Origin of the sequence: Streptomyces sp. col6, assembly GCF_008042035.1 — a bacterium.
Lineage (GTDB): Bacteria > Actinomycetota > Actinomycetes > Streptomycetales > Streptomycetaceae > Streptomyces.
Window position 1 is genome coordinate 165032 of the sequence record NZ_RDBL01000014.1, and the last position, 57671, is coordinate 222702.

Here is a 57671-nt window from a genome sequence, read left to right on the forward strand (position 1 = left end):
ACGCCCCCGCACCACACCACCCTCGACGGACACCTGCGACAGCAACGTCACCTGCGGCACACCCAGCCGCTCCGCCAGCAGCGCCGGAACCACACCCATCGTGCCGTCCGTCGACGCCATACCCGAGATCACCAGGTCGTACCCGGTCTCCTCGACCGCCTTCGCCAGCACCAGCGACGTCCCCAGCGCGTCCGTACCGTGCAGATCGTCGTCCTCGACGTGAACCGCCTTGTCCGCACCCATCGACAACGCCTTGCGCAACGCGTCCTTGGCATCCTCCGGACCCACCGTCAACACGGCGACCTCCGCATCATCCGCCGCGTCCGCGATCTGCAACGCCTGCTCGACCGCATACTCGTCCAGCTCCGACAGCAGACCGTCGACATCCTCACGGTCCAACGTCAGGTCATCGGCGAAATGCCGGTCACCGGTCGCGTCGGGCACGTACTTCACAGTGACAACGATCCTCAAGCTCACGCCGGCTCTCCTACTGCATCGTCATTTCCGGGCTGCCTTGTTGCACGCAGCATAGGCGCCTGATGGGGCGTTTTCCGGTCGGGGCGACCGACGCTCCGACCGTCATATTACTCGCCAGTACACCGAGTGGTTGTCCGATGAGCAAGCGCTTGGCACTGTGATCTGCCCAACGCGCGACACCCGGGAACCACCCGCTGCGGCCTCAGTCTCGCAGAGCCGTGAACCGGCCCTGGTGATAGACCAGCGGCCGGCCGCCGCCCGCCGGGTCGCCCTCGACCACCTGCGCGATCACGATGCGGTGGTCCCCCGCCGGGACGCGGGCCACCACGCGGCAGACCAGCCAGGCCAGCACGCCGTCGAGCAGCGGAACGCCTTCCGGGCCGCTGCGCCAAAAGGTGGACGGGCCGAACCGGTCGGCGCCGCTGCGGGCGAAGGTGGCGGCCAACTCCTGCTGGTGCTCGCCGAGTATGTGCACGCCGACGTGCTCGGCCCTGGCGAGCACGGGCCAGCTGGAGGACGAGGTGCCGACGCCGAAGGAGACGAGGGGCGGCTCGGCGGCCACGGAGTTGAGCGACGTGGCGGTGAAGCCGACGGGCCGCTCACCGGCGGCGGTGATCACGGCGACTCCGGCGGCGTGCTGCCGGAACACCGAACGCAGGAGGTCCGGGGATGCCGTGCGCGAAGTGCCGAGCTCGGGTGCTGCCGTCATGGGGAGGTCCTTCTGCGCGTCGGGAGTACGGGGTCGTGGATGCTCAGGCATCCGGACAGCACGCGCCGGCGGTGCGGGCGAGGTCGATGTACGCCCGGCCATGGAGCAGGGGGTCTGACGGCATAGCGTCAGACTGACGATGCGCGGCCCGCCCAGTCAAGGGCGTCCCACCAGGTGGGAGAAGCATCACGGTCCGTCATATCGCCTGCCCGAGAGCGGCGACGACGTCGACGGTACGGGGCTGCCCGACGGCCCGGCGGATGATCCGACCCTCGGCGTCGAGGACCAGCACCGTCGGGGTCCGGCTGATGTCCAGGGCCCGTACGAGCGCGAGGTGCGCCTCCGCGTCGATCTCCACATGGGCGACCCCTTCGACCATCCCGGCCACCTCCGTCAGGGTGCGGCGGGTGGCCCGGCAAGGCTGGCAGAAGGCGCTGGAGAACTGGACGAGCGTGGCCCGCTCCCCCAGTTCCGCGCCGAGCCGCGCCGCGTCCAGCCTCTCCGTACGCGCCTGCCCGTCCACGTCCGTCCTCCTGTCAGAGCTCTACGCAAGGGGTCAGCACCCGCTGCGCCCCGGGCATTCCCCGCCGCCCTACGTGACAAGAATCTCGCGGCCCGGGGCCGCCGGGACTGGCCACCGCGTCACCGTATGGGGCACGATCGCCCCAATGCCGAAAACCTACGGCTGCGTAACTTCCGCCGGGAGAACCCTCCGCGGGCGCTGAAGAAAGGGTCTTCCCCAGATGGCAGAACTCGTCTATCGGCCGGTCATCGGCGCCGCTCGCACATTTTTCAAGGCGCTCGACCTGAAGATCGACACTCAGGGTTCGGAGCACATCCCGAAGACCGGTGGCGCTGTTCTGGTCAGCAACCACATCAGTTATCTGGACTTCATCTTCAGCGGGCTCGCGGCACTCCCCCAGAAGCGGCTGGTCCGCTTCATGGCCAAGGAATCCGTTTTCCGGCACAAGGTCTCCGGGCCGCTGATGCGCGGCATGAAGCACATTCCCGTCGACCGCAAGCAGGGCGAGGACGCCTACGCGCACGCGCTGGCCTCGCTGCGGTCCGGGGAGATCGTCGGGGTGTTCCCCGAGGCGACGATCTCGGAGTCCTTCACGCTCAAGAGCTTCAAGTCGGGTGCGGCGCGCCTGGCCCAGGAAGCGGGGGTGCCGCTGATCCCGATGGCGCTGTGGGGCACGCAGCGGCTGTGGACCAAGGGCAGGCCCCGTAACTTCAAGCGCGATCACACCCCGGTGACGATCCGCGTCGGCGAGCCGGTGGAGGCCCCCACCGACCAGTACGCGGGCGCCATCACGCGCCGGCTGCGCGAGCGCGTGCAGGAGCTGCTCGAAGCGGCCCAGCGGGCCTATCCGGTCCGGCCGAAGGACGCCGGTGACACGTGGTGGGTGCCCGCGCACCTGGGCGGTACGGCTCCGACGCCGGCCGAGGTGCGTGAGCGGGGCTGAAACGTCACTCCGGGGTGCGGACCGTCGGTCCGCACCCCGGAGTCGTACCTGCCTGCCCGCACCTACGCGGCAGCCATCTCCTCCTTGAGCGCGAGGAGGAACGCGTCGACGTCCTCCTCCGTGGTGTCGAAGGCGCACATCCAGCGCACGTCACCGGCCTGCTCGTCCCAGAAGTAGAAGCGGAAGCGCTTCTGCAGCCGCTCGCTCACCGCGTGCGGGAGCCGCGCGAAGACGGCGTTGGCCTGCACCGGGTAGAGGATCTCCACTCCGCCCACCCCGCGCACGCCGTCGGCGAGCCGCTGGGCCATGGCGTTGGCGTGCCGCGCGTTGCGCAGCCAGAGGTCGCCCGCGAGCAGCGCCTCCAGCTGGACGGAGACGAAGCGCATCTTGGAGGCGAGCTGCATGGACAGCTTGCGCAGGTGCTTCATGGCGCGGACCGCGTCGGGGTTCAGGACCACCACGGCCTCGCCGAAGATGGCCCCGTTCTTCGTGCCGCCGAAGGACAGCACATCGACGCCGACGGCATTGGTGAACGTACGCATGGGGACGTCCAGGGAAGCGGACGCGTTGGCTATCCGGGCACCGTCGAGGTGGACCGTCATGCCGTGCCCGTGGGCGTGCTCGCAGATCGCGCGGATCTCGTCGGGCGTGTAGACGGTGCCCAGCTCGGTGTTCTGCGTGATCGAGACGACCTGCGGCATGGCGCGGTGCTCGTCGTCCCAGCCGTACGCCTGCCGGTCGATGAGCTCCGGCGTGAGCTTGCCGTCCTCGGTGGGGACGGTCAGCAGCTTCAGACCCCCGACCCGCTCGGGTGCGCCGCCCTCGTCCACGTTGATGTGCGCGGACTCGGCGCAGATCACCGCGCCCCAGCGGTCGGTCATGGCCTGGAGGGACACCACGTTGGCGCCCGTGCCGTTGAAGACCGGGAAGGCCTCCGCGGTCGGACCGAAGTGGCTGTGCATCACGCGCTGGAGGTGGCCCGTGTAGTCGTCCTCGCCGTAGGCGATCTGGTGGCCGCCGTTGGCGAGGGCGAGAGCCGCGAGGATCTCGGGGTGGGTCCCCGCGTAGTTGTCACTGGCGAAACCGCGTACCTGCGGGTCGTGATGGCGACGCGCGTCGGTCCTTACGGTTGCGGGGTCAGCCACAGGCGCTTTCCGTTCACTTCGGGGGCGGGCCGGTCCCATACGCCGGCGATGGCATCGGCCAGGTCCCCGACGTCGGTGAAGCCCGCGAACTTCGCATTCGGGCGCTCGGCGCGCATCGCGTCGTGCACCAGTGCCTTCACGACCAGGATCGCAGCCGCGCTGCGCGGGCCGTCCTCGCCCCCCGCCTTCCGGAAGGAGTCGGCGAGCGCGAGGGTCCATGCCTCGGCGGCGGCCTTGGCGGCGGCGTAGGCGGCGTTGCCGGCGGTGGGCTTGGTCGCGCCGGCCGCGCTGGTCAGCAGGTAGCGTCCGCGGTCGCTGCGCAGCAGGCAGTCGTGGAAGGCGAGCGAGGTGTTCTGCACCGTGCGGATCAGCAGCTTCTCCAGCAGCGTCCAGTCGGCGGGGTCGGTCTCGGCGAAGTTCGCGCTGCCGCGCCAGCCCCCGACGAGGTGGACGACGCCGTCGACGCGGCCGAACTCCTTCTCGGTCTTGGCCGCCCATTCCCGGGTCGCGCCGAGGTCGAGGAGATCGACGGTGTCGCCGGTGACGGTGGCCCCGCCGTGGGCGTAACGCGCCGCGTCGACGGCCTCGGCGAGCCGGGTGGGGTGGGAGTCCGACGCCACGACGACCGCGCCCGCCTCGGCGAGCCGGAGCAGCGTGGCCCGGCCGGCCGGTCCGGCGGCTCCCGCAACGGCGACGACGGCGCCTTCGAGCGCACCGTCCACGTCACCCGTGCTTGTTCCGTTCATGGCCTCCGCCTCCTTGGGACCTGTGCTCACGCGGCAGCCTTCCCCGCGTCCGAGGCGGTGATGCCCTTGGTCGAGGCGATCACGTTCTTCAGCTTCTTGGAGAGGGCCTCATAGAACATGCTCAGGGGAAACTCGTCCGGAAGCACGTCGTCGACGAGTTTCCGCGGTGGCTGGGAGAGGTCCAGCGCGTCCGGACCCTTGGCCCAGCGGGAGCCGGGGTGGGGGGCGAGGTACGTGGAGACGAGGTCGTACGCGGCGAACCAGTGGACGAGCTTGGGGCGGTCGATGCCGTCGCGGTAGAGCTTCTCGATCTCGGCGCAGAGCTGGTTGGTGACCTGAGGGGCCCGCTCCCAGTCGATCCGCAGCTTGTTGTCGGTCCAGCGCACCACGTCGTGCTTGTGGAGGTAGGCGAAGAGGAGCTGGCCGCCGAGGCCGTCGTAGTTGCGGACGCGCTCGCCGGTGACCGGGAAGCGGAACATCCGGTCGAAGAGCACGGCGTACTGGACGTCGCGGCCGTGGGCGTTGCCCTCGGCCTCCAGCTTCACGGCCTCCTTGAAGGCGGTGAGGTCGCAGCGCAGCTCCTCCAGGCCGTACATCCAGAACGGCTGGCGCTGCTTGATCATGAAGGGGTCGAACGGCAGGTCGCCGTGGCTGTGGGTGCGGTCGTGGACCATGTCCCAGAGCACGAAGGCCTGCTCGCAGCGCTGCTGGTCGTCGATCATCGCGCGGATGTCGTCGGGCAGCTCGACGCCGAGGAGTTCGACGGAGGCCTCGGTGACGCGGCGGAAGCGGGCGGCCTCGCGGTCGCAGAAGATGCCGCCCCAGCTGAAGCGCTCGGGGGCCTCGCGGACGGCGATGGTCTCCGGGAAGAGCACCGCGGAGTTGGTGTCGTAGCCGGAGGTGAAGTCCTCGAAGGTGATGCCGCAGAACAGCGGGTTGTCGTAGCGGGTGGACTCCAGTTCTGCGAGCCACTCGGGCCAGACCATGCGCAGCACGACCGCTTCGAGGTTGCGGTCGGGGTTGCCGTTCTGGGTGTACATGGCGAAGACGACGAGGTGCTGGAGGCCGTCGGCGCGCCCCTTGGCCGGCTGGAAGGCCAGCAGGGAGTCCAGGAAGTCGGGGACGTCGAAGCCGCCGCCCACCCAGCCACGCAGGTCCTTGACGAGGGCGCGGTGGTACGCGTCGTCGTGCGGGAGCAGCGGGGAGAGCTGCTCGACGGCGCCGATCACCCGTTCCACGGCGGCCTCGGCGAGCGCCGGGGAGGGCGCGCCCTCCGCGTCGAAGTCGATGGAACCGTCCTTCGACTGCCAGGGGCGGATCTCCTCCACGGCATTCTTGAGCTCGGGCCAGGCCGGGTGCTCGACCACCCGCGGGGCGGCAGCTATGTCGCCGGATACGGCGTCGTGCACAAGAATTTCCGTCATCACACTTCCTCCACGGGAGAACCTCGCGTCTCACAACCGTATCCGCGCAGGAGTCACCGGGACAAGTGGGGGCATGAAAATTATCCTGCCGACCCCCCATGGTCACCGTTGTTTTTCCTGTCGCATGCCGTTGTGGCAGCTTCTTCGATCGGTGCGCGCCGCGCTCGGCGGGTGCCCCCGCCCCTCCCCCGCCCGGCGCGCGGGGGCCACTAGGCTGCCGAGCGCGGTCATACTGCCGCGCCGTGCGGGCAGGAGCTGCGTGCGGGAACGGAGTCGACGGAAGCGAGCGTGCCTTGTCTCTTCTCACGATCGGTCATCGCGGAGCGGCGGGCTTCGAGCCGGAGAACACTCTGCGCTCGTTCGTCCGCGCCGAGCGGGAGGGCGTGGACCTCATCGAGCTGGACCTGCATCTGAGCAAGGACGGCGCGCTGGCCGTCATGCACGACGCGGAGGTGGACCGTACGACCGACGGCGAGGGCCCGATCGCGGAGAAGACCCTCGCCGAGCTGCGTGCGCTCGACGCGGGGCTGGGCGAGCCGGTGCCCGTCTTCGAGGAGGTCCTGGACGCCGTGAAGTCCCCGCTCCAGGCGGAGATCAAGGATGTGGCCGCCGCCCGCACCCTGGCCCGGGTGATGCACGACCGCGATCTCGTCGAGCGCGTCGAGGTGATCTCGTTCCACGACGAGGCCATCGCCGAGATCGCCCAGCTCGTCCCGGGCGTACGGACGGCGCTCGTCGCGAGCCGGTGGGGCGGGGACCTGCTGGACCGCGCGAAGGCGGTGGGCGCCACCCGGCTGGTGCTGAACATCCGGCGCATCACGCTGGAGCTCGTCGAGAAGGCGCACGCCGAGGGGCTGACGGTGTTCGGCTGGACGGTCAACACCCAGGACCAGCTGAGGCTGGCCCAAGGCCTCGGGCTCGACGGCGTGACCACCGACCACCCCGACATCCAGCGCGGCGGCGGCGCGTAGCGGTCAGCCTTCGAGGTCCTTGACCAGCAGCTCGAAGGCGAGGTCGTCGCGCTGCGGGATGCCGAAGCGCTCGTCGCCGTACGGGAACGGCGACATCCTGCCCGTACGTCGGTAGCCCCGGCGCTCGTACCAGGCGATCAGGTCCTCCCGGACGGAGATCACGGTCATGTGCATCTCCCGCACGCCCCAGCTCTCCCGGACGGTGCGCTCGGCCTCGGCGATGATCACCTTGCCGAGCCCGGCGCCCTGGAGCGCGGGACGGACCGCGAACATGCCGAAGTAGGCGGCCTCTCCCCGGTGCTCCAGCTGGCAGCAGGCGACAGGGGCGCCGTCGCGCTCCACCACGAGCAGCCGGCTGACGGGGCTCTCCACCACCTCGCGCACCCCCTGCGGATCGGTGCGCTGCCCCTGAAGGATGTCCGCCTCGGTGGTCCATCCGGCGCGGCTGCTGTCGCCGCGGTACGCCGACTCGATCAGCTCGACGAGCGCGGGCACGTCCGCCTCGGTGGCGTCGCGGAACGTCAGCTCTCCCGTGTCCCGGGGCGGGGCGGTGTCCATGGCGGGGCTTCTCCGGCTTCTCTGCGTGGTCTCTGCGCGGGCGGTGCCGCAGCAGCGTAACTCCGGCGGCCCTGCCCTCGCTGCGGGCGATCTCCCGGGGCGTGCGGGGGCACCCGCACCAGGCGCATCGCGAAAACACCCCCGCCGCGCGCTCCCCCTGTACCCCAGTGCGCCGCGTACGGGCGTGCGGCCCCGGGCATCGACTACTCGACGGCGATGTCGTTCGCCCGGGGGGAGGGCCGCTGTGCACGGACCGGCGATGTCCGGATGGCTGCTGATGGCGTTGTGCGCGGTGACGGGCTCGTACTGCCTGCTGCGCACCCGTACGGGAAGCGAGGAGGAGCGCAGGACCGCGCGGGCGGAGGCGCTGATGGGGTTCGGGATGGCCGCGATGGCCGTGCCGGCGGCCGCCGTCGCACCGCCTGCCTGGGGCTGGGGGGTGTACGCGGCGCTTTTCGGGGTGGCGGCGCTGCGGGCCCTGTGGTTCTCCCGTCGCGGGTTCTCCCGGCGCGGCGGTCACCATCTGCACCACCTCGTCGGCTCCTCGGCGATGGTCTACATGGCCGTCGTGATGGCGCGGGCCGGCGGAGGAGGGCACGGCGCGCACACGATGGGCGGCCACAGCATGGCCGCCGCGGGCGGCATACCCCTGCTGACCGGGCTGCTCCTCGTCTACTACGCGGTGTACGTGCTGCGCTCGGGCGCCCGGCTGGTGCCGGTGGCCGCCGTGGCCCCCGGAGGCSSGCCTCCGGGGGCCACGGGGTGGGCGGCGCGTCCCGAGCTGGCGCTGGCCTGCCGGCTGACCATGGGCATAGCGATGTTCGCGATGCTGCTCACTCTGTGAGACAGGGAAGGCCGCCCTTCGTGGTGTACGTCACTTGGTGCGCGGAGCCGTATCCGTGTGTGGCGCGGCCCTCATAGGCTGGCGCCATGTGGGTCTCCCTAGCGCTGCTGCTGCTCGGTGCACTGGCCGCCGTCGTGGCCCCGCGCCTGATGGCGCGGGCCGAGTGGCCGGAGCGAGAGCCCGTGGTGGCCCTGTGGGTGTGGCAGTGCGTGGTGGTCGCCGTGCTGCTCTGCTTCGGCCTCTCCATGACGTTCAGCGCCGCCGTGGCGTGGCAGGCGGTGCGCGGCCATGTCTTCGCGCCCGCGCCGCACGCCGTCGTCGAGGCGTACGCGCTCGCGGGCCACGGAACGTGGTCGGCGGTGATGGCGGTGCTGCTGGCCCTCGGCGGGGTGTGGACGGCCGCCATGCTGGCCCGGGTGATCCACCGCGCGCAGCTGCGGCGCAGGCAGCGGCGGGCCGAACTCCTGGTGCGCGCCCCGCTGATGCCCGGCGAGGAGCCTGGGAGCGGGCGGCTGGTGGTGCTGGAGGGTGAGCGCCCCGACGCCTGGTGGCTGCCCGGGGCCGCGCCCCGACTGGTCATCACCACGGCCGCACTGGGCCGGCTGAAGGGACGCCAGCTCGACGCGGTCCTGGCCCATGAGCAGGGCCATGCACAGGCGCGGCACGACTGGCTGCTCAACTGCTCGGAGGCGCTGGCTTCCGGGTTCCCGCAGGTGCCGGTATTTGCGGCCTTCCGCAACGAGATGCACCGGCTGGTCGAGTTGGCCGCCGACGACGTGGCCTCACGGCGCTTCGGCCGGCTGACGATCGCGCTCGCCCTGGTCGAACTCAACGAGGACCGGGGCGTGTTCGGCCCCTGCCCGACCGCGGACGCGGAGCTGCCGCAGCGGGTGAACCGGCTGCTGGCCCCGGCGGGCAGGCTCACCGCCGGGCGTCGGCTGCGGCTGACCGCCGCGGCGGCCCTGGTGCCCGTGGTACCGCTGCTGGTGGCGTTCATCCCGGGGCTCAGCGCCCTGAAGTAGCGCGTCCGCCCTTGCGTGAGCCGGCGCTTCCGCTTTCCGGCGCGCTGCGATGGCCGGAGGGGGCGCTCGTCGGCGAGGATCATGCCATGCACATCCCGTTGCTCTCCCCCGTCGGCCATGTCCGCACCGCCTCGCCCCTCGCTCGGGCGGGGGCCGTCTGCGCGGTGCTCGGCGGGGCGGTGACGGCCCTGGTCGTCGCCCGGTGGCGACCGCTGACGGACCTGGACCAGCGGGTCGCGGACGCACTGCACCGGCGGGCGGTGAGCGAGCCCGGCTTCGTCCATGTCAACCGGCTGCTGACGGACTGGCTCTGGGACCCGTGGACGTTCCGCGCCCTGATCGCCGTCGCGGTGGTGGCCCTGTGGTGGCGTGGCGCACGGCCCCTCGCGGTGTGGGTCGCGGCGACGACCCTGCTCTCCGCGCTGATCCAGCAGGGGATTAAGGCCGCCGTCGGCCGGGACCGGCCCCGGTGGGCCGACCCGGTGGACACCGCCTCGTACGCGGCCTACCCCTCGGGGCACGCGATGACCGCGACGGTGAGCTGCGGACTGCTGCTGTGGCTGCTGCACCGGTCCGGCGCCCGGTCCCGGGTGTGGCGGGCGGCGGTGGGTGCGGCGGCCGTCTCGGTGCTGGGTGTCGGTCTCACCCGGCTGTATCTGGGCGTGCACTGGCCGTCCGACGTCCTGGGCGGGTGGCTGCTGGGGGCGGCGCTGGCGGCCTTCGCGGTCTGCGGCTTCGACCGGTTCCTCGGGCACGGACCGGGGCCTGACCAGGCACGGCGGCCCGGCCAGAGGGTCTGAACAGGCGCCCTTGCCCCCCGACGGCCGGTCGGCGAGGATCGGGGCCATGCCTATCAAGGGTGCCCTCTTCGACTTCTCCGGGACGTTGTTCCGGATCGAATCCGTCCGTTCCTGGCTCGCCGCGACCCTGGCCGAGCGGGGGGTGAGCGTGGACGAGGCCGCCTTCGAGCGCTACGCGGCGGAGCTGGAGGCGTACGGCGCGCTGCCGGGCGGCCCGAACCCGCAGCAGATGCCCGACGGGCTGGCGGACGGGTGGGCGCACCGCGACGAGAGCGCGGAGCTGCACCGCGCGGTGTACACCGGCCTGGCCCGCCAGGTGGCGCTGCCCGATCCGGGACTGTACGACGCTCTGTACGACCGCCATCTGACCCCGGACGCCTGGCGGCCCTACCCGGACGCGGCGGAGGTGCTGGCCGGGCTGAGCGAGGCCGGCGTCGCGATCGGCATCGTCAGCAACATCGGCTGGGACCTGCGGCCCGTCTTCCGGGCGCACGGTCTGGACCGCTATGTGGACGCGTATGTGCTGTCCTTCGAGCACGGTGTCCAGAAGCCGGACGCACGTCTCTTCCACACCGCGTGCACACTTCTGGGACAGGACCCGGCGGATGTGGTGATGGTCGGCGACGACCGGCACGCCGACGGCGGGGCCGCCGCGCTGGGCTGCGAGGTGCGTTTCGTACGCCATCTGCCCGTGTCGGAGCGGCCCGACGCACTACGGGAGCTCGGACTGACCGGGAAGGTTGCCTGAGACACATGTGAGAGATGTCCCTGACGCGCAATGGGTCGGATTGTCACATCGTGGCCTTAGCCTGGTAGGCATGTCCCCGACTCAGTGCCCGTCCGGTTCCGTACGCCCCGCAGCAGTGGTGAATGAAGACATTCGCGACCTGTGGCGGCGTTCGGGCGGCCACCTGTCCCCGGAGGACGAGGAGCAGTACCAGCAGCTGCTGGTCGAGTGGGCCGCGGCCACGCGGGACAGCGACAGGCCCGCCGCCTGAGCCGTCCCGGCTCCGGCGATCCCCTGCGTCGCCGGAACCGGGCACGGGCGGGGGTACAGCATGTCCCGTCGCGGCTGATCGGTCAATGAATTACCGCCGCTCGCGAGGCCGTGGTACGGGATGCAGGGCCGGCGTCAGCCCTGCCCGAGGCGGTCCTCCTGGCGGGCGGCCGCCTCCAGGACACGGTCGAGCAGCCCGGGGAACAAAGCCTCCAGATCCGCCCGGCGCAGCCCGTTCATCTTGGCGGTGCCCCGGTACGTCTGCTGGACGATGCCGCTCTCCCGCAGCACCCGGAAGTGATGCGTGCTGGTGGACTTGGTGACCGGAAGATCGAAGCAGGAACAGGTGAGTTCGCCCTCGGCGGCGGCCAGTTCGCGTACGACGCACAGCCGCACCGGATCGGAGAGGGCGTGCAGGACCGCCTCGATCCTGATGTCCTCGCGGGCGGGATGGGCCAGAGTGCGCACGCCCGCAGCCGGGTCGGTGGTGCTGGCGGGGGTCACGTCGCTCTCCGCATCGTCGCTCCGTATGGGGCTTCCATACTACGAGACTCATCGTAATTCGCCCCCTCCGCGGCCTCGCCGCACCGCCACGCGGGCTGCGGCAAGGCTGCGGCGGCCGGCGCTACAAGGTCCTCGCCAGGTGCGGGAAGCGGAATTCGGTGCGGCTGCGGAAGTCCTCACCGGGGCGCAGGACCGTGGCCGGCTGGTCGGGGCGGTTGGGCGAGTCGGGAAGGTGCTGGGTCTCCAGGCAGACCGCGCTGTGCCGTTCGTGGTGGCCGCCGCCGGGGTCGGCCAGGGTGCCGTCCAGCTGGTTGGCGGTGTAGACCTGGATGCCGGGTTCGGTGGTCCACACCTCCATGACCCGCCCGGCGTCCGGGGCCGTCAGGCGGGCGGCGCGGCGCAGTCCCCCGGGGGCGTCCGTCGCGTCGAGGACCCAGCAGTGGTCGTACCCGCCCGCCCGGAGCAGCTGTTGGTCCGTCAGGAAGACGCGTTCCGACAGTATCTGAGGTTGTATCAGGTCGAACGGCGTGGCGGCGACGGGAGCGGCGGGGCCCTCGGGGATGCCCTCCTCGTCGACCGGCAGGTAGTGCGCGGCGTCCACCTGGAGGGTGTGGCCGAGGATGTCGCCCCGGGCGGTCAGGTCGAAGTAGGCGTGGTTGGTGAGGTTGACGACGGTGGGGCTGTCGGTGGCCGCTTCGTAGTCGAGCGCGAGGGTGCCCGCCCGGTCGAGGGTGTAGGTCACGGTCACGTCCAGCGCGCCGGGGAAGCCCATGTCGCCGTCGGGGCTGCGCAGGGTGAGCCGCAGGACCGCGGCTTCGTCGGTGGCGTCTCCCTCGGCCCGCCAGACGCGGGTGTGGAAGCCGTCGGGGCCGCCGTGCAGCGCGTGGCCCCGGTCGGTGGCGGGGACCTCGTACTCCGTGCCGTCGAGCGTGAACCTGCCGTGCGCGATGCGGTTGGCGTAGCGGCCGACGAGGGCGCCGAAGAACGGGTTCTTGCCCGTGTAGTCGTCGAGGGCGGGCAGCGAGCGGACGACCGACGCCGGGGTGCCGGCGGTGTCCGGCACGGTGAGCCGGTGCAGGATGCCGCCGTAGGTGAGGATCTCGGCCCGGACTCCGGTGCCGGAGTCGAGCGTCCAGAGGTCGACGTCCGTGGTGCCGTGGGCGCCGAACGGTTTGCTGTGCACGGTGGGGCGAGGCATCAATGGTCCTTGGGGCGGTCGGACGGCCTGGGCGGCCGGACGGGCTGGCCGTGGACACCGGACTCCCCGGGGGTGGTGGGGAGCCCGGCCCGTGCCTACGGTGCGGCCGGTCCGGCGGCGGGCCGGGGAACGGTGGATTCTCGGACGACGAGCCGGTAGCCGGGCCGCGGCCGCCGGGGCTCGGTCACCTGGTCGCCGGAGAGGCGCTCGACGAGGCTGTCGACGGCGAGCCGGGCGATGGCCTCCTTGTCGGGGGCCACGGTGGTGAGCGTGGTGGCGCCGTACAGGCTCTCCTCGATGTCGTCGAACCCGACGACGGCGACGTCCTCGGGGATACGCAGGCCGCGTTCCGAGAGGGTGCGCATGGCGCCGATGGCGATGAGGTCGTTGTACGCGAACACGGCGTCGGGCCGCTCCCCGCGGTCCAGCAGCGCGGCCATGCCGGAGGCCCCGTCCTCCCGGCCGTAGCCGTCGGTGACGACGACCAGCGCCTCGTCGGGCTCGATTCCGGCGGCGGCCAGCTCCTCGCGCCAGCCGCGCAGCCGGAGGTGGGCGGGCTGGCGTTCGCGGCCGGTGCGGGAGCCGAGGAAGGCGATGCGGCGGTGGCCGAGATCCAGGAGGTGGCGCACGGCCTCGCGCGCCGCCGCGACGTTGTCGATGGCGATGTGGTCGTACGGTGCCTCGTACTCGCGCTCGCCGAGCAGGACCAGGGGCGCGGTCTCGGTGCGCGCCATCAGGTCCTCGGTCTCCAGGTGGATCGGGCTGAGGATGAGTCCGTCGATGACATGGGACCGGAATCCCTGGCTGACCAGGAGTTCCTTCTCGCGCAGCCCGCCGGTGTGGTCGACCAGCACGGTGTAGTCGTGCCGGGCTGCGGCGTCGACGACCGCGCCGGCCAGTTCGGCGAAGTACGGGTTGCCGAATTCGGGGACGGCGAGCGCGATGATCCCGGTGCGGCCCTTGCGCAGATGGCGCGCGGTGAGGTTCGGCCGGTAGCCGAGCTCGTCGATGGCCTGCTGCACCTTGGCGCGCATCTTCGGTGTGACGTGCTGATAGTTGTTCACCACGTTCGACACGGTCTTGATGGACACGCCCGCCCGTTGCGCAACGTCCTTGAGGCTGACGCCCACGGCACTCCCTGAATCGACTTGTCGCGCGGTGAGGCGCGGTGGTCCGGCTCCGCCGGTTCGGCTCGAACGGCTCGAACAGTGCCGGGGCCGTGGGGCCCCGGCACCGGTTCAGGTGGTTCTGCGGCTGCGCGCCAGATAGCGCTGCGCCACGACGACAACGATAAGGAACCCGCCGCTGACGACCGACTGGTACGAGGAGTTCAGCGAGCCGATCTGGTTGATCAGGTTCTGGATGACCTGGAGGAGCAGGACGCCCCAGAGCGTTCCGCTGATCGAGCCGGCACCGCCGATGAGGAGGGTGCCGCCGATGACGACGGCGGAGATCGCGTCGAGCTCCATGCCCACGCCGATGATGGTGACCCCGGAGGAGAGCCGGGCGGCGTTGAGCGCGCCGGCGAGTCCGGCCAGCAGTCCGCTGAGCGTGTAGACGAGCATCTTCGTACGCGCGACCGGCAGGCCCATCAGCATGGCCGCGTCACTGCTGCCGCCGACGGCGAAGATCGACTGCCCGAAGGACGTGCGCTGGAGGAGGAGTCCGCCGAGGCCGAACAGTGCGAGGGCGATGAAGATCGGGTAGCCGAAGCCCCAGATTGCGCCCTGGCCGAGTTCGGCGAAGGCCGAGTCCTTGGGTACCAGGTAGGTGGTGGCGCCCTCGTCCGTGATCGCGAGGAGCAGACCGCGCGCCCCGAGCAGGGTGGCCAGCGTGACGATGAACGGGGCCATTCCGGCGCGGGCGACGAGGAAGCCGTTGAGCAGGCCGATCCCGCCACAGACCACCAGCGGGACCAACAGGGCGGGCAGAATGCCCCATTGGGAGGCCCAGGCGGCGAGCACCCCGCCCAGGGCGAAGACGGAGCCGACGGACAGGTCGATGCCGCCGGTGATGATGACCATCGTCATCCCGAGCGCGACCACGGCCAGGAACGAGGCCTGGACGGTCACCCCGCGGGTGTTGTCCAGGGTGGCGAACGTCGACGGGTAGATGAAGGACGCGACGACCACGACCGTGAGGAGGACGACCAGCACGCCCTGGCGCTGGAGGAGTTCGGCGATCCTCCGGCCGGACGGGCCCTGCGCCTTGGCGCCGGGATCCGGCGTGGTGCCGCCGGATGTCGCGGAGGTCTTGCGCGGGGCCGGGGCGGAGGCCACGGGGGCGGGTGAGGTTTCGTTCATCGGGACCGACGCTCCCGGGCGACGTAGACGGCGGCGATGATGATGGCCGCCTGGGCGATCTGTGCGGTGGAGTCGGGCAGGTCGTGCTTGATGAGGGTGGCGCGCAGCAGCTGCATCAGCAGGGCGCCGGCGACGGTGCCGAGGACCCGGATGGAGCCGCCGTTGAGCGGGGTGCCGCCCACCACGACCGCCGTGATGGCGGAGAGTTCCATGAGCGTGCCGAGCGAGGACGGGTCGCTGGCGGTGAGCCGGGCGGTGGCCAGGACTCCCGCGAGGGCGGCGAGCACTCCGCAGAGCACGTAGACGCCAATGAGCACCCGCCGTACGGGCAGTCCGGCCAGGGCGGCGGCGGAGCGGTTGCCGCCGATGGCGACGACCTGGCGGCCGAAGGTGGTCCGGGTGACGAGGAAGGCCACGGCGACGGCGAGGACGCCGGCGATGAGGACGACCAGCGGGATGCCGAGGAAGGAGCCGGTGCCCAGGGAGAGCAGGTCGGGGTTGACGATCTGCTTGAGCTGGCTGTCGGCCATGACCAGGGCGATGCCGCGGCCGCCGACGAACAGGGCGAGGGTGGCGACGATCGGCTGGAGTCCGACGAGGGAGACCAGGGTGCCGTTGACCGCTCCGACGAGGGCGCCGGCCAGCAGCGCCATGACGAGTGCGGGTACCAGTCCGTAGCCGAGGTACAGCGGCAGCAGCGCGGCGGCCAGGGCCATGGTCGAGCCGACGGAGAGATCGACGCCCTCGGTGCCGATGACGAGCGCCATGCCGAGGGCGACGATGACGATCGGGGCGACCTGGACGAGCTGGGTGCGGAGGTTGTCCACCGTCATGAAGTGCTCGGTGAACAGGGCGTTGAAGACGAGGACGACCGCGACGGCGAGGTAGACGCCGTATTCCTGGTACCAGGCGGGGTCGCGCAGCCGGGCCAGTGGCCGGGCTGCGGGGGTGGTGACTGCGGCCTGGGTCATCGGGGGTCCTCCTTGGCGGCCGGCGCCTTGTCCGCGGCTGCCGGTGAGTGGTCGGCGAGTACTTCGAGCAGATGGCTCTCGGCCACCTCGTCGCCCGACAGTTCACCCGCGACCGCGCCGCCGCGCAGGACGACGATGCGGTCGGCGCCCTCGATCAGTTCCTCGATGTCCGAGGAGATGAGCAGGACGGCGAGGCCCTCGCGGGCGAGGTCGTCGATGAGGCTCTGGACCTCGGCCTTGGCGCCGACGTCGATGCCCCGGGTGGGCTCGTCGAGCAGCAGGACCTTGGGCTCCAGGCAGAGCCAGCGGGCCAGCAGGACCTTCTGCTGGTTGCCGCCGGAGAGTTCGCCGACCTTCTGCTCGGGGCTCGCCGCCTTGATCCGCAGCCGCTTCATGAAGATGTCGACGATGCGGTCCTGCTTGGCACGGGAGACGATGCCGGCGCGGGAGAGCCGGGGCATCGCGGCCAGCACGATGTTCTCGCGGACCGAGAGGCCGGGGACGATGCCCTCGGCCTTGCGGTCCTCGGGCAGCAGGCTGATGCCGGCGCGGATGGCGCCCGCCGAGGTGAGCCGGCGCAGGGTGCGGCCGGCGATGCTCACCTCGCCGGAGTCCAGGCTCAGCGCTCCGGCGATGGCCTTGGCGGTCTCGCTGCGGCCGGAGCCGAGGAGCCCGCCGAGGCCGAGGACCTCGCCCGCGTACAGGTCGAGGGAGATGTCGTGCAGCTGGTGGTCGCGGGAGATGCCGGTGGCGGTGAGCACCGGGGTACGCGCGGCCTCGTGGCCCTCGGAGTCGAAGTTGGTGAGCCCTTCGCGGCGTACCTCGGCCATGTCCCGGCCGAGCATCATCGAGACGAGCTGCATCCGGTCGAGGTCGGCGAGGTCTCCGGTGTGGATGTGGTGGCCGTCGCGCAGGACGGTGACGCGGTCGCAGATCCGGTACAGCTCGTCCATGCGGTGGCTGACGTAGAGGACGGCGATGCCGCGTCCGCGCAGGTCCTCGATGACCCGGAACAGCGTCTCGACCTCGCGGGGCTCCAGCGAGGAGGTCGGCTCGTCCATGATGACGACCTGGGCGTTGACGGAGACGGCGCGAGCCATCGCGACCATCTGCTGGGTGCCGATGCCCAGGGTGTGCAGGGGGCGCCTGGGGTCGACGCGGACGCCGAAGCCGTCGAGCAGTTCACTCGCCTCGCGGTACATCCGGGCGAAGTCGATCAGGCCGAACCGGTTCTTGGGCTCGCGGCCGAGGAAGATGTTGCGCGCCACGCTCATCAGCGGGACGAGGTTCACCTCCTGGTAGATCGTGGAGATCCCGGCCTGCTGGGCCTCGAAGGGCCGGGTGAAGGTGACCTGTTCGCCGGCCAGCCGCAGTTCGCCCTCGTCGGGGCGGTAGACGCCGGTGAGGACCTTGATGAGGGTGGACTTCCCGGCTCCGTTCTCTCCCACCAGAGCGTGGGTCTCGCCGGCGCGCAGGGAGAAGGTGACGCCGTCGAGGGCGACGACGCCGGGGAACCGCTTGCTGACCGAGCGGGCCTCCAGGACGGCCGGCGCCGCGCCGGGCTCCTCCGCGAGGGCCGTGGCGGTCGCGCTCGTCTCCTTCGTGCCGGCGGCCGGCTCCGGCGGCTGCGGTGCTGCTTCGGGTGGTGCCATGGCTGGTCTTGGCCTTCCGCTCTTCCAGGGGTGTGGGCCCGGTGGCCGCCGTGACGGGAGAGCGTCACGGCGGCGGTGAACCGACGGAGCCGGTACGGGCAGGGTGGTCCCGGCCGGGTCAGAACGCGTTGCCGACCGAGGACTTGGCGTTGGCCTCGTCGTAGGCGCGGTCGCTGATGATGACGTTCTCGGGGATCTCCTCGCCGCCGTAGAACTTCTGGGCGGTCGCGAAGGCCAGCGGGCCGAAGCGCGGGTTGGACTCGATGACGGCGTTGTACTCGCCGTTGACGATGGCCTGGACGGCGTTGCGGGTGCCGTCGACGGACACGATCTTGACGTCCTTGCCGGGCTTCTTGCCGGCGGCCTTGAGCGCGGTGACGGCGCCGAGGCCCATCTCGTCGTTCTCCGCGTAGACGGCGGTGATGTCGGGCTTGGACTGGATCAGCTGCTCCATGACCTGCTGGCCCTTGTCGCGGGCGAACTCACCGGTCTGCTGGGCGACGATCTTCATGTCGGGCGCCTTGGCCTTGAGCTGGTCGACGAAGCCCTTGGTGCGGTCGGTGGTGACGTTGTTGCCCGACGAGCCGAGGAGGATGGCGACCTTGCCCTTGCCACCGGTCGACTTGATCATGGCGTCGGCGGCGCGCTTGCCCTGCTCCACGAAGTCGGAGCCCAGGAAGGCCACGTAGTCCTTGCAGGCGGTGGAGTTGAGCTTGCGGTCGATGGTGAGGACCGGGACCTTCTTGGCGGCGGCGGCCTTGAGGGCCGGCTCCAGGCCGTCCGAGTTCAGCGGGGCGATGATGAGGAACTGGGCGCCCTGGGCGAGCATGTCCTGGATGTCGCTGATCTGCTTGGGCAGCTGCGACTGGGCGTTGGTGGTGAGGAGCTTCTTGACGCCCAGCTTCTTCGCCTCGTCCTTGATGGACTGGGTCTCGGCGATACGGAAGGGGTTGGCCTCCTTCTCCGACTGGGAGAAGCCGACCACGGCGTTCTTCAGGTCGAGCTTGGGGGCGCCGTAGCTCTGCAGCGAGCAGCCGGAACCGGACGACGACTCGGGGGTCTCGGCCGCCTGGGCCGCCTGGCTGCTGTCGCTGCTCGCGTTGTTGTCCGAGCCCTCCGACTTGGAGCAGCCGGAAACAGCCAGCGTGGCGGTGGCGGCGAGGACGCAGGCCACGGCGAGGGTACGGGTTCGGCGCTGGATCATCATGCGCGGGAGCTCCTTGGCGGGATGACGGCACGCCGAGTGGCGTGCGGTCGGTCATGGCTGGACGATGCATCGGCCGCTGCACGGCGGCTGATGTCACTGCACTCACGGCCCCGCTAGGAGACGGCCCCTAGCTGCACAAACTGTGGTCGTGAGAGCCTGCGCGGCCTCTCGGCGGCTCGGTTTACAACGTTATATAGGCGGTGTGGCACGGGCGGCAAGAGCGTTGTCGATGCGTTTCCAAAATGTGTCGGGACCCCGCACCCCGCCCACGCCGCCCCGGCGCAGAGGATGCTGCCGCACCTCTGGACAGCCGCCCGGCGGCGTGCTGTCATACCGCCGGAACCCCATTTTCCAACGTTGCAGAACGAGTGCCGCGCCCTCCGTACGGATCACGACGGCGCTCTTCGTCATGCGCGCATCCGGTCCGGACCGCTGCGCCGCGACAGCACGCTCTTGTCATGCGCATTCCCAGGCCGGAGCCCTCATGTCCGGCAGAGCAGGAGCCCCTCCCCATGCCCCTGAACCGCAGACAGCTCATGACCGGCGCCCTCGCCACCGTCGCCGCCACCACGGCGGCCGGCCGCTGGTCGGCCACCGCGACCGCCGCCGAACACCGGGTGCGGCCCGCGCACGGCGGTCACTACTCCCCCAATGCCGCGCCCCTGCACCCCACCGCCTTCCTGAAGCTCCCGCCCGGCAAGGTCACCGCGCGCGGCTGGCTCGCCGGACAGCTGAAGCTCCAGCTGGACGGGTTGTGCGGCCGGTACGAGGAGTTCTCGCACTTCCTGGACTTCTCGGCCACCGGCTGGGTCCGCCCCGAACTCGGCGGCTGGGAGGAGGTCCCGTACTGGCTGCGCGGCTATACCGACCTGGCGATCGTCGCGGGCGACGCGAAGGCACTGGCATCGGTGCGCCGGTGGTTCGACGCGATCCTCGCCACCCAGCAGTCCGACGGGTTCTTCGGCCCGAAGGCCCTGCGTACCTCGCTGAACGGCGGCCCCGACTTCTGGCCGTTCCTGCCGCTGGTGCAGGCCCTGCGCTCCTGGCAGGAGTACTCCGGCGACACCCGGATCATCCCCTTCCTCAGCCGCTTCTTCCGGTACATGAACACCCAGGGCCCCGGCGCCTTCAACACCAGCTGGATCGCCCTGCGCTGGGGCGACGGCCTCGACAGCGTCTTCTGGCTGTTCAACCGCACCGGCGACACCTTCCTGCTGGACCTCGCCGACAAGATCCACACGTACGGCGCCGACTGGGGCGACAACCTGGTCAACCCGCACAACGTGAACATCGCCCAGGGCTTCCGCGAGCCCGCCCAGTACGCGCTGCGCAGCGGCTCGGCCCAGGACACCCGGGACACGTACGGGACGTACGGCAAGGCCATGGAACCGTACGGCCAGTTCCCCGGCGGCGGGTTCGCGGGCGACGAGAACGCGCGCCCCGGGCACGGCGACCCCCGCCAGGGCTTCGAGACCTGCGGCATCGTCGAGTTCATGGCCAGCCACCAGCTGCTGACCCGGATCACCGGCGACCCGCTGTGGGCCGACCGCTGCGAGGAACTGGCGTTCAACTCGCTGCCCGCCTCGCTCGACCCCTCGGGGAAGGCGATCCACTACATCACCAGCGCCAACAGCGTGGACCTGGACAACGTGCCGAAGTCGCAGCGGCAGTTCCAGAACGGCTTCGCCATGCAGGCGTTCCTGCCCGGCGTCGACCAGTACCGCTGCTGCCCGCACAACTACGGCATGGGCTGGCCGTACTTCACCGAGGAGCTGTGGCTCGCCACCCCCGACGGGGGCCTCGCCGCCGCGATGTACGCGGCCTGCCAGGTGACGGCCAAGGTCGCCGACGGCACCGAGGTCACCTTCACCGAGGAGACGGACTACCCCTTCACGGACACCGTCACACTGACCCTGAAGGCCCCGAAGCGGCTGGCCTTCCCGCTGGTGCTGCGCGTCCCCGCCTGGTGCGAAGCCCCGGAGATCGCGGTGAACGGCCGGCGCGTCGACGCCCCCGCCGGCCCCGCCTTCACCCGGATCGACCGCACCTGGGCCGACGGGGACCGGGTCACCCTGCGCCTCCCGCAGCGCACCACCGTCCGCACCTGGGCGCACAACCACGGCTCCGTCAGCGTGGATCACGGCCCGCTCACGTACGCGCTGCGCATCGGCGAGACGTACGAGCGCATCGGCGGCAGCGACCAGTTCCCCGAGTACGCGGTCCACGCGACCGGGCCGTGGAACTACGGGCTCGTCCTGGACGCGAAAAAGCCCGCCGCCTCCCTGCGCCACCACACCGCGCACCGGGTGAAGGCCGGCAACCCCTTCACGCTCGACGGCACCCCGCTGTCCATCACCGCGAAGGCCCGCCGCATCCCGGAGTGGACGGCCGACGACGAGCACGTGGTCGCCCCGCTCCAGGACTCGCCGGCCCGCAGCACCGAGCCGGTGGAGGAGGTCACGCTCGTCCCGATGGGGGCGGCCCGGCTGCGCATCAGCTCGTTCCCGACGGCCGCCCCGGACGCACAGCCCTGGCTCGCCGACCGCTGGTACCGCATCCGCAACCGGCACTCCGGCAAGGTCCTCGGCGTCGACGTCATGTCCACCGCCAACAGCGCGCACGTCGTGCAGTTCGGGGACACGGGCACCGACGACCACGACTGGCGGCTCGTGGCGGAGGGCGACGGCTGGTACCGCATACGCAACCACCACTCGGGCAAGGTCCTCGGCGTCGACAACATGTCGATGGCCGACAGCGCCCATGTCGTCCAGTTCGACGACAACGGCACCGACGACCACCTCTGGCAGCTCGTCCCGGACGGCGACGGCTGGTACCGCATACGCAACCGCCACTCCGGCAAGGTCCTCGGCGTCGACAACATGTCCACGGCCGACAGCGCCCATGTCGTCCAGTTCGACGACAACGGCACCGACGACCACCTCTGGCAGCTCGTCTGATTCCCGGTGCTCCGCGCACCTCCCCCTACCGCCCCCGTCCCCGGGGGCCGAACCGAATCAAGGAGACGAACCCGTGAGCCGCTTACGAGTACCCGGCCGAAAGCCGTGGTGGAGACGGACGATCGCGACGGCCGGCCTGCTGGCCCTGGTGTCCTCCGCGCTGGTCGGGGTCGGCGCCTCGCCGGCCGGCGCCGCGTCCTGGACGCCCAAGACCCCGCCGATGACGACGCCCTGGACCAATCAGGTCCCGGTCGACAAGCCGCTGCCGGAGTACCCGCGCCCGCAGCTGACCCGGTCCGACTGGTCCAACCTCAACGGCATCTGGGACTTCGCGGTGACCGGACGCGACGCCGGACAGCCGTCGTCGTGGCAGGACCAGATCCGGGTGCCGTTCGTCGCCGAGTCCGCGCTCTCGGGCATCCAGCGCAGGATCACCGAGAACGACAAGCTCTGGTACAAGCGCACCTTCACCGTGCCCTCGGACTGGAACGGCCGCCGGACCGTGCTCAACTTCGGCGCCTCCGACTGGCAGACCACGGTCTGGGTCAACGGCACCCAGGTGGGCGCGCACAAGGGCGGGTACGACTCGTTCTCGTACGACATCACCCCCCAGCTCAACGGCGGTACGAACACGATCGTGGTGTCCGTCTACGACCCGACGCAGACCGGCGGCCAGGCCGTCGGCAAACAGCGGATCAACGACGTCAAGCCGCACAACGGGGGCGGCATCTTCTACACCGCCGCCTCCGGCATCTGGCAGACGGTCTGGCTGGAACCCGTCGCCGCCGCGCACATCACCCGCCTGGACATGACCCCGAGCCTGGGCGACAGCACCTTGCGGGTGAAGGTGCAGGGCGCGTCCGCGTCCGGGCGTACGGCGCGGGTCACCGTCTCCAGCGGCGGCACCGTGGTCGGCTCGGCCACCGGTACGGTCGGCTCCCAGATCTCCGTGCCGGTGCCGAACACGCATCTGTGGACCCCTGACGACCCGTTCCTCTACGACGTGAAGGCGGAGCTGCTCGACGGCTCGGCGGTGACGGACTCGGTCGGCAGCTACACCGGTATGCGCTCGATCGCGATCGCCAAGGTCGACAACGTCCTGCGGCCGGTCCTCAACGGGAAGTTCGTCTTCCAGACGGGCACCCTGGACCAGGGCTACTGGCCGGACGGCATCTACACCGCGCCGACCGACGCCGCGCTCAAGTCGGACCTCCAGGCCCACAAGGACCTCGGGTTCAACATGGTCCGCAAGCACATCAAGGTCGAACCGCAGCGCTGGTTCTACTGGGCGGACAAGCTGGGCCTCCTGGTCTGGCAGGACATGCCGGCCATGGACACCGGCAAGAGCCCGGATTCGGCGGCCCGCACCCAGTGGGAGGCCGAGTTCCACGCGATCATCGACCAGCACCGCAGCTCGCCGTCCCTGGTCATGTGGGTGGACCAGAACGAGGGCTGGGGGCAGTACGACCAGGCCAGGATCGCCAACGAGGTCAAGGCGTACGACCCGACCCGACTGGTCGACAACATGAGCGGGGTCAACTGCTGCGGCTCGGTGGACGGCGGCAACGGGGACGTGGTCGACAACCACATCTACGTCGGCCCCGGCAACACCGCGCCGACCGCGACGCGCGCGGCCGTCCTCGGCGAGTTCGGCGGCCTGGGCTACAAGGTCCCGGGGCACGAGTGGTTCCCCGGCGGCGGCTTCAGCTACGAGGACCAGCCGAGCATCGCCGCGCTGAACGACCGGTTCACCGGGCTCATCGACGGCATCCGGATCGGCCAGCTGCCGGCGGGCCTGTCCGCCTCGGTCTACACCGAGATCACCGATGTGGAGAACGAGGCGAACGGGCTGCTCACCTACGACCGCCAGGTCGTCAAGGTGGACACCGCCCGGGTGCGGGCCGCGAACCAGGCCCTGATCAACGCCTCGAAGAACCCGGCTCCGCCGGTCACCCTGCCCACCGGCGGCTACAAGTCGCTGCGGGTCACCACGCCCGGGTACACCAACAAGTACCTGCGCCACCAGGACGCGCTGGCCTTCACCGAGGTCGTCGACGGCAACAGCAGCGCGCTGCTGAAGAACGACGCCACCTGGAAGATCGTCCCCGGTCTGGCGAACGGCAACTGCTACTCGTTCGAGTCGCGGAACTACCCCGGCGAGTACCTGCGCCACCGGGACTTCCGGGTCCGCCGCGATGCCAACGACGGGTCCGCGCTGTACAAGGCCGACGCCACCTGGTGCGCGGTCGCCGGTACCGGCGGTGTCCGGCTGACCAGCGCGAACCTGCCAGGCAGCTATCTGCGGCACATCAAGTCGGAGGTGTGGCTGGCCACCCCGGGCGGCGGACACGACTGGGACAACCCGGCCACGTTCACCGAGGACACCACCTGGGAGGTGGAGGCGCCCTGGGCGCCCTGACCTGATACCCGGAGCCGAGGGCCCGGACGCGACGCGCAGGCGCCGTGTCCGGGCCCTCGGTCGTGCGCCCGCGCCCGTACCCGTGTCCGGGCCCCCGGTCTACGCCGTCACGGCCGGCGGAGCCGTGTAGGTGTGGAGCAGGGCCGTCCGGCCGTCGGGCGTCGTCCAGTCGCCGGGGCGGCTGCCCACGCGGCGCCATCCGGAGCGCTCGTAGAGCGCGACCGCGGCGCGGCCGCCGTCCTCCACCTCCAGGACGGGCCGCAGGCCGTCGCCGGCAGCGGCCCGCGCGGCGGCGGCCAGCAGGGCGCGGGCCACACCGCGTCTGCGCGCGGTGGCCGTGGCGAACAGGCGGGACACCGCGGCCAGTTCCGCGGCGGGCCGCCCGATCCGGGCCGCCAGGGCATCGCCGGTGCGGGTGAGGGCGACGTGCCCGAGGACACGCGGACCGTCCACCGCCACCCAGGCCCCGAGCAGCCCGCCGGGCGTGAGCCAGCCCGCCGGGTCGGCCGGCCACGCCACCGGGTAGCGGTCCGCCTCGTACACGGTGGCCAGGGCCTCGACGCAGGACTCCATGTCGTCGTCGCGACGGCGGCGTATCCGTGGTTCGGTCATCCCGTGATCCTCACACAGCGGCCCGCCGACCGGCGCGTCGGCCTCATCCCGGAACGGGGCGCGGGCAGCCGGAAGCTCCCGGCGGTGCGGGCTCGTGCCGCGCACCGCCGGGAGCGGTCCTGAGGGGCGGGGTGCTACACGCGGGGGGTCACGCCTTGCCGCCGTCGTACAGCGCGGTCACCTCCTGGTCGGTGAGCGCCTTGTCGTACACCTGCACCTGGTCCACGGAGCCGTTCCAGAAGTCGGTGTTGTTGCCCGACCACTTGGCGCGGCCCACGGACAGGGCGCCGCTGCTGACGTCGGCCGATCCGGCCGGGGCGGTGGAGGCGAGCTTGCCGTCCACGTACAGCTTGATCTCGTCACCGCTGCGGACGCCGACCAGGTGGTACCAGTGGCCGAGCTCGGGCTTGATCTCCGCGCGGGCCCGGTGGGCGCCGGGGGTGGAGAAGGCGAACGCGCCCTGTCCGTACTGGAGGTAGAACGGGTTCTCCTGGCGCCGGCCGTCCTGGCTGACGACGGTGGCGTAGTTGCCCGGGAGGGCATCCAGGGAGGCCCAGGCGGAGACGGTGTAGTCGCCGGTGGTGTCGACGACCGGGCCGTCGGTCTCCGCGTACTGGCCCTCACCGTTGAACTTCAGCGCCGAGCCGTGCACGCCGGTGGTCCAGGACGTGCCCTCGGAGAGGGTCAGGTCCTTGTGGTTCGGGCCGCTGTCGGAGGCCTTGGTGCCCTTGTTCTCGTCGAGGGACCAGGAGCCGCCGCCCTTGACGGGGGTGCGGGTGCCGGCCGCGGCACCGGCGGCGATGACCTCGCGGTTGATCTTGCGGACCTGGGCGGCGTCGACCTTGATCTCGCGGCGGTCGTACGTCCAGAGGCCGTTGAGCTCGTTCTCCAGATCGGTCACCTGGGTGTAGATGGAGCCGGAGAGTTCGGCGCCGGCCGCCTCCAGGTAGTAATTACGGGTGTTCTCGACGTACTTGGCGGTGAGCGCGGCCTTGTCGGCGACACCGCTGTAGATCACGGTCGGGGCGCCGGGCCACATGTGGCCGGGCATCCGCAGGGTGAAGCCGCCGTGCTCGCCGTCCATCGCGGCGCGGGTGGCGTCCGGGAAGGCCGGGTCGGTGTTGTTGTAGTCGTGGTGGTCGATGATGTCGCCCTTGCCCGAGTCACCCTTGGAGTTGCAGCAGTTGACACCGCTGTGGGCGTTGACGATGCGGGAGGGGTCGGCGGCCTGGACCTGCTCGGTGATCTTGCCGGTCTCGGTGCGGTCCCACTCGCCCCAGCCTTCGTTGAAGACGATCCAGGAGCCGATCGAGGGGTAGTTGTGGAGCTGCTCCATCTCCTCGGCACCCTGGTCGATGAAGGCCTGGTGGCCCTTCTCGTTGGTGAGGTTGCCGGAGACGAAGTCCTGCCACACGAACAGACCGAGCTGGTCGGCGTGGTAGTACCAGCGGGCGGGCTCGACCTTGATGTGCTTGCGCACGGAGTTGAAGCCGAGGTCCTTCTGCGCCTTCAGGTCGAAGACCAGCGCGTCGTCGCTGGGCGCGGTGTTCAGGCCGTCCGGGTAGAAGCCCTGGTCGAGCTGGGCGAGCGAGAAGAACGGCTTCCCGTTGAGGACGATCTTCTGGTAGCCGCCGACGTCGGCGATGCCGACGGAGCGCATCCCGAAGTAGCTGTCGACGGTGTCCTTGGAGCCGCCGTCCTTGAGGGTGACCTCCAGGTCGTACAGGTACGGGTCGTCCGGGGACCACAGGTGCTGCTTGGCTACCGGGAGGCTCAGCTCGCGGTTGGCCGGGCCGCTGATCCTGCCGACGACCTTGCCCTTCTTGTCACGGGCGACGGCGGTGACCGTCGCGGACTTCGAGGCGTCCTCGGAATTGACCGTCAGGGCGAGGTTGCCCTTGTCGATGTCCGGGGTGGTCGTCAGGGAGTCGACGGCCGCCGGGGCGACGGGCTCCATCCAGACGGTCTGCCAGATGCCGGAGGAGGCGGTGTAGAAGATGCCGCCCGGGTTGGCCGACTGCTTGCCGGTGGGCTGGTCGGCACCGGTGGTGTCGGTGACCCCGACGACGATCTCCTGCGGGCCGCTGCCCTTGATCGCGTCGGTGATGTCGGCGGTGAAGGCGGTGTAGCCGCCGGTGTGCTCGGCGACCTTCTTGCCGTTGACCCAGACGGTCGCCTGGTAGTCGACGGCACCGAAGTTGAGCTTCAGCCGGTTGCTCCTGCCGTGCTTGTCGGCCTTGACCGCCCAGTTCTGCGGGACGGTGACGAGCTTGCGGTAGAACATGTGGTCTTCGTGGCGCTCCAGGCCGGAGAGCTGCGACTCGACCGGGTACGGCACGGTGATGCGCTCACCGAGCTTCTTGCCGAAGACGGGCTTCTCGCCCGCCTCGGCCCCGGCGAACTCCCACTGGCCGTTGAGGTTCTTCCACTTGTCGCGCACCTGCTGCGGCCGGGGGTACTCGGGCAGCGGGTGGTTGCGGTCGACCTTGTCGCCCCACTTGGTGGTGAGACGGTGCGTGGAGTTGTTGGTGGCCGTGCGGTTGATGTCGGGGACGGTCTCGCCGCCCGCCTTCAGGCCGCCCTTGCCGTCGTACGCGATCTTGACGCGCTGGTCCTTGAGGACGGCGGCGTCCAGCTTGACGACGAGTTCCTTGCCGCCGCGGGCCCGGGTGACGGACTTGACCGGCATCGGGGTGGTGTCGGCCTCGACGGTGAGGTGGTTCTTCAGGTCCGCGTAGTCGCTGACCTTGTCGTCGAAGACGGCGTGCAGCTCGGTGCCGTTGTCCGCGACGCTCAGCCCGACGGGGTAGACCTCGAAGTCGGCGGGCGGGGTGAAGGCGGACTCCGGGACGAACTGCTTGGCCAGTTTCGCGCTGGACCAGCGCAGGAACATGTTGGCGCCGCCGGTGTCCTGGAACATCTCCAGCTTGAACTCGTGCGGCTCGCCGGCCTTGAGCGATATCGGCGCGCTGGTCTGCTCGTTGTCCCAGTCCGGCTGCCAGTGGTCGATGACGGCCTTGCCGTCGATGAACAGCCGGAAGCCGTTGTCGCCACTGGCGGCGAAGGTGTAGTCGCCGTCCTCGGGAGCGGTGAGGAAACCGGTCCAGCGGGCGGTGGTGTTCTCGGCCTGGCCGGTGGTCGACTCGAACGTGCCCGCCAGACCGGGGAAGTTGATGTTCGGTTCGAGGGCGACCCCGCCGAGCTTGTCGAAGTCCCGCGCGCCGGGCGCGGACATGCTGAAGTACTCGCCCTTCAGCCCGTGGACGGTGGTGGCCGGGTCACCGGCCTTGAAGGTGGTCGAAGCGGCGCTCGCGGGGGCGGCCGCGGCGGCCGGGACGAGCGTGGCACCGAGGGGGATGAGCAGCGCGGCGGCGCAGGCCGCTGTCCTGAACAGAGCGCGGGGGTGGGGCGTTTGTGGTCTCAAGGCGTCGTCCTGTCGAGAGAGCTGAAGTGCCTCGAACCTGTGAGGCACAGCACACAATCGAACATTGAGCCACAGCATCAAACGCAAAACAACAGTCGTGCGCGAGGATTTTTCAACGATAGAAAGTGTGGCGGACGCGGGCTCGGGAGACGGCACACGCAGACCGCCCCCTTCACACACCTTGGGTGCGAAGGGGGCGGTCCGGGAACGAAACGGAATGTCCCGAAGGTGGGTCAGATCGCGTAGCCGTACGGGACAGGGGCGTGTACGGTGCCGTTCAGCGCACGGGCGGCGTCGCGGGCCCAGGAGGGGCTGCGCAGCAGTTCACGGCCGAGGAGCACGGCGTCCGCGCGGCCCTCGGTGAGGATCTTCTCGGCGTGCTGCGGGTCGGTGATGAGACCGACGGCCGCCACGGGCAGCGAGGTCTCCTTCCTGACGCGCTCGGCGAAGGGCACCTGGTAGCCGGGGCCGGTCGCGATGCGGACGCGCGGCGCGTTGCCGCCGGTGGAGACGTCGAGCAGGTCGACCCCGTGCTCCTTGAGCTGCGCCGCCAGCCGTACGGTCTCGTCGGCGGTCCAGCCGTCGCGCTCGTCCTCGGGGTTCTCGGTGAGCCAGTCCGTCGCGGAGACCCGGAAGAAGACGGGCAGGTCCTCGGGCCACACCTCGCGCACGGCGTCGACGACCTGGAGGGCAAAGCGCACGCGGTTCTCGTAGCTTCCGCCGTACTCGTCGGTGCGGTGGTTGGTGTGCGGGGAGAGGAACTGGCCGATGAGGTAACCGTGCGCACCGTGCACCTCGGCGACCTGGAAGCCGGCCTCGACGGCGCGGCGGGCGGCCTCGCGGAAGTCGTCGACGACACCGGCGATCTCGTCGGCGGTCAGCTCGTGCGGCACCGGGTAGCCCTCGTCGAAGGGCAGCGGACTCGGGGCGACCGGGGTCCAGCCGTGTGCGTCGGGGCCGACGGGGCCGCCACCGGTCCACGGCGCCGCGGTCGACGCCTTACGGCCGGCGTGGGCGAGCTGGATACCGACCACGGAGCCCTGCGCCTTGACGAAGTCGGTGATCCGGCGGAACGCCTCGACCTGGGTGTCGTTCCAGATGCCGAGGTCGGCCGGGCTGATCCGGCCCTCGGGGCTGACCGCGGTGGCCTCGGTGAGGATCAGGCCGGTGCCGCCGGTGGCGCGGGCCGCGAGGTGGGCGAAGTGCCAGTCGCCCGGCACGCCCGTCTCCGGCCCCTCCACCGCGGCGCTGTACTGGCACATGGGCGCCATCCACACCCGGTTGGGCACGACAAGCGACCTGAGGGTGTAGGGCTCGAAGAGGGCACTCACGACGGACTCCGTTTCGCCGGGTACGGAAGGATCGCTAGTACGATACATCCCGTAGTACGACGCCCGTCAAATTACGACCACTCTCGTACTAGTGGGACCCGCGCCGGGCCCCGGGTCAGTGGGGGCTCAGCGGGTACGAGGTGCGGCCGGAGGCCTCGTCGATCTCGTCGTGGGCCTTGGTCAGCAGTTTCATCGCGAGTTCGTTCAGCGCGCGGGCTCCGGCGATCTCCTCCCCCACCCGGGGCTGCTCGGCGTCCGAGGGGTGGCGGCTTGCGTAGCCGTGCGCGCGTACCTCCTGTCCGTCGGAGAGCCGCACCAGGGCTGCCGCGCGGGTGCGGTGGGTGTCCTCCTCGAATTCCAGCTCGATGTGCCAGCCGACAGCGGTTCGGGTCATGGCGCTCACCTCCGGAAGGTCTCCCCTCCAGGGTGCGCCTCGCGCGGGCGCGGCGCGCGAGCGGGCGGGACCGGTGGCCGGGGGTTGCTCAGGCGCCGGCCCCCCGTCCCCGGCGGCGGAGCGGGATGGAGGCGGCCACGTCGTACATCTGGTTCCAGCTGCGCCCGGCGCCCGAGGACCAGGTGACATGGGCGGTGCCCCCGTCGGTGCGGACGGCCTCCACCGTCATGGGGCGGTCGCCGTCGCGCACGTCGCCCCGGCGCAGCTCGTCCGCCCTGACGGTGACGTGGTCCGCCGGGCCGCTCTCGGCCTCGTCCGCCGCGAAGCCGAGAGCGGTGGCCAGTTCCCGGGCGCGGGCCGGGGTGCACAGGAGGGTGAGGTCGCCGGACGGCGTCGCGACCCGGATCCCGACCTCCGCCCCGGCGGGGGCGATGTCCCGGATTCCGGTGTCCTCGTGCTCGTTCGTCATCGCTTCCGCGCCTTCCCGTGTTCCGGACCCCGGGCTCAGTCCAGCCGGAGGCTCTCCGGCGGACCCAGGTAGCTGGGTTCGAGGCCGCCGGTGTCGATCACCAGGTTCTGGAGCACCACCGTCGGATCGACCATCCAGAATTTCAGCACATGCGTGCCGGGGGCGGCGATCCGGTGGACGGTGCTGGTGACGTTGACGTTGTCGGAGGTGTTACGGGCCCACTGCGCGTTCATGGTCCCGTCGTCGGCCCCCGTCGCCTTCGTGACGTTCACCCGCTGCGGCACGGCGTCGTCGAAGGAGACGGCGTAGGTGAGCCCGTCGGTCGGCAGCGGGTTGTTGCGGGGCGAGAGGTACGTGTGCAGGGTGACCGGGCCGGTGGTGAAGAGGCTGACCCGGTACTCCAGGCGCGGGCTCCGGCCCCCGGGCGTCTGCCGGGCGGCGGTGACCGGGAAGGGTTCCATCCCGGCGCCGGTGCGGCCGATGTCCGGGATGCGCTCCCAGTGGACGTCCCAGCCGCCGACGGCCCGGTGGTAGTGGTCGGCCGCGATGGAGACATAGCCACCGGCCTCGACGAAGCCGCCGAGCCGGGCGCGGGAGAGCGCGGGGCGGTCGATCACCGCCGTGATCACGACCTCCGTTCCGTCCGGCCCGCCGACCGTGACCGGGACACGGGTCACCCCCTTCGGCGCCCGGTCCCAGTCGACGCGCAGGGTGATCCGGTCCTGTGTGTCCACCCGGCCGCGCACCCGGTCGGCGGTCAGCCAGGAGGCCCCGGTCCGCACCCGGTAGTCGAACGGCGCGCGACCCCGGTTGAACACCTCGATGTACTGGGCGGGCCGGGTCTGGTACGGGCTGAACACCGGCAGCACGGCGGGCTCGGTCTCGTGCGGCCACCAGGCGGTGGAGCCGTCCACAGCGACGCCCATCTCGGCCCGCGCGGGCAGGTCGATACGGGTGACGGCCGGGAAGAGCACGTCCTTCAGAGCCACGTTGTCGATCTCGGGCTGCTGCCAGGGGGCGTTGGGCCCGTAGCGTTCGATGTCGCCGTAGTCGATGTGCGGCTGGGTCTGGAAGCCCTGCCACTTGCCGCCGGCGATCCCGGCGTTGAAGCGGTCGGCCAGCGCGAAGTCGTCGGCGAGCCGTGCCTCGGCGGTGGCCGCGAGGGTGTTGGTGAGGGCCCGGCCCTGGGCCGCGTAGTGGAGGTTGGTGAACCCCGCCTCGCGCAGCGCGTACAGGTTGGCCGTGGCCGCCACCTCGTAGCCGACCAGTTCGTACCATGCGTCCTGGGCGGAGGCGGGCAGCCGGCGCCCGATCCGTTCGGCCTGCTCCCCGAGGACCCGCCATTCCTCGGTGACGCGTTCCAGCTCGCGGTAGTGGACGAGGCCGAACGGCGACGCCCGGTCGTCGTACACGACGGCCGAGCTGTCGGTGGCGGGGTCCTTGGCCGGGTCGAGGGTGATCCGGCGGTTGAGGAGTTCGGGCTTGCGGCGCGCCTGGAGCCGGGCGTAGGTGCGCAGCACGGAGGCGATCTCTTCGGCCTGCTTCCCGCCGAAGTTCTGCCGGGCGTATGTCTCCTCCCACTCCGGCAGCCGGTCCAGGGTCCAGCGTTCCGGGTTCCAGGCGTACTCCAGGAAGAACTGGGTCGGCAGCTCGTTGCCCTTGAGGTCGCCGGCGTTGGTGACCCACAGACCGTGGTTGCCGTAGGCCGCGCACTGGTGGAGCTGGTCCCACATGTTGGGCAGGGATGTGGTGTCCACCCACTTGTAGTTGCGGCCGACGCCGACGTAGTCGAAGTGGTAGTACAGCCCGTAGCCGCCCGGCCTCGGCTTCTCGGCGGGGTCGGGGAGTTTGCGGATGTTGGCCCAGTTGTCGTCGGTGAGGACCACGGTGACGTCGTCGGGGACGCGCAGGCCCCGGTCCCAGTAGCGCTGGACCTCCTTGTAGAGCGTCCAGACCTGCGGGATCGTGGTGACGTCCCTGCCGGAGACCTCGGCCAGGATCTCGCGCTGGGTGGCGATGATCTCGGTCATCAGCTCGATGCCGTCGCCGTCGGGGAGGCTGACGTCGCCGTTGCCGCGCATGCCGAGGGTGACGACGCCCTCGAAGTCCTCGTCCTTCATCCGGCGGATGCCCTCCGCCCAGTACGCCTTCAGCGCCGCGGCGTTGCGGCGGAAGGACCACTCGCCGGTGCCGCCGTAGGGGTCGTGGCCGGGGGTGGTGATGTTCCCGTCGCTGTCGCGTACGGCGGCGACGGCGTGCCGGTTCCACTCCTCGATGCCGCGCATCATGGGCGCTTCGTGCGAGGTGCCCATGACCACGCCGTACGCCTTGGCGGTGGCGTGGTTGAGCGGGTCGTCCTCGGCGAAGGCGCGGCCCCAGACGGCCGGCCACAGGTAGTTGGCCTTGAGCCGGAGCATGACCTCGAAGACCCGGGCGTAGAAGTCGGCGTTGAAGCCGCCCTCGAAGCCGGGGGCCTTGCCGGGTCCGAAGTGGGCGGGCGCCCAGGTGCCGAGGGCCGGGTTCTCGTCGTTGATGAAGAAGCCGCGGTACTTCACGGCCGGGGTGCCCTGGGTGTGGAGTCCGGGCCGTACGTGGATCTCGTCGCGGTGTACGGGGGTGACGTCGTCCCACCAGTACCAGGGCGAGACGCCGATCCCCCGCGAGACGTCGTACGCGCCGAAGACGGTCCCGCGCTGGTCGCTGCCCGCGATGACGAATGCGCGCTCCACGCCGGGGAACGGCTTGTCGACGACGGTCTGGAGGCTGGTCTCCCACTTGCCCCGGATCGAGGAGACGTCGAGCCGGCCGTCGGCGACGAGCCGGTCGATGAGGGGGCTGCGGCCCACGGTCCCGATGACCGTGATCTCGCGGGCCTTCGGGACCGCCCCGTGCGCGAGGGCGGGGCGGACACCGGTGACGCGTTCGATGTCGTCGCGGAGGTCGCCGGCGACCCGTACGACGCCCGTCCAGTCGCGGTCGCTGACCAGGACCGGTGTCGCCCGCCCGTGCCTGACCAGCGGGAAGCTGCCGCGCGATGCGGTGAAGGCGATGTACGCGCCGGGGTCGGTGGGCCGGGCGGCGGGGCCGTGCCCGGTGGCCGACGCCTCGCCGGTGAGCCCGACGAGGGAGCCGAGCGGGGTCGCGGTGAGTGCGGTGAGCCCGAGGCCGAGGCCGAGGACCGATCGGCGGCTGGTGGGCCGCGGGGTGTCGTTGTCCATTCTGCTCTCCCTGTCCCTCTCCGCGCTCAGTGCCGGCCCGCGACGAGCAGCAGGTCGTCGCGCAGGGCGCTGTAGGCGGGCTTGGCCTTGTAGTTCTCGTCGAAGAGGTTGGCCGCGCCCTCGCCTTCGAAGGTGGACGGCACCCAGGAGTACTTGTCGGTGAAGCCCCAGACGGTGAAGTCGGTGCACTTCGGGGTCAGCAGGCAGCCGCGCAGCAGTACGTCGTAGCCCTCGGCCTGCGCTTCCTGCTCGGTGCTGTCGGAGAGCATCGGGATGCGCACGTCGGCCTCGGTGATCGCGGTCTCCAGGCCGAGGTCGTCGAACCGCTTCATGTTCTCGGCGATGTCGTGGGGCGCGTTGTACTGGACGGAGAGGTGGCCCTGGATGCCGACGCCGTCGATCGGTACGTGCTGCTTGCGCAGCTTCACGACCAGGTCGTGGAGGGCGGTGCTCTTCGCGTTGACGCCCTCGATGTTGTAGTCGTTGATGAACAGTCTGGCCCTGGGGTCGGCCTCGTGGGCCCAGCGGAAGGCGTCCGCGATGTAGCCGGGGCCCAGCTTCCGGAGCCAGATGGAGTCGCGCAGGGTGCCGTCGTCGTTGAACGCCTCGTTGACGACGTCCCACTGCCAGACGCGGCCCTTGAAGTGACGGGCCTCGTCGGTGATGTGCTTGCGCAGGATCGCGCGCAGCTGGTCGGCGGTGAAGTCGCCGGTGGTGAGCCAGGTGGGCAGCTGATTGTGCCAGAGCAGGGTGTGGCCGCGCACGAGCTGGCCGTTGGCGCGGGCGAAGTCGACGAGCTCGTCGGCCGCCGACCAGTCGTACGTACCCCGGCTCGGCTCGACGACCTCCCACTTCATGACGTTCTCGGGGGTGACGGAGCTGAACTCGCTCGCGGCCTTGGCCCGGTAGGGCGCGTCGTCGGCCAGGGCCGCCATGTCGACCGCGGTGCCGATGCGCAGGTCGGCGCGCTTGCCGAGGGAGCCGAGCGTGGTGGCCGGAGGCTTCTCGGGTCCGCCCTCGTGGCCGGAGTGCGCGAAGGCGTTGATGGTGCAGGGGGCGAGCAGGGCAGCGGCGGCGGCGCCGACCAGCACGGCCTTGATTGGCTTGCGCATGACAGAAAACCCTTTCCGGGAAGCGCACGGCGCTGTGCCCGGAGGTGGGCCGGGCCGCGTGCGCGGGTGTGGGTGTTTCGAAAGTTTCGCGCACTCGTCCGTACCTCCGGCGGGCCGGTGGTACGGACGAGGAGCGACCGGGCGGGACGCGCTGCGGTAAGGGCCGCGCGCGCCCCGCCCGGTGGTACGTGAGCCGGTCAGCCGCGTAGGGGGGCGGCCGCCGTCACGGGTTCGACCAGGGCGTCGCACACCAGCCGGCGCCGGTGGTCGAGCGTGCGCTCGGGACCGTTGAGCCGCAGGTGCACGGTGTGCCGGATGTCCCCGGCACCGCTGGAGGTGGCGAGCCGCAGCTCCAGCGCGCCCGGCTCCACGACCCGCAGGCCGCCGATGCCGGTGAAGGAGACCAGATCGGCGTGGAACCGGAAGCGCACCCGCGCCTCCTCGCCCGCGTCGAGCGGCACCCGGGCGTAGCCGATGAGCCGGGTGTCGGGCCGGGTCGTCTGGGCGACCGGGTCGTGCACGTACAGCTGGACGACCTCCGCGCCGGCCCGGTCGCCGGTGTTGCGGACGGTCAGCTCGATGTCGGCGGAGCCGTCGGTGGGGATCTCCGCGGGCGGCGCGGTGCCGGGCTCCCAGGCGAAGGAGGTGTACGTCAGCCCGTGGCCGAAGGGGTACAGCGGCGTCGGGTCAAGGTTGCTGACCCCGTTGGCGAGTCCGAGCGGCGGCTGGAGGTACGTCCACGGCTGGCCGCCCGGGTGGCGCGGCACGGAGACCGGAAGCCGGCCGGAGGGGCTGACCCGGCCGGAGAGCACCGAGGCGAGGGCGGGGCCGCCCTCCTCACCGGGGAAGAACGCCTGCACCACGGCGGCGGTGCGCTCCGCCCAGCGGCCGAGCGCGTACGGGCGGCCCGTGACCAGGACCAGGACGACCGGGGTGCCGCTGTCAAGCAGCGCGTCGAGCAGTTCGCCCTGAACGCCCGGCAGCGACAGGTCGTCGGCGTCGCAGCCTTCGCCGGAGGTGCCGCGCCCGAACAGTCCGGCCCGGTCCCCGAGCACGGCGACGCACACATCCGCGTCCCGGGCCGCCTCCACCGCGTCCGCGATGCCGGAGGTGTCCGTCCCGTCGACCTCGCAGCCGGGGGCGCCGGTGACCGTGGCGGCGGGGAACGCGCCGCGCACCGCGTCGAGCACGGTGGGGATGTCGATGCCCATGGCGACTCCGGGGTGCAGGACGCCGACATGGCTCGGGAAGGAGTAGCAGCCGAGCATCGCGAGCGCGTCGTCCGCGCGGGGGCCGACCACGGCGATCCGCCCGGTCCCGGCGAGCGGCAGGGCGCCGCGCGGGTTGGCGAGCAGGACCACGGCCTGTTCGGCGAGTTCGCGGGCGAGGGCGCGGTTGCGCGGCGGGTCCAGGTCGATGGTCTCGCGGGCCTGCTCCGGGTCGCTGTCCCGCAGGAGTGCGGGCACCGGGGTCCAGTCGGGGTCGAGGAGCCCGAGGGCGCACTTCTGGAGGAGGACCCGGCGCAGGGCGCGGTCGACGAGGTCCTCGGGGACCGTACCGGCGAGGACGGCGGCGGCGAGTTCGTCGCCGTAGCTGCGGACGGTGGGCAGTTCGACGTCGACCCCGGCGCGCAGCGCGAGGCGGGCCGCGTCGGCGCGGTCCTCGGCGATCCTGTGCAGGGTCTCCAGGAAGCCGATGGCGAAGTAGTCGGCGACCACGGTGCCCTCGAAGCCCCAGGTGTCGCGGAGCAGTCCGGTGAGCAGGGCGGGGTCGGCCGCCGAGGGCACCCCGTCGATCTCCGCGTAGGACTGCATGACCGAGCGTGCGCCGCCTTCGAGGAGGGCCATCTCGAAGGGCGGCAGGATGACGTCGGCGAGTTCCCTGGCCCCGGCCCGGACGGGCGAGAGGTTGCGGGCGCCGGCCGATGCCGCGTATCCGGCGAAGTGCTTGAGGGTGGCGACGATCCCGGCGGACTCAAGGCCCTTCACGTACGCGGTGCCGATGGTGGCGACCAGGTAGGGGTCCTCGCCGATGGTCTCCTCGACGCGACCCCAGCGCAGGTCGCGCACCACGTCCAGGACCGGGGCGAGGCCCTGGTGGATGCCCACGGACCGCATGTCGCCGCCGATCCGGTGGGCCATCTCGGTGACCAGGTCCGGGTTCCAGGCCGCACCCCAGGACAGCGGGACCGGGTAGGCGGTGGCGCCCCAGGCGGTGAAGCCGGCGAGGCATTCCTCGTGGGCGAGCGCCGGGATGCCGAAGCGGCCGGCGCCGGCGATGGCCCGCTGGGCGCGGGCCAGCGAGATCGCGCCGACGGCGGGGTCGACGGGGGCGGTGCCGAAGGGGCGGGTCAGCTGGCCGAGGCCGCGCGGGATCAGCGCGTCCCAGTCGATCGCGTCGACCATCTCGTTCTGGTGCGGGGCGACCCCGTCCCCGTCGGCGTCGGCGCCCACCCAGATGCCGTACAGCTGGGCGGTCTTCTCCTGGAGGGTCATCCGGGAGACAAGGTCGGCCACACGCTCCTCGGGGGCGAGCGCGGGGTCCTGCCAGGGGCCGTCGGCGGCGGTGGCCGCTGCGGTCCTACGGGCGTGCGGAACAGGGGGGTTTGCCATGGCGGCGGGGATTCCTCTCAAGAGTGCGGTGGTACGGGGCGGCATGGACGCGCTACTTGCCGCCCACCCCCATCAGTCCGTTGACCAGCGCCTTCCGTGCCACGAGGTACACGGCGAAGATCGGTACGACGGAGAGCACGATCGCGGCGAGCACGGCCGGGATGTTCACCCCGAACTGGGACATGAAGTTGAAGAGACCGAGGGTCAGTACGCGGTTCTCCTCGGACTGGGTCAGGATCAGCGGGAACAGGAAGCCGTTCCACGCCTGGAGGGCCGTGTAGATCGCCACCGTGCTGATGCCCGCCTTGGACATCGGGATCGCCAACTGCCACAGCATCCGCAGCGACGAGGCGCCGTCGAGCGCCATGGCCTCGTACATCTCCTCGGAGACGTCGCGCATGGTGCCGCTGAGGATCAGCACCGCGACCGGCATGGCGAAGGCCGCGGTCGGCAGGATGATCGCCGGCAGGCTGTCGTACAGGCCCATCTTGGTGATGAGCAGGTAGAGCGGCACGATCACGGCCTGGGCGGGGATGGCGACGCCGAGCAGGAAGGTGCGGAAGGCGAGTCCGGAGAGCCTGCTGCGGGTGCGTACCGCGACGTACGCGACGGGGATCGAGAGGACCAGCACGATCGCCGTGGTCGCCACGGCGACGATCGCCGTGTTGGAGAGCATCGTGGAGAAGCCGCTGTCCAGCACCGTGCGGTAGTTGTCGAGCGTCGGGTCGGTCGGGACGGCCAGCGGGTCGCCGTTCAGCGCCTCGTCCTGGTGCATCAGCGAGGACGAGACCAGCGTGTAGAGCGGGACGATCACGAGCAGGAGCCAGACCACCGAGCCGAGGCCGGCCAGCGGGTTGCCCCACCTGCGGCGTCGCCGCGGGGTGGCGGGGCGGATGCGGGTCAGGGGCTGCGCGGGGCGCGCCGCGCAGCCCCTGACCGACCTGCAGCGCGGGATGTGGCCGGCCGGCGAGGCACGGGACGACGAGGGGCGGTGGGTTCGCGCAGTGAGGCAGACATCGTGGTTGTCTCCAGTGGGGGAGGGCTGCGAGCCGCTGTGGGGGACCCGGTCAGGCGCGCAGGGTGGCGCCGCCGTCGACGTACAGGTCGTGCAGGGTGATGTGGCGGGCCCGGTCGGACACAAGGAAGGCGACCGCCTCGGCGACGTCGGACGGTTCGGCGATCCTGCCCAGCGGTATGCCCGTGCGGTAGCTCGCGAGGTCCCCGGCTATGACACGCTGCGCGGCGGGCCCGTCGTCCCGTGCCTCGCCGGCCGGCCACATCCCGCGCTGCATGTCGGTGAGGGTGGAGCCCGGTGAGACGGTGTTGCACCGGACGCCCAGGGGCGCCAACTCCAGGCCGAGGCACTTGGTGAACATGACGGAGGCGGCCTTGGACGCGGCGTAGGCCGCCATGGTCGTACGGGGGATGCCGGCGGCGTTGGACGCGACGGTGACGATGCTGCCGGCACCGCGCCCGGCCATCCGGCGCGAGACGGCCCGCGAGACGTGGAACACCCCGTCGGTGTTGACGGCGAAGGTGGCCGCCCAGTCCTCGTCGGTGAGCTCGGCGACGGGCGAACACCGCAGTATCCCGGCGACGTTGACCGCGATGTCCAGGGCGCCGAGCGTGTCCTCGGCCTCGGCGACGAGGGCTTCGACGGCCGCCGCGTCCGTGACGTCCAGCGTCCGCCCGACGACGCTCCCGACGTACTCCCGGGCCAGGGCGTCCACGCCTTCGGCGTCCACATCGGTCGCAAGGACCCGGCAGCCGCGTGCGGCGAGGGCGCCGACGACCGCCTCGCCTATGCCGCGCCCGGCTCCCGTCACGAGGGCCAGCCGGCCGGCGAGTTCCTGATCCGGGGGCAGGAGGGGACGACCGGAAGCAGGGGGGGAATGCGGCGCCATGGCCTGAGGTCTCCATTGCCGATGAGGGGTGAGTGGGCCTGTGCCGAGCGATTGACGTCGTTTCAGGGCAGGAGTGTGCCCCGGTGCCGCCGCCGACCATCCGACACACTTAGGCAAGCCTAACCATATGTTGATCGCGTGGGCGAGGGGGTCCGAACGCGGATACCCGACGCTTCGCATGGCTCGTGATGCACCTTTTGCCCCCTTTTAAGGCAAAGGTCAAATGTGCGCGACTGGAGTGGTTTTGATGGTGATAAAAGCTATCAAAACGGACCAATGCCTTACTTCGGTCGCAGTGGGCAGCGTCACGTTCGCCGTTTCTGACGCGTAATCCGATCTCCGGGTTCCCAGTCGTGCCAAGAAATTTGACATCCCCCGGCTCGGGCGATCATGAGTATTTCCTTTGATGGATCTTGCAAAACAATTGTGATCAGCAATTCCGGGCTTGTTCCGGCCGTCGTTTCTCGCTTACGGTCCCGTCATCAATCCGGATGGAACGCCGAATCCTGCCGCCGTCCGGGAACCCGACCACTCACGTACGGCAGGAGCGGGGGACCCAGGTTTGCCGCCGGTCCGGAATCCGGAGCGGCTAGGGGTGAAGTCGCCATGTGCGGCCGGACATCTCCAGTCCGAACCCGACAGCTCACCTCGTAGGCGACGGAGAGGAAACAGTCATGCCCATCACGGGTAAGCACCGTCGTGCCAAGTCCGCGTCCCTGACCCGCGGTTTCATCGCCGTGAGCGCGGGCGGAGCCGTTCTCGCGCTCCCCCTGATCTCCGCCGGATCGGCCTCCGCCGCTCCCGCCAAGGCCGTCGTCGCCGAAAAGGCCGCAGCCCCGACTTCCGTCGCCGGCAAGGAAATTGCCGCGCAGAAGGCCGCGCCCACCACCTATTCCGTGGTCTCCGGCGACTCCCTTTACAAGATCGCCCAGGGGCATTCCCTCGGCGGCGGCTGGGAGCGGCTGTACAAGGACAACCGCGGCGTTGTCGGCAGCAACCCCGACCTGATTCACCCGGGTCTGAAGCTCACCATCGGCGGCAAGTCCGAGGCCGCTGCCCCGAAGGCCGCGAAGAAGAGCGAATTCAAGGCGGAGAACGCCGAGAAGAACGGCGACACCGCCCCCCGGACCCAGAGCGCCGACCGCGCCGACCGCTCCGAGCGCACGGTCGTCCCCGTCGCCGAGAAGACCGCCGCGCCCGTGGAGACCCAGACGGCCGCCACGTACACCGACGACCTCGACGGCTGGATCAAGGAATCGCTGGCCGTCATGGCCGAGCACGGCATTCCGGGCAGCTACGACGGCATCTACCGCAACATCATGCGCGAGTCGTCGGGCAACCCGCTCGCGATCAACAACTGGGACGTCAACGCTGTCAATGGCACGCCCTCCAAGGGTCTGCTCCAGGTGATCCAGCCCACCTTCGACGCCTACCACGTGCCCGGTACGTCGACGGACATCTACGACCCGGTCGCCAACATCACGGCCGCGTGCAACTACGCCGCCGCCACGTACGGCTCCATGGACAACGTGTTCGGCGCCTACTGATCTCATCGGCCCCGTGCTCGGGGCGGAGCCGTGAGCAGGGGTGGAAAGAAGCGGAATCGCTCCTTTCCACCCCTTTTCGCATGCCGGTACAACCCTCGCACCGCACGAGGCGTCGAACAGGGCGCCCAGGAAGACAGCGGGCTCTTCCTGGCACCCCCCGGACTCGCCCGGTCATCCTTGATCCAAGGAGCCACTCGTGCGTCACCACCGTTCGGCCGCCGTTCTCGCGGCCTCGATCCTCCTGCTGACGGGCGCGTCCATCGCCGCGCCCTCCGCCTACGCCGGCACGCCCGCGGCGCCGGGCGCCGTGCACGCGAACGACCGCAACAGCGATTTCAACGGCGACGGCCACGAGGACGTGCTCATCGGCGCGCCGGGCGCCACGATCGACGGCAAGCCGGGGGCCGGCTTCGTCACCGTCCAGTACGGCTCCGCGAGCGGCCCGGGCACCAGCCCGTCCGCCGTCTTCAGCCAGAACACCGCAGGGGTGCGCGGCGCCGCCGAGGCCGGTGACTCCTTCGGCCAGTCCCTGGCCACCGGAGATCTGAACGGCGACGGCTACGACGACGCCGTCGTCGGCGTACCGGGGGAGGACATCGAACCCCTGCTCGACGCGGGCGGCGCCGTCGTGCTGTGGGGGTCGCCACAGGGCCTCACCGGGACGGACAGCGACTGGCTGCAGGCCGGCGAGGCGCGGGCCTGGGCGAGATTCGGCACGGGTCTTGCGGCCGCCCACTTCAGCCCCGACGTCCCCGGCGACGAGCTGGCCGTGACCGACCTCTCCGACCTCCTGCTGTTCCGCTACGAACCGGCCCTGCTGAAGAAGGGCGCCGTACCCCTGGCCCCCGCCCAGCGCGAGAACGTGATCCCCGCGGAACCCGGACACGAGATCGACCCGAAGTCGCTCACCACCGGCGACTACGACGGCAACGGCCTCGCCGACCTCGTCGTCTCCGGGACGAGCGCGGGCGCGAGCCGCGGCGAGGGCTGGTCCGCCTACTTCTCCGGGCAGGTGCAGGGGCTCAGCTTCGAGCGCTCCCTGCGCGGCGGCCCCGCCGTCGCCTCCGGTGACATCAACAACGACGGTTACGACGACCTCGTCACGGGGAGCCCGGACCGCGTCGGCGAGGGTCCGGACGGCGGTGTGATCGGCGTCTACTACGGCAGTGCCGGTGACGGCCCGGTCGTCGGCGCGGCAGGGCCCGGCACCGAGCCCCTGTGGTGGACGCAGGACTCCCCGGGCGTCCCCGGCGTCTCCGAGCAGGGCGACAGCTGGGGCACCGACCTCTCCGTGGCCGACACCGACGGCGACGGCTACGCGGACGTGGCCGTCGGCGCCCCGCTGGAGGACGTCGGAGCCCCCGGCGAGGACATGTCCCGCGGCGACTCGGGAGCAGTATGGGTGCTGCGCGGCGCGGCCGGCGGTCTGACGGCGGCCGGGGCCCGCTCCTGGGACCAGGACTCCGCGAACGTCCCCGGAGTGCCCGAGGCGAACGACCACTGGGGAGGCCAGGTGCGCCTGATCGACCCCGACGGCGACGGACGGTTCGGCCTCCTGGCGGCTGCCCCCGGCGAGGACGTGCTGAACGGGGTCGTCTGGGTGCTGCCCGCCGCGAAGGACGGGGTGACGGCGGCCGGCTCATGGACCTTCGACGGCGGATCCCTCGGCGCGCCCCGGACGAAGGCCCGCCTCGGCGAGGCGATCGACGAGTAGGCCGGCCCGTCCCGGAATGCGGCACGCGGGCAGGGCGTGGATGCTGGAACGGTCAGCGTCTCTAGGAGGTCAGTCATGAGCATGCTCGACAAGATCAAGGGCATGATCAAGGGACATCCCGATCAGGCCCGGCAGGGAGTCGAGAAGGGCGGCGACCTCGTCGACAAGAAGACCGGCGGCAAGTACGAAAGCCAGGTCGACTCGGCCCAGCAGAAGATCAACGACCAGCTCGGTGACCGCCGCCCGCCCGAAGAGGGCCGGTAGGAGCCTGCAAGAACGTGAGGGAGCGGTGGACGCCACAGCCGTGGCGCCCACCGCTCCCGTGCGTCCGGCAGCCCCGCCGGGCGCACCCCGCACCGCTCCGACGTGCGCGCACCCGCCGCCCGGGAGCATCCTGGCTGTGTGACCTGGCACGGCGCGGCCGGGCGGTCGGCGCGCGGTACGAGCGACGGCCCTCCCGGGAGAACGGAGGACGGCCGGGCGCCGGACGATCTGTCCCTGGTGCTCGCGCAGTCCGTCGTGAACGCCATCGAGGCGGTCGGCGGCCGGGCCGGCGGGGTGTATCTGCCGTCGAGCACCCCCGGGCTGCTCCGGCTGGCCGTACTCGCCGGGCTCCCCGCACCGCTGTTCCGCCCCTGGTGGCGGATGCACGTGAACCGGCCGTTCCCGGTCGCCGAGGCCTTCCGCACCGGCAGCCCCGTGTACCTGGCCGACGCGGAGGACGCCATGCGGCGCTTCCCGCAGCTGATGGCCGGGCTGCCGTTCCCCTTCGGATCGCTGTACGTACCGGTCCTGCGCCGCCGTGAACCGGTCGCCGTCCTCGTCGTCCTGCGCGCCGCGACCGGGGACGAGCCGGTTCCCGCCGGCGACCGGGACCGGCTCCAGCGGATCGCCCGGCGGCTGGGCGCCGATCTGGCCGTCCTGGCCGGCGCCGGCACCCGGCCGGAGTGGGACGACGAACCGCTGCCCGTCCAGCTGCCCGCCGAGACCTCGCCGCCGGTGCGCATCGGCCGCTTCGACTGGAACCTCGGCACCGGCACCGTCGAGACGGACGGCGAGCTCGCCGCGATCCTCGGGCCGGAACCGGGCCGCTTCCCCGGGACCATCGAGGCCCTGGCGGCCAGACTCGCGCCGGAGGACGTGTACGGCCTGTGGGCGCTGGCCCGGCAGGCGGCGGGCTCCGACGGCCCCGTCGTACGCCGCATGCGGCTGCGCGGCCCGGACGGGCGCTCCCACCTGCTGGAGGTCTCCGGGCGCAGGGACGACGCCGCCGGGCCCGGCGGGCACCTGTCCGGGTTCCTGGTGGACCTGGGCATCGGCCCGGTCGTCGCCGAGGCCGCCGACCGGCTGCCGCGCGGCATCTTCTCGCTCGACCGCTTCGGCCGGATCACCTACGTCAACCAGCTGGCCGAGGAGATGCTCGGCCGGGCCCGCGCCGAACTGGTCGGGCGCGTCTTCTGGGAGGTGCTGCCCTGGTTCGGGAACCCCGCGTACGAGGACCACTACCGGGCCGCGATGATCTCCGACGCGCCGGTCCACTTCCTGGCCCGGCGCGACCCGCCCCCCTGGCTCTCCGTCTCCCTGTACCCGGGCCACGACGGGCTGACGGCCGTCCTCACCCCCGCCGAGGAGCCGGCCTACACCCCGGACTCCGTCATGTCGCCCGGCCTGGGCCTCGGCTCCCCGGCCGACCGGTCCGCCGCGCTCTACCGCCCCGTCGCCCTCGCCATCGCGCTCACCGAGGCCGTCACCGCCCGGCAGGTCTCCCGCGTCGTCACCGAGGAACTGCTGCCCGCGTTCGGCGGCCGCCAGCTGGCGATCTACCTGCTCAAGGAGGGCCACCTGTACCTGGAGTGGGAGACCGGCTTCCCCCAGGGCTTCCTCGACCGGTTCGACGCCGTCGGCCTGGACGCCCGCATCCCGGGCGTGGAGACGCTCACCAGCGGGCGCCCCATCTTCTTCGAGTCCATGCAGCGCCTGGCCGCCGCCTACCCCGGCATCCCCATGGACGCCGACGTCGGCGCCCGCGCCTTCCTGCCGCTGATCGCCTCCGGACGGCTCGTCGGCTCCTGCATCCTCGGCTTCGACCAGCCGCGCGGCTTCAGCCCGGAGGAGCGCACGGTCCTCACCGCCCTGGCCGGCCTCATCGCCCAGGCCCTCCAGCGCGCCCAGCGCTACGACACCGAGGCCGCACTGGCCCGCGGCCTCCAGGACGCCCTGCTGCCGCACCGGCTGCCCGCCCTGCTCGGCATCGACACCCAGGGCCGCTACCTCGCCGGCACCCAGGGCATGGACGTCGGGGGCGACTGGTACGACGTGATCGAGACCGGCGGCCGGCTCGCCCTCGTCATCGGGGACGTCCAGGGCCACGGCGTCGCCGCCGCGGCGACCATGGGCCAGCTCCGCAGCGCCGTACGGGCCTTCGCGCTCAGCGGGCACGACCCGCAGGAGGTCATGAGCGGCACCAACCGCCTGCTCATCGACCTCGACACCGGCCAGTTCGCGAGCTGCTGCTACATCGTGACCGACCCCGCCACCGGCCGGACGCACGCCGTCCGCGCCGGGCACCCCCAGCCCGTCCTGCGCCGCCCCGACGGAACCACCGAGGTCATGGAGCTGCCGGGCGGCATCGTCCTCGGCATCGACGCCGAGGCCGTCTACCCCGTCACCGAACTGCACCTGGACCCCGGCGCGGCGCTCGCCCTCTACACCGACGGGCTCGTCGAACAGGCGGGCATCGACATCGACGTCGGGGTCGAGCGGCTGCGCGGCACGATCGCCGGACTGGGTGCCGCACCCCTGGCCGAGACGGCGGACCACGTCATCCGCCGCGCACGGCAGGCCGCGGACCGGCCCGACGACATCGCCCTGCTGCTCGCCGCCCGCTGGGCCGAGGAGGACGAAGCCGCGCCCGGACGGCTTTAGAACCTCTTAACCGGCCCTCCCGACAATGCCGGTTCACACCGGAGAGCCGGCTGTGGACCGAGCGCCTGGGGGCCGCATGAGCATCGACACCGTGACCACCGAGACCGGGGGACTGCCGCAGTTCCCCATGACGCGCGGCTGCCCCTACCACCCGCCCGCCGGGTACGCGCAGCTGCGCGAGGAGGGACCGCTCGCCCGGGTCCGCCTGTACGACGGCCGCGTGGCCTGGGTCGTCACCGGCTACGAGGAGACCCGCCGGCTGCTCGTGGACCCCCGGCTCTCCTCCGACCGCACCCGCCCCGACTTCCCGGTGCTCGTCCCGCGCATGGCGGCCGCCAAACTGACCGCCCTGGTGGGGATGGACCCGCCGGAGCACGACATCCAGCGGCGCATGCTGATCCCCAGCTTCACCGTGAAACGCGTCAACTCGCTGCGCCCCGCGATCCGCCGCATCGTCGGCGAGAAGATCGACGCCCTGCTCGCCGGCGGAAGGACCGGCGCGGACCTGGTGCCGGAGTTCGCGCTGCCGGTCCCGTCCACCGTGATCTGCGAACTCCTGGGCGTGCCGTACTCCGACCACGACTTCTTCGAGCAGCAGACGAGCCGGATGGTGCAGGCGACGAGCACGGCCCAGGAGGCGTCCGACGCCAGCGCCGCCCTGGTCGCCTACTTCGACGAACTCATCACGGCCAAGGAGGCGAAGCCGGGGGAGGGGCTGCTCGACGAGCTGATCACCGACCGGCTGGCCACCGGAGAGCTGGGGCGCCTGGAACTGGCCTCCATCGCGATGTTCCTGCTGGTCGCCGGCCACGAGACGACCGCCAACATGATCGGCCTGAGCGTGCTCACCCTGCTCGAACACCCCGACCAGCTGGCGGAGGTGCGCGACGACCCGGATGTGGCCTCCGGCGCGGTCGAGGAGCTGCTGCGCTTCCTCTCGGTCGCCGACGAGCTCCAGCGGGTGGCGGCGGCCGACATCGAGATCGGCGGGGTCCTGGTGAAGGAGGGCGACGGCGTGTACCTCCCGAACGCGGCGGCCAACCGCTCCCCGCAGGTCTTCACCGACCCCGACACCCTCGACGTCCGCCGCGGCACCCGCCACCACCTCGCCTTCGGCTACGGCGTCCACCAGTGCATCGGCCAGAACCTCGCCCGCGCCGAACTGGAGATCGCCCTCCATGAACTTGCCGTCCGCATCCCGACGTTGCGGCTGACCGAACCCCTCGAAGCCCTGGGCGTCAAGCCGGGCGGCTCCGTCCAGGGGGTGTTCCGCCTCCCCGTCACCTGGTGACCCACCCGTACACCTCGCACGTACGAGGAGCCGGGGCCCTGTCCGCAGGGCCCCGGCTCCTCGTTTCGCGCCCCCGCTACGCGGCGGCCAGCTCGTCCCGGATGAACCCGGCCACCGCCGACGGCGTCGGGTGGTCGAACAGCAGCACCGGCGGCAGCACCAGACCCGTCGCCTCGCAGAGCCGGTTGCGGACCTCCAGCGCGGTGAACGACGAGAACCCGATGTCCACGAAGTTGTCCTCGGCCGCGATCGACTCCGGCGACGCGTGACCGAGCACATCCGCCGCGTGCAGCCGTACGAGATCCAGCAGCGAACCGCCCGCCTCCGCCAACGGCACCGGTCCGGACTCCGGCGCGGGCCGCGCCTCGGGCGTCCGGCCCGCCGGGACCGGCCACCAGTGGTGCGTGTGCTCGAACGGATACGTCGGCAGCTCCACCGGAGGCGCGGAGGTCTCCGCGTACCAGCTCTCCCAGCGCACCCCGGCCCCCGCCGCGTGCAGCGCCGAGAGCGCCCCCGCGAAGGTCTCCTCGCCGGCCCGCCCCCGCACCTGCGACGGCACCGCCAACGGCGTGGAGCCCGGCAGGCAGGCCGCCACCAGCGGAGTGAGCACGGCGTCCGGCCCCACCTCCACGAACGCCTCCGCACCCGCCTCGGCGAGCGCGGCCACCGCGTCGCCGAACCGCACCGGCGAACGCAGCTGACGTGCCCAGTAGTCCGGCTCCCGCAGCTCGTCGAGGCCCGCACGGCGCCCGGTGAGATCGGAGACGACCGGGATCAGAGGCTCGTGGAACCGCAGCCCCGCCGCCACCGCGCGCACCTCGTCGAGCGCCCCGTCCATATGCGGCGAGTGGAACGCGTGGCTCACCCGCAGCGCGCGCGTCCTGCGCCCCCGTGCCCGGAACACCCCGGCGACCTCCGCCACCGCGTCCGCATCACCCGAAACCACCGTGGAGCGCGGCCCATTGACCGCTGCCACCGCGACGCGGCCCGCGTACCCGGCCAGCGCCTCGCATACCTCGTCCTCCGACGCCTCGCACGCCACCATCGCGCCCCCGTCCGGCATCCGCTGCATCAGCCGCCCCCGCACGGCGACCAGGACGCAGGCGTCCTCCAGCGACAGCACCCCCGCCGCGTGCACGGCGGCGAGCCCCCCGATCGAGTGCCCGGCGACCTGGCCCGGCGCCGGAAGCGACTGCTCCAGGAGCCGGAACAGGGCAGTCTCCACGGCGAACAGCGCCGGCTGCGCGTACTCCGTGCGCTCCAGCAGCGCCGCCTCCTCAGTGCCCTCGTCCGCGAACAGCAGGCTCTTCAGCGGGCGCGACAGCAGCGGCTCGAACGCCTCGCACACCTCGTCCAGGGCCTTGGCGAAGACGGGCCGCGCCTCGTACAACTCGGCGCCCATGCGCGGGCACTGGCTGCCCTGACCGGTGAACAGGTAGGCGGTGGAAGGCGGTCCGGCCGCGTCACCGCGCACCACCCCCGCCGGCCTGCCGCCCGAGGCCAGTGAGGCAAGCGCGGCCAACTGCCCCGCACGGTCGCCCGGCAGGACCACCGCGCGGTGCCGGAACGCCGTACGTCCCAGGGCCAGCGTCCGGCCCACGTCATGAGCCGACAGCTCGGGGTCCGCGACGAGGTGCGCGTGCAGCCGGCCGGCCTGGGCCCGTAGCGCGGACTCCGTACGGGCCGACAGCGGCCACGGCGCGGGCGGCTCCGGCAGCAGCGCCTCCGGTCCGGTGTCGCCCGATGCCTCTTCCGCCTGTTCCAGGACGACGTGGGCGTTGGTGCCGCTGATGCCGAAGGAGGAGACGCCCGCGCGGCGCGGCCGGCCCCGGTCGGGCCAGGCGACGGACTCGGTGAGCAGTTCCACGGCACCCGAGCCCCAGTCGACGTGCGGGGTCGGCTCCGTCACGTGCAGGGTGCGCGGCAGCACCCCGTACCGCATCGCCTGCACCATCTTGATGACCCCGGCCACCCCGGCCGCCGCCTGGGTGTGGCCGATGTTCGACTTCAGCGAGCCCAGGAACAGCGGTTCCCCCTCGGGGCGCCCCTGCCCGTACGCCGCCAGCAGGGCCTGCGCCTCGATCGGGTCACCGAGCCGGGTGCCGGTGCCGTGCGCCTCCACCGCGTCCACCTGCTGCGGAGCCAGCCGTGCCGAGGCCAGGGCCTGCTGGATGACCCGGACCTGGGTGGGGCCGTTGGGCGCGGTGAGGCCGTTGCTCGCCCCGTCCTGGTTGACGGCCGAACCCCGCAGCACGGCGAGGACGCGGCGGCCGTTGCGGCGCGCGTCGGACAGCCGCTCCAGCAGCACCAGGCCCACGCCCTCGGCGAAACCGGTGCCGTCGGCCGCCGCGTCGAAGGCCTTGCAGCGGGCGTCGGGCGCGAGCCCCCGCTGCCGGCTGAACTCGACCAGCAGCACCGGCGTCGCCATCACCGTCACCCCGCCCGCCAGGGCGAGATCGCTCTCACCGCGCCGCAGCGACTGGGCCGCCAGATGCATCGCCACGAGCGACGACGAGCACGCCGTGTCGAGAGTGACGGCAGGGCCCTCAAGACCCAGGTGATAGGCGATCCGCCCGGACGCGACACTCGTCGCGTTGCCCGTCATCAGATGCCCCTCGAACCCCTCGGGCACCCGCTCCGGCGGCGGCACGTACGCCTGCGACACCACCCCCGCGAAGACGCCCGTACGACTCCCGCGCAGGGAGTCCGGGGCGATCCCGGCACGCTCCAGCGTCTCCCAGGCCACCTCCAGGAGCTGCCGGTGCTGCGGGTCGGTCGCGACGGCCTCCCGAGGGCCCATCCCGAAGAACGGCGCGTCGAACCCGCCCGCGTCCTCAAGGAATCCGCCCTCACGCGTGTACGCCGTCCCGGGCCGGTCCGGATCGGGGTCGTACAGCCCTTCCAGGTCCCAGCCCCGGTCCTCCGGCAGGTCGGACACCGCGTCCGTCTCCGCCGTCACCAGCCGCCACAGCGCTTCCGGTGAATCGGCACCGCCCGGAAAACGGCAGCCCATCGACACGATCGCGATCGGCTCGTGCTCCTTGTCCTCCAGTTCCTTGATCCTGCGCCGGGCCTGCCGGAGGTCGGCCGTGGTCCGCTTCAGATAGTCGCGGAGCCTGTCCTCGTTACTCATCGCCCTTGCCCTCTCGTACGCGGAAATGACCGGTCATGACGCGCCGAGCTCCTCGTCGAGCGCGCGGAACAGCTCCTCGTCGGTGGCGGTCTCCAGATCGTCGTCCGGTGCCTCGCCGGCCTCCGGCTCCGCCGCCTGCTCGTCCCAGAGCCAGAGCGCCGCCCGCAGCCGCTCCCGCAGCGCGTCGAAGCCCTCGCCGCCGACGGTGACGGACTCCAGCAGCCGTTCCAGCTCCTCGGCGTCCGTCCGCTCGTCCGGGGCCAGGAGTACGGCCAGCCGTCCGGCCAGGGCGGTGGGCGTCGGGAAGTCGAACACCGTGGTGGTCGGCAGCCGCAGCCCGGTCGCCGCCGAGATCCGGTTGCGCAGTTCGACCGCCGTCAGGGAGTCGAACCCGATCTCCTTGAACGCCCGGTCGGCGGTGATCTCGTCGGCCGTCAGATGACCGAGCACGGCCGCCACCTGCTCCCGTACCAGCGCGAGCAGCGCCTGCGTCCGCTCGGGCCCGCGCAGCGCGGCCGGCCGGTCCGCCGCCGACGCGGCCGTCGTCCGCACCCCGCTCGCCGCCCGGCGCACCGCGGGTGCCCGCACCAGCGACCGCAGCACGGCCGGCACTCCGCCGGTCCCGGGCCCGGCCTCGGCCAGGGACCGCAGCCCGGGGCCGTCCAGGGGCGCCGGTACGAGCAGCGGCCGGCCGTCGGCCAGGGCGGCGTCGAACAACGCCAAGCCCTCGGGCACCGACATCGGGACGAGCCCGCCCCGCGCGATCCTGACCCGGTCCGCGCCGCCCAGATGCCCGGTCATCCCGCTGGCGGCCTCCCACATGCCCCAGGCCAGGGACACCGCGGGCAGCCCGCGCAACCGCCGGTGACCGGCCAGCGCGTCCAGGAAGACATTGGCGGCCGCGTAGTTGCCCTGCCCGGCTCCGCCGAGCAGACCGGACGCGGAGGAGAACAGGACGAACAACGACAGGTCGAGCCCCTGGGTCAGCTCGTGCAGATTCCAGGCCGCGTCCGCCTTGGGCCGCAGCACGGCCCGCACCTTCTCCGGGGTCAGCGAGGCGAGCACCCCGTCGTCCAGGACCCCCGCCGCGTGCACCACCCCCGTGAGCGGATGCGCGGACGGCACGGAGTCCAGCAGTCCGGCGAGCGCGTCCCGGTCGGCGGCGTCGCACGCGGCGATCCGCACCTGTGCCCCCAGCCCGGTCAGCTCGTCGGCCAGCTCGGCCGCCCCCGGCGCTTCGGGGCCCCGGCGGCCGGTGAGCAGCAGATGGCGCACTCCGTGCGCGGTCACCAGATGCCGGGCCAGCGCGGCGCCCAGGGTCCCGGTGCCGCCGGTGATCAGGACCGTCCCGTCCGGCTCCTCGCGCGGCGGCAGGGTCAGGACGACCTTGCCCGTCTGGCGGGCCTGCCCGAAGTGCCGGAACGCGTCGGGCGCGCGGCGTACGTCCCAGCTGGTGACCGGGAGTGGCGCCAGCTCACCCCGCTCGAAGAGGCCGAGCACCCGCGCCAGCGTGTCCGCGACCCGGTCCGGGTCCATGTCCAGCAGCTCGAACGGCCGGTACGCGACGCCCGGCCGCTGTGCCGCGATCTCCGCCGGGTCCCGCAGGTCGGCGATGCCCATCTCGACGAACCGCCCGCCGGGGGACAGCAGCCGCAGCGAGGCGTCGATGAACTCCCCGGTCAGCGAGTTCAGCACCACGTCGACCCCGGGCGCGGCCGTGGTCTCCGCCCGTCCCGTCACGTCCAGGACGTGCTGCTCGAATCCGGTCGTACGGGAGGAGGCGAGGTGGTCCGCGTCGAGCCCGAGGGCCCGCAGCGCACCCCATTTCGCCGGGCTCGCCGTGGCGAACACCTCGGCCCCGATGTGCCGGGCCACCTGGAGCGCCGCCATGCCGACCCCGCCGGCCCCGGAGTGGATCAGCACCCGCTCGCCCCGGCGCAGCCCGGCCAGTTCGACCAGCCCGTAGTAAGCCGTCGTGAACACCGCGGGCACGCCCGCCGCTTGTGCGTACGACCAGCCCTCCGGGATACGGGCGACGAGCCGCCGGTCGGCGACGGCCAGCGGCCCCACCGCCCCCGGCACCAGCCCGAACACCCGGTCCCCGGCCGCCAGACCGGTGACCCCCGGCCCGGTCTCCACGACGACGCCGGCCGCCTCCGTGCCGAGCGGAGTGGCTTCCGGGACCATCCCGAGAGCGGTCAGCACATCACGGAAGTTGAGCCCGGCGGCCCGCACCTCGATCCGTACCTGGCCCTCGGACAGCGGGGCCTCGGCCGCCGGATGCGCGGCGGCACGCAGGTCGTCCGGCGACCCGCCGGGCGTCTCCAGCCGCCACCCCGCCACCCCCGCGGGCGGTACGACCGTCACGGGAGCGGTCTCCGCCCGGCGCAGCCTCGGCACCAGCACCCGGCCGTCCCGCAGCGCAAACTGAGGCTCCCCGGTGGCGACGGCCGAGGCCAGCGCGTCCAGCGAGGACCGCTCCCCGTCGTGGTCCACCAGCACCACCCGGCCCGGGTTCTCGGTGGCGGCCGACCGCACCAGCCCCCACAGCGGGGCGGCGCCGAGATCGACCGGGTCACCGGGGAGGGCGGCCACGGCACGGCGGGTGAGCACGACTAGACGGCTCTCCGCCCCGCCCTCGTCGCCCAGATGGTCCCGGAGCCGGCCGAGCAGCCACTCCACGGCCGCCCCCGCCGCGACGGGTGCCGCACCCTCGAACGGCGCGGTGGCGTCCAGCACGTCGAACGCCGCCCGGTCCGCCGGCACCGGCGTCGCGTCGATCTCCGTCCACTCCGGGCCGTACAGCGAGTCGGCGGCCGAGGCCCCCGGCGCGGAAGGCAGCTGACCGGGAGAGAGGGGGCGCAGGGTGAGGTCGTCCACGCTCACCACCGGCGCGCCCGTGGGGTCGGCGACCGAGACGCGGACGGTGTCCCGGCCCCCGTCGCCGGGGGAGACGGTGACCCGCAGAGCCGTGGCTCCGGTGGCCCGCAGCACCGCCCCCGACCAGGAGAACGGCAACCGGATGCCCTCGCCGAGGAAGTCACCGAGCCCCAGCGTGTGCAGCGCCGAGTCCAGGAGCGCCGGATGCAGGACGAACCGGGCCGCCTCCGCGTGCAGCTCCGGTGCGAGCGACACCTCGCCGTGCACGGTGTCCCCCGCACGCCAGGCGGCGGTCAGGTTCTGGAACGCGGGACCGTACTCGTAGCCCAGCGCGGCGAGTTCGCCGTACAGGTCGCCGGTGTCCAGCGGGGTGGCCCCCACAGGCGGCCAGGTCTCGTCGTGCGTCCCGTCCCACGGCGGCACGGCGTCCGCCGGCGCGAGGACGCCCGTGGCATGACGGGTCCACCCCGGCCCCTCGCCCAGGACGTCGTCCACCGGGACATCGGGCCGGGAGTGCACGGCGAGCTGCCGACGGCCCTCCTCGTCCGGTGCCTCCACGGACACCTGGACCCGCACTCCGCCCCGCTCGGGCACGAACAGCGGTGCCTCCAGCGTCAGTTCGTCCACCGTTCCGGACCCGGCCTCCCGTCCCGCCTGGAGCGCCAGTTCGAGATGGGCGGTGGCCGGGAGCAGGGGAGTCCCGTTCACGGCGTGGTCGGCGAGCCAGGGGTGGGTGCGCAGCGAGATCCGGCCGGTGAGCAGGAGCGTCCCGTCCTGGGCGAGCGTGGTCGACGCCGTCAGGAAGGGATGATCGGCCGCGTCCACACCGAGGCTCCCGGCGTCGCTGTGCGCGGCGGGCCCCTCCAGCCAGTAGCGCTTGCGCTGGAACGGGTACGTGGGCAGATCGGTGGCGCGGCCGGCGCCCGCGGGGAGGGCGGGTGTCCAGTCGACGGGAATGCCGTGGGTGTGGAGATGGGCGAGGGAGTGGTGGAAGCGGGTGAGGGTGCCTTCGTCGCGGCGGAGTGTGCCGGTGACGAGGGCGGTGGTGTCGGTGGTCTCGGCGGTGTCCTGGAGTGCGGTGGTCAGGACGGGGTGCGGGCTGACCTCGACGAACACGGAGTGGCCGGCGTCGAGGAGGGCGCGCACGGCCGGTTCGAAGAGGACCGGGTTGCTCAGGTTCCGGTACCAGTAGTCGCCGTCCAGCTCGGTCGTGTCCAGGAAGGAGTTGGTGAGCGTCGAGTAGAAGGCGGTGGTGGTGGGCTGCGGGGTGATGTCGTGGAGGAGGGTGTGCAGGGTCTCTTCGAGGGGGTGTACGTGGGGGGTGTGGGAGGCGTAGTCGACGGGGATGGCGCGGGCGCGGACGTCCCGGCTGTTCAGCTTCTCGACGAGGGTTTCCAGCGCCTCGGCATTGCCTGCGACGACCGTGGTGGTGGGTCCGTTGTGGGCGGCGATGTACAGGTCGGAGTGGTCGGCGAGAAGGGCCTGCGCGTCGTGATGGCCGAGGGGTACGGACGCCATGCCGCCGGTGCCGGCGAGCTGGAGGATGGCGTGGGAACGCAGGGCCACCACCTTGGCGGCGTCGTCGAGGGTGAGGGCGCCGGCGATGTACGCGGCGGCTATCTCGCCCTGGGAGTGGCCGATGACGGTGTGGGGGTGGATGCCATGGTGCTGCCAGAGTTTGGCGAGGGAGGTCATCACCGCGAACAGCGCGGGCTGGATGACGTCGACGCGGTCGATGGGCGGGCCCTCGGGCTCGCCGTTCAGTACGTCGAGCAGGTTCCACCCGGTGTAGGGCTGAAGCGCCTCGGAGGCGGCGGTGAGGTGGTCCGCGAACACCGGTGAGGTGAGCAGGAGTTCGCGGGCCATGCCCTCCCACTGCGAACCCTGGCCCGGGAACACGAACACCGCCCTGCCGGCCTCCGTGACCGTCCCGCGCACCGCGTCCGCGCCGGCCGCGCCCCGCTCCAGTCCGGCCAGGTTCTCCAGCAGCCGGTCCCGGTCCCGTGCCACGACCACCGCGCGATGGGCGAGCCCGGCCCTGCCGGTGGCCAGTGCCTTCGCGACCGGGGCGGGGTCCGTCTCCGGGTGCTCCTGGAGATGGCGGCGCAGTTGCCCGGCCTGCTCGGCCAGGGCCTCGGCGGTGTGCCCGTACAACAGCCACGGCAGCGGAGCGTCGCTGTCCGGGGCAGGCTCGCCGCTGGGCACCGGTTCCGGTGCCTCCTCCAGCACCACATGCGCGTTGGTGCCGCTCATGCCGAACCCGGAGACCCCGGCCCGGCGCGGCCGGTCGCCCGGCGCCCACTCCCGGGCCTCGGTGAGCAGGCGTACGGCTCCGGCCTCCCAGTCGATGTGCGGGGACGGCTCGTCCACGTGCAGCGTCTTCGGTAGCAGCCCGTTGCGCAGGGCCTGCACCATCTTGATGACCCCGCCGACCCCGGCCGCCGCCTGGGTGTGCCCGATGTTCGACTTCAACGAACCCAGCCACAGCGGTTGTCCGGCCGGCCGGTCCTGCCCGTACGTGGCGATGAGTGCCTGCGCCTCGATCGGGTCGCCGAGCGTCGTCCCGGTGCCGTGGGCCTCCATGGCGTCCACATCGGCGGTCGTCAGCCCGGCGTCCGCGAGGGCCTGGCGGATCACCCGCTGCTGGGAGGGGCCGTTGGGCGCGGTGAGACCGTTGCTGGCCCCGTCCTGGTTGGTGGCGGTGCCGCGTACGACGGCGAGCACCTCGTGGCCGTTGCGGCGGGCGTCCGACAGCCGCTCCACCAGGAGCAGCCCCACGCCCTCGCCGAAGGCCGTACCGTCCGCACCGGCCGCGAACACCTTGCACCGCCCGTCCGGGGCGAGCCCGCGCTGCCTGCTGAAGCCGATGAAGATGTCCGGGTTGGCGAGCACGGTCGCCCCGCCCGCCAGCGCGAGATCGCACTCGCCGCGGCGCAGCGACTGCACCGCGAGATGCAGCGCCACCAGCGACGACGAGCACGCCGTGTCCACCGTCACCGCGGGCCCTTCGAGCCCGAGCGTGTAGGCGATCCGGCCCGAGGCGATGCTGCCCGCGCTGCCGATGCCGAGATACCCCTCCATGTCGGCGGGCAGCTTCACCCGGGAGCCGTAGTCCGTGTACACCACGCCCGCGAACACCCCGGTCCGCGAACCCTGCAACGACGTCGGGTCGATGCCCGCCCGCTCGAACGCCTCCCAGGCGCTCTCCAGCAGCAGCCGCTGCTGCGGGTCCATGCTCGTCGCCTCACGCGGGCTGATCCCGAAGAACCCGGGGTCGAACCGGTCCGCGTCGTGCAGGAAGCCTCCTTCGCGTGCGTACGAGGTCCCCGGGTGCGCCGGGTCCGGGTCGAAGAGGCGGTCGAGGTCCCAGCCCCGGTTGTCCGGGAACGGCGAGATGACATCGCTCTCCGAGGCCACCACCCGCCACAGGTCCTCCGGGGTGCGCACCCCGCCCGGGTAGCGGCAGGCCATCGACACGATCGCGATGGGCTCGCCGTCCTGGATCGCGGCCCGTCCGCCGGTCGCCACCGTGACGCCCTCGCCCAGCAGTTGGTCGCGCAGATGGGCCGCGAGGGCGGCGGGGGACGGGTGGTCGAAGACAAGGGTCGCGGGCAGCCGCAGCCCCGTCACCGTGTTGAGCCGGTTGCGCAGCTCGACGGCCGTGAGGGAGTCGAAGCCGAGATCCTTGAAGGCACGCGAGGCGTCCACGCTGTCGCCGGCCGAGTGCCGCAGCACCCCGGCCACCTGCTCGCCCACCAACTCGACCAGCACCCGCAGCTGTTCGGGCTCCGGCTGACCGACCAGGGACGAGACGAGCGAGCCGGCAGCGGCCGCATCCGCACCGGCGGCGGTCCGCACCGTACGGACTAGGGAGCGCAGCACCGGAGGCAGGAGCCCCGTCCCGGCCTGCGCGGTGAGCGCGGCCCGGTCCAGGCGCGCCGCGAGCAGCACCGGCCGCGCCGGCGAGCGCAGCGCCGCCCCGAGAGCTGCGGCCACCTGGTCCTCGTCGAACCGGGCCAGCCCGTGGAACGCGGTGTCCCTGGGCCCCCAGGAGACGGACACCCCCGGCAGCCCGAGCGCCACCCGGTGCTGCGCGAGCGCGTCGAGATACGTCCCGACGGCAGCGGAGTCCGCGCGCCCTGATCCACCGAGCGCCGAGGAGGCGTCGGGGGAGAGGAGGACGAACGCGGCCAGGTCGAGCCCGAGGGTCAGTTCGTGCAGGTTCCAGGCCGCCGCCCCGGAGGCTCGCAGCCGGTCCGCGAACTCCTCGGGCGAGGTGGAGAGCAGCAGGGCAGGGTCGGGCGCGGCCGGTGCGTGGAAGACCGCGCCGACCGGATGCGCCGCCAGCGCGCCGGCCAGGAACTCCCGGTCCGCCGCGTCGCCCTCGGCCACCACCACCTCCGCGCCCAGCGCCTCCAGCCGCTCCGCCAGTCCCCGGGCGGGGGACAGGAGCAGCACGCGGCGGGCGCCCAGGACGGTGACGGCATGGACGGCCGCGACCTGGGCGAGGTCCCCGCCGCCGGACACGACGACCGTCGAGCCCTCGGGCAGCACGGGCGGCTCACCCGTGTCCTGCGGATCGGACACGGCCAGTCTCGGTACGCGTATCTCGCCGTTCCGCAGGGCAAGTTGGGCTTCACCGGCGGCAAGGGCGGCCGGCAGAGCGGTCAGCGACGCCGGTTCGGCGTCCAGGTCGGCCAGGGTGATCCGGCCGGGGTTCTCCGCCTGGGCGGCG

At 72.0% G+C, this 57671-nt stretch carries 41 protein-coding genes and 1 riboswitch (1 of these 42 cut by a window edge); of the genes, 14 read left to right on the forward strand and 27 right to left on the reverse strand.

The genetic code is table 11. The features are described 5' to 3' along the window. The 4 genes from EAO73_RS24560 to EAO73_RS24570 form a co-directional block, all read right to left on the reverse strand. A partial coding sequence (locus tag EAO73_RS24560; RefSeq protein WP_412075161.1) for an electron transfer flavoprotein subunit beta/FixA family protein occupies positions 1–477 on the reverse strand: 477 nt, incomplete at its 3' end. 202 nt (positions 478–679) lie between these two features. Next, complete coding sequence (locus tag EAO73_RS24565; RefSeq protein ID WP_147973749.1) at positions 680–1186, reverse strand: flavin reductase family protein; 507 nt, start codon at positions 1184–1186, stop codon at positions 680–682. Between the two features lie 43 nt (positions 1187–1229). After that, positions 1230–1373, reverse strand: coding sequence for a putative leader peptide (locus EAO73_RS37360; RefSeq protein WP_355937247.1), 144 nt, complete (start codon positions 1371–1373; stop codon positions 1230–1232). 9 nt (positions 1374–1382) lie between these two features. Further along, the gene (locus EAO73_RS24570) at positions 1383–1709 is read right to left on the reverse strand and encodes a TlpA family protein disulfide reductase (RefSeq protein ID WP_147973750.1); all 327 of its coding nucleotides are present in this window, start codon (positions 1707–1709) and stop codon (positions 1383–1385) included. Positions 1710–1929: 220 nt separating this feature from the next. Between EAO73_RS24570 and EAO73_RS24575 the strand changes: the two genes are divergently transcribed. Next, a complete protein-coding gene (locus EAO73_RS24575) occupies positions 1930–2652 on the forward strand; it encodes a lysophospholipid acyltransferase family protein (protein ID WP_147973751.1) in 723 nt (240 codons plus the stop codon). Between the two features lie 62 nt (positions 2653–2714). On the opposite strand, the gene EAO73_RS24580 is transcribed toward EAO73_RS24575, so the two are convergent. Genes EAO73_RS24580 through EAO73_RS24590 form a run of 3 tightly spaced genes read right to left on the reverse strand, consistent with a single transcriptional unit; the run spans position 2715 to position 5967 of the window. Next, positions 2715–3836 carry a threonine aldolase family protein gene (locus tag EAO73_RS24580; protein WP_147973752.1) on the reverse strand — a complete coding sequence of 374 codons (1122 nt, stop codon included), beginning with the start codon at positions 3834–3836 and terminating at the stop codon, positions 2715–2717. Next, entirely contained in the window at positions 3776–4543 is a 768-nt protein-coding gene (locus EAO73_RS24585) for an SDR family NAD(P)-dependent oxidoreductase (RefSeq protein WP_147973753.1), read from the reverse strand. The genes EAO73_RS24580 and EAO73_RS24585 overlap by 61 nt, the downstream gene beginning before the upstream one ends. 26 nt (positions 4544–4569) lie before the next feature. Continuing rightward, complete coding sequence (locus EAO73_RS24590; protein WP_147973754.1) at positions 4570–5967, reverse strand: DUF6421 family protein; 1398 nt, start codon at positions 5965–5967, stop codon at positions 4570–4572. 293 nt (positions 5968–6260) lie between these two features. Between EAO73_RS24590 and EAO73_RS24595 the strand changes: the two genes are divergently transcribed. Continuing rightward, on the forward strand, positions 6261–6938 hold the full coding sequence (locus tag EAO73_RS24595) for a glycerophosphodiester phosphodiesterase (RefSeq protein WP_147973755.1): 678 nt from the start codon (positions 6261–6263) through the stop codon (positions 6936–6938). 3 nt (positions 6939–6941) lie between these two features. Here the strand turns inward: EAO73_RS24595 and EAO73_RS24600 are convergent, their stop codons facing one another. Continuing rightward, positions 6942–7496, reverse strand: a complete 555-nt coding sequence (locus tag EAO73_RS24600) for a GNAT family N-acetyltransferase (RefSeq protein ID WP_147973756.1) — start codon at positions 7494–7496, stop codon at positions 6942–6944. A 244-nt stretch (positions 7497–7740) separates the two neighbouring features. On the opposite strand from EAO73_RS24600, the gene EAO73_RS24605 reads away from it, so the two are divergent. From EAO73_RS24605 to EAO73_RS24625, 5 genes are all read left to right on the forward strand, one after another. Continuing rightward, positions 7741–8340 (forward strand): DUF5134 domain-containing protein, encoded by a 600-nt coding sequence (locus EAO73_RS24605; protein ID WP_191134209.1) that lies wholly within the window; start codon positions 7741–7743, stop codon positions 8338–8340. Between the two features lie 86 nt (positions 8341–8426). Next, on the forward strand, positions 8427–9362 hold the full coding sequence (locus tag EAO73_RS24610) for a M56 family metallopeptidase (protein WP_147973758.1): 936 nt from the start codon (positions 8427–8429) through the stop codon (positions 9360–9362). A gap of 86 nt (positions 9363–9448) precedes the next feature. Continuing rightward, positions 9449–10162 carry a phosphatase PAP2 family protein gene (locus tag EAO73_RS24615; RefSeq protein WP_147973759.1) on the forward strand — a complete coding sequence of 238 codons (714 nt, stop codon included), beginning with the start codon at positions 9449–9451 and terminating at the stop codon, positions 10160–10162. Positions 10163–10208: 46 nt separating this feature from the next. Beyond that, positions 10209–10910: an HAD family hydrolase gene (locus EAO73_RS24620; RefSeq protein ID WP_147973760.1), complete on the forward strand. Its 702-nt coding sequence runs from the start codon at positions 10209–10211 to the stop codon at positions 10908–10910. Positions 10911–10980: 70 nt separating this feature from the next. Continuing rightward, on the forward strand, positions 10981–11160 hold the full coding sequence (locus tag EAO73_RS24625) for a hypothetical protein (RefSeq protein ID WP_147973761.1): 180 nt from the start codon (positions 10981–10983) through the stop codon (positions 11158–11160). Between the two features lie 134 nt (positions 11161–11294). On the opposite strand, the gene EAO73_RS24630 is transcribed toward EAO73_RS24625, so the two are convergent. From EAO73_RS24630 to EAO73_RS24660, 7 genes are all read right to left on the reverse strand, one after another. Further along, positions 11295–11663 carry an ArsR/SmtB family transcription factor gene (locus EAO73_RS24630; RefSeq protein WP_147973762.1) on the reverse strand — a complete coding sequence of 123 codons (369 nt, stop codon included), beginning with the start codon at positions 11661–11663 and terminating at the stop codon, positions 11295–11297. 121 nt (positions 11664–11784) lie between these two features. Next, positions 11785–12861, reverse strand: a complete 1077-nt coding sequence (locus EAO73_RS24635; protein ID WP_147973763.1) for an aldose epimerase family protein — start codon at positions 12859–12861, stop codon at positions 11785–11787. Positions 12862–12956: 95 nt separating this feature from the next. Further along, complete coding sequence (locus EAO73_RS24640) at positions 12957–13991, reverse strand: LacI family DNA-binding transcriptional regulator (RefSeq protein WP_147973764.1); 1035 nt, start codon at positions 13989–13991, stop codon at positions 12957–12959. 108 nt (positions 13992–14099) lie between these two features. Then, the gene (locus tag EAO73_RS24645; RefSeq protein WP_147973765.1) at positions 14100–15164 is read right to left on the reverse strand and encodes an ABC transporter permease; all 1065 of its coding nucleotides are present in this window, start codon (positions 15162–15164) and stop codon (positions 14100–14102) included. After that, the gene (locus EAO73_RS24650) at positions 15161–16135 is read right to left on the reverse strand and encodes an ABC transporter permease (protein WP_018520938.1); all 975 of its coding nucleotides are present in this window, start codon (positions 16133–16135) and stop codon (positions 15161–15163) included. Before EAO73_RS24650 ends, EAO73_RS24645 begins: the two co-directional genes overlap by 4 nt. Further along, on the reverse strand, positions 16132–17787 hold the full coding sequence (locus EAO73_RS24655) for a sugar ABC transporter ATP-binding protein (protein WP_147973766.1): 1656 nt from the start codon (positions 17785–17787) through the stop codon (positions 16132–16134). Before EAO73_RS24655 ends, EAO73_RS24650 begins: the two co-directional genes overlap by 4 nt. Positions 17788–17905: 118 nt before the next feature. Next, a complete protein-coding gene (locus EAO73_RS24660; protein WP_147973767.1) occupies positions 17906–18994 on the reverse strand; it encodes an ABC transporter substrate-binding protein in 1089 nt (362 codons plus the stop codon). 512 nt (positions 18995–19506) lie between these two features. Here EAO73_RS24660 and EAO73_RS24665 point away from each other — a divergent pair. Together EAO73_RS24665 and EAO73_RS24670 are read left to right on the forward strand one after the other, a co-directional pair. Further along, positions 19507–21951 (forward strand): RICIN domain-containing protein, encoded by a 2445-nt coding sequence (locus tag EAO73_RS24665; RefSeq protein ID WP_147973768.1) that lies wholly within the window; start codon positions 19507–19509, stop codon positions 21949–21951. 148 nt (positions 21952–22099) lie between these two features. Then, positions 22100–24370, forward strand: a complete 2271-nt coding sequence (locus EAO73_RS24670; protein WP_147973889.1) for an AbfB domain-containing protein — start codon at positions 22100–22102, stop codon at positions 24368–24370. 99 nt (positions 24371–24469) lie between these two features. Here the strand turns inward: EAO73_RS24670 and EAO73_RS24675 are convergent, their stop codons facing one another. The 10 genes from EAO73_RS24675 to EAO73_RS24720 all read right to left on the reverse strand — a co-directional run bounded on the left by EAO73_RS24675 (position 24470) and on the right by EAO73_RS24720 (position 39446). After that, complete coding sequence (locus EAO73_RS24675; RefSeq protein WP_224756432.1) at positions 24470–24982, reverse strand: GNAT family N-acetyltransferase; 513 nt, start codon at positions 24980–24982, stop codon at positions 24470–24472. Positions 24983–25130: 148 nt separating this feature from the next. Next, the gene (locus EAO73_RS24680; protein WP_147973769.1) at positions 25131–28406 is read right to left on the reverse strand and encodes a LamG-like jellyroll fold domain-containing protein; all 3276 of its coding nucleotides are present in this window, start codon (positions 28404–28406) and stop codon (positions 25131–25133) included. Positions 28407–28639: 233 nt separating this feature from the next. Then, complete coding sequence (locus tag EAO73_RS24685) at positions 28640–29737, reverse strand: NADH:flavin oxidoreductase/NADH oxidase (protein ID WP_147973770.1); 1098 nt, start codon at positions 29735–29737, stop codon at positions 28640–28642. Positions 29738–29852: 115 nt separating this feature from the next. Beyond that, positions 29853–30131 (reverse strand): DUF1876 domain-containing protein, encoded by a 279-nt coding sequence (locus tag EAO73_RS24690; RefSeq protein ID WP_147973771.1) that lies wholly within the window; start codon positions 30129–30131, stop codon positions 29853–29855. 88 nt (positions 30132–30219) lie between these two features. Further along, positions 30220–30600: a hypothetical protein gene (locus EAO73_RS24695; RefSeq protein ID WP_147973772.1), complete on the reverse strand. Its 381-nt coding sequence runs from the start codon at positions 30598–30600 to the stop codon at positions 30220–30222. 35 nt (positions 30601–30635) lie between these two features. Then, positions 30636–33818, reverse strand: coding sequence for a glycosyl hydrolase 115 family protein (locus EAO73_RS24700; RefSeq protein ID WP_147973773.1), 3183 nt, complete (start codon positions 33816–33818; stop codon positions 30636–30638). Positions 33819–33844: 26 nt separating this feature from the next. Beyond that, positions 33845–34930 carry an endo-1,4-beta-xylanase gene (locus tag EAO73_RS24705; RefSeq protein WP_147973774.1) on the reverse strand — a complete coding sequence of 362 codons (1086 nt, stop codon included), beginning with the start codon at positions 34928–34930 and terminating at the stop codon, positions 33845–33847. 197 nt (positions 34931–35127) lie between these two features. Next, complete coding sequence (locus tag EAO73_RS24710; protein WP_147973775.1) at positions 35128–37542, reverse strand: glycoside hydrolase family 3 N-terminal domain-containing protein; 2415 nt, start codon at positions 37540–37542, stop codon at positions 35128–35130. Positions 37543–37594: 52 nt separating this feature from the next. Next, positions 37595–38374 (reverse strand): carbohydrate ABC transporter permease, encoded by a 780-nt coding sequence (locus EAO73_RS24715; protein WP_412075174.1) that lies wholly within the window; start codon positions 38372–38374, stop codon positions 37595–37597. A 235-nt stretch (positions 38375–38609) separates the two neighbouring features. Then, positions 38610–39446 carry a 2,3-dihydro-2,3-dihydroxybenzoate dehydrogenase gene (locus tag EAO73_RS24720; RefSeq protein WP_147973776.1) on the reverse strand — a complete coding sequence of 279 codons (837 nt, stop codon included), beginning with the start codon at positions 39444–39446 and terminating at the stop codon, positions 38610–38612. A 487-nt stretch (positions 39447–39933) separates the two neighbouring features. Further along, positions 39934–40118: riboswitch (cyclic di-AMP (ydaO/yuaA leader) on the forward strand. Between the two features lie 2 nt (positions 40119–40120). Between EAO73_RS24720 and EAO73_RS24725 the strand changes: the two genes are divergently transcribed. From EAO73_RS24725 to EAO73_RS24745, 5 genes are all read left to right on the forward strand, one after another. Next, positions 40121–40993, forward strand: a complete 873-nt coding sequence (locus EAO73_RS24725; RefSeq protein WP_147973777.1) for a transglycosylase SLT domain-containing protein — start codon at positions 40121–40123, stop codon at positions 40991–40993. A gap of 196 nt (positions 40994–41189) precedes the next feature. Next, a complete protein-coding gene (locus EAO73_RS24730; RefSeq protein WP_147973778.1) occupies positions 41190–42707 on the forward strand; it encodes an FG-GAP and VCBS repeat-containing protein in 1518 nt (505 codons plus the stop codon). Positions 42708–42782: 75 nt separating this feature from the next. Next, entirely contained in the window at positions 42783–42971 is a 189-nt protein-coding gene (locus EAO73_RS24735; protein WP_147973779.1) for an antitoxin, read from the forward strand. A 138-nt stretch (positions 42972–43109) separates the two neighbouring features. Beyond that, a complete protein-coding gene (locus EAO73_RS24740; protein WP_147973780.1) occupies positions 43110–45632 on the forward strand; it encodes a SpoIIE family protein phosphatase in 2523 nt (840 codons plus the stop codon). Positions 45633–45708: 76 nt separating this feature from the next. After that, on the forward strand, positions 45709–46923 hold the full coding sequence (locus EAO73_RS24745; protein ID WP_147973781.1) for a cytochrome P450: 1215 nt from the start codon (positions 45709–45711) through the stop codon (positions 46921–46923). Positions 46924–46999: 76 nt separating this feature from the next. On the opposite strand, the gene EAO73_RS24750 is transcribed toward EAO73_RS24745, so the two are convergent. Beyond that, on the reverse strand, positions 47000–50083 hold the full coding sequence (locus EAO73_RS24750) for a type I polyketide synthase (RefSeq protein ID WP_412075223.1): 3084 nt from the start codon (positions 50081–50083) through the stop codon (positions 47000–47002). Between the two features lie 6 nt (positions 50084–50089). Beyond that, positions 50090–57671, reverse strand: partial view of an SDR family NAD(P)-dependent oxidoreductase gene (locus EAO73_RS24755; RefSeq protein ID WP_412075225.1) — the 3' portion only. Its footprint extends 3932 nt past the window's final position; the window shows 7582 of its 11514 coding nt (coding positions 3933–11514); its start codon lies beyond the right edge, outside the window; its stop codon occupies positions 50090–50092.

Coding starts and splice junctions, on each gene's coding strand:
- EAO73_RS24565 (WP_147973749.1), bottom strand. CDS start 1,186: ATGACGGCAGCACCCGAGCTCGGCACTTCGCGCACGGCATCCCCGGAC.
- EAO73_RS37360 (WP_355937247.1), bottom strand. CDS start 1,373: ATGCTTCTCCCACCTGGTGGGACGCCCTTGACTGGGCGGGCCGCGCAT.
- EAO73_RS24575 (WP_147973751.1), top strand. CDS start 1,930: ATGGCAGAACTCGTCTATCGGCCGGTCATCGGCGCCGCTCGCACATTT.
- EAO73_RS24580 (WP_147973752.1), bottom strand. CDS start 3,836: ATGGGACCGGCCCGCCCCCGAAGTGAACGGAAAGCGCCTGTGGCTGAC.
- EAO73_RS24585 (WP_147973753.1), bottom strand. CDS start 4,543: ATGAACGGAACAAGCACGGGTGACGTGGACGGTGCGCTCGAAGGCGCC.
- EAO73_RS24590 (WP_147973754.1), bottom strand. CDS start 5,967: ATGACGGAAATTCTTGTGCACGACGCCGTATCCGGCGACATAGCTGCC.
- EAO73_RS24600 (WP_147973756.1), bottom strand. CDS start 7,496: ATGGACACCGCCCCGCCCCGGGACACGGGAGAGCTGACGTTCCGCGAC.
- EAO73_RS24610 (WP_147973758.1), top strand. CDS start 8,427: ATGTGGGTCTCCCTAGCGCTGCTGCTGCTCGGTGCACTGGCCGCCGTC.
- EAO73_RS24615 (WP_147973759.1), top strand. CDS start 9,449: ATGCACATCCCGTTGCTCTCCCCCGTCGGCCATGTCCGCACCGCCTCG.
- EAO73_RS24620 (WP_147973760.1), top strand. CDS start 10,209: ATGCCTATCAAGGGTGCCCTCTTCGACTTCTCCGGGACGTTGTTCCGG.
- EAO73_RS24625 (WP_147973761.1), top strand. CDS start 10,981: ATGTCCCCGACTCAGTGCCCGTCCGGTTCCGTACGCCCCGCAGCAGTG.
- EAO73_RS24635 (WP_147973763.1), bottom strand. CDS start 12,861: ATGCCTCGCCCCACCGTGCACAGCAAACCGTTCGGCGCCCACGGCACC.
- EAO73_RS24645 (WP_147973765.1), bottom strand. CDS start 15,164: ATGAACGAAACCTCACCCGCCCCCGTGGCCTCCGCCCCGGCCCCGCGC.
- EAO73_RS24650 (WP_018520938.1), bottom strand. CDS start 16,135: ATGACCCAGGCCGCAGTCACCACCCCCGCAGCCCGGCCACTGGCCCGG.
- EAO73_RS24655 (WP_147973766.1), bottom strand. CDS start 17,787: ATGGCACCACCCGAAGCAGCACCGCAGCCGCCGGAGCCGGCCGCCGGC.
- EAO73_RS24660 (WP_147973767.1), bottom strand. CDS start 18,994: ATGATGATCCAGCGCCGAACCCGTACCCTCGCCGTGGCCTGCGTCCTC.
- EAO73_RS24665 (WP_147973768.1), top strand. CDS start 19,507: ATGCCCCTGAACCGCAGACAGCTCATGACCGGCGCCCTCGCCACCGTC.
- EAO73_RS24675 (WP_224756432.1), bottom strand. CDS start 24,982: ATGACCGAACCACGGATACGCCGCCGTCGCGACGACGACATGGAGTCC.
- EAO73_RS24690 (WP_147973771.1), bottom strand. CDS start 30,131: ATGACCCGAACCGCTGTCGGCTGGCACATCGAGCTGGAATTCGAGGAG.
- EAO73_RS24695 (WP_147973772.1), bottom strand. CDS start 30,600: ATGACGAACGAGCACGAGGACACCGGAATCCGGGACATCGCCCCCGCC.
- EAO73_RS24700 (WP_147973773.1), bottom strand. CDS start 33,818: ATGGACAACGACACCCCGCGGCCCACCAGCCGCCGATCGGTCCTCGGC.
- EAO73_RS24705 (WP_147973774.1), bottom strand. CDS start 34,930: ATGCGCAAGCCAATCAAGGCCGTGCTGGTCGGCGCCGCCGCCGCTGCC.
- EAO73_RS24710 (WP_147973775.1), bottom strand. CDS start 37,542: ATGGCAAACCCCCCTGTTCCGCACGCCCGTAGGACCGCAGCGGCCACC.
- EAO73_RS24720 (WP_147973776.1), bottom strand. CDS start 39,446: ATGGCGCCGCATTCCCCCCCTGCTTCCGGTCGTCCCCTCCTGCCCCCG.
- EAO73_RS24725 (WP_147973777.1), top strand. CDS start 40,121: ATGCCCATCACGGGTAAGCACCGTCGTGCCAAGTCCGCGTCCCTGACC.
- EAO73_RS24735 (WP_147973779.1), top strand. CDS start 42,783: ATGAGCATGCTCGACAAGATCAAGGGCATGATCAAGGGACATCCCGAT.
- EAO73_RS24745 (WP_147973781.1), top strand. CDS start 45,709: ATGAGCATCGACACCGTGACCACCGAGACCGGGGGACTGCCGCAGTTC.